This is a genomic window from Arthrobacter sp. NPDC057259 (assembly GCF_042668995.1).
Classification (GTDB): Bacteria; Actinomycetota; Actinomycetes; order Actinomycetales; family Micrococcaceae; genus Arthrobacter.
In genome coordinates this window covers 1-56,421 of the sequence record NZ_JBHUYA010000005.1, presented here as the reverse complement: position 1 = coordinate 56,421, position 56,421 = coordinate 1, and the positions used below count along the sequence as shown (strand labels likewise).

54 protein-coding genes (1 of these 54 only partly in view) are annotated in these 56,421 nt (G+C 69.7%); 41 read left to right on the top strand and 13 right to left on the bottom strand.

Annotated elements, in window-relative coordinates; translation table 11 throughout:
- Positions 1-165: the 5' end (the start) of an Lrp/AsnC family transcriptional regulator gene (locus ACFUCU_RS09565; protein WP_290258394.1), read on the bottom strand. It extends 309 nt beyond the left edge of the window; only the first 165 of its 474 coding nucleotides appear in the window; the start codon lies at positions 163-165; its stop codon lies beyond the left edge, outside the window.
- A 197-nt stretch (positions 166-362) separates the two neighbouring features.
- Here ACFUCU_RS09565 and pdhA point away from each other — a divergent pair, with 197 nt between their 5' ends.
- Genes pdhA through ACFUCU_RS09550 form a run of 3 tightly spaced genes read left to right on the top strand, consistent with a single transcriptional unit; the run spans position 363 to position 3,945 of the window.
- Positions 363-1,541 carry a pyruvate dehydrogenase (acetyl-transferring) E1 component subunit alpha gene (gene pdhA, locus ACFUCU_RS09560; protein ID WP_364137086.1) on the top strand — a complete coding sequence of 393 codons (1,179 nt, stop codon included), beginning with the start codon at positions 363-365 and terminating at the stop codon, positions 1,539-1,541.
- Positions 1,541-2,551: an alpha-ketoacid dehydrogenase subunit beta gene (locus tag ACFUCU_RS09555; RefSeq protein ID WP_377972248.1), complete on the top strand. Its 1,011-nt coding sequence runs from the start codon at positions 1,541-1,543 to the stop codon at positions 2,549-2,551. The genes pdhA and ACFUCU_RS09555 overlap by 1 nt, the downstream gene beginning before the upstream one ends.
- Positions 2,548-3,945, top strand: coding sequence for a dihydrolipoamide acetyltransferase family protein (locus tag ACFUCU_RS09550; RefSeq protein WP_377972246.1), 1,398 nt, complete (start codon positions 2,548-2,550; stop codon positions 3,943-3,945). Before ACFUCU_RS09555 ends, ACFUCU_RS09550 begins: the two co-directional genes overlap by 4 nt.
- Positions 3,946-4,053: 108 nt before the next feature.
- Here ACFUCU_RS09550 and ACFUCU_RS09545 read toward each other — a convergent pair whose 3' ends face one another.
- Positions 4,054-4,674 (bottom strand): TetR/AcrR family transcriptional regulator, encoded by a 621-nt coding sequence (locus ACFUCU_RS09545; protein WP_364137092.1) that lies wholly within the window; start codon positions 4,672-4,674, stop codon positions 4,054-4,056.
- A gap of 205 nt (positions 4,675-4,879) precedes the next feature.
- Between ACFUCU_RS09545 and ACFUCU_RS09540 the strand changes: the two genes are divergently transcribed.
- Genes ACFUCU_RS09540 through ACFUCU_RS09510 form a run of 7 tightly spaced genes read left to right on the top strand, consistent with a single transcriptional unit; the run spans position 4,880 to position 12,871 of the window.
- Positions 4,880-6,487 carry a carboxyl transferase domain-containing protein gene (locus ACFUCU_RS09540; RefSeq protein WP_377972245.1) on the top strand — a complete coding sequence of 536 codons (1,608 nt, stop codon included), beginning with the start codon at positions 4,880-4,882 and terminating at the stop codon, positions 6,485-6,487.
- An 8-nt stretch (positions 6,488-6,495) separates the two neighbouring features.
- Positions 6,496-8,661, top strand: coding sequence for a biotin carboxylase N-terminal domain-containing protein (locus ACFUCU_RS09535; protein ID WP_377972243.1), 2,166 nt, complete (start codon positions 6,496-6,498; stop codon positions 8,659-8,661).
- Between the two features lie 5 nt (positions 8,662-8,666).
- Positions 8,667-9,842 (top strand): acyl-CoA dehydrogenase family protein, encoded by a 1,176-nt coding sequence (locus tag ACFUCU_RS09530; RefSeq protein ID WP_377972241.1) that lies wholly within the window; start codon positions 8,667-8,669, stop codon positions 9,840-9,842.
- A 20-nt stretch (positions 9,843-9,862) separates the two neighbouring features.
- Entirely contained in the window at positions 9,863-10,645 is a 783-nt protein-coding gene (locus tag ACFUCU_RS09525; RefSeq protein ID WP_377972240.1) for a CoA transferase subunit A, read from the top strand.
- A 2-nt stretch (positions 10,646-10,647) separates the two neighbouring features.
- Positions 10,648-11,430 (top strand): CoA transferase subunit B, encoded by a 783-nt coding sequence (locus ACFUCU_RS09520; RefSeq protein WP_290258384.1) that lies wholly within the window; start codon positions 10,648-10,650, stop codon positions 11,428-11,430.
- Between the two features lie 17 nt (positions 11,431-11,447).
- Entirely contained in the window at positions 11,448-12,041 is a 594-nt protein-coding gene (locus ACFUCU_RS09515; RefSeq protein WP_377972506.1) for a MaoC family dehydratase, read from the top strand.
- Complete coding sequence (locus tag ACFUCU_RS09510) at positions 12,038-12,871, top strand: HpcH/HpaI aldolase/citrate lyase family protein (RefSeq protein WP_377972238.1); 834 nt, start codon at positions 12,038-12,040, stop codon at positions 12,869-12,871. The genes ACFUCU_RS09515 and ACFUCU_RS09510 overlap by 4 nt, the downstream gene beginning before the upstream one ends.
- Positions 12,872-13,061: 190 nt before the next feature.
- Here the strand turns inward: ACFUCU_RS09510 and ACFUCU_RS09505 are convergent, their stop codons facing one another.
- Both ACFUCU_RS09505 and ACFUCU_RS09500 read right to left on the bottom strand, forming a co-directional pair.
- Positions 13,062-13,856, bottom strand: a complete 795-nt coding sequence (locus tag ACFUCU_RS09505) for a response regulator (protein WP_377972236.1) — start codon at positions 13,854-13,856, stop codon at positions 13,062-13,064.
- Complete coding sequence (locus ACFUCU_RS09500) at positions 13,853-15,496, bottom strand: ATP-binding protein (protein ID WP_377972234.1); 1,644 nt, start codon at positions 15,494-15,496, stop codon at positions 13,853-13,855. Before ACFUCU_RS09500 ends, ACFUCU_RS09505 begins: the two co-directional genes overlap by 4 nt.
- A gap of 172 nt (positions 15,497-15,668) precedes the next feature.
- Here ACFUCU_RS09500 and ACFUCU_RS09495 point away from each other — a divergent pair, with 172 nt between their 5' ends.
- Genes ACFUCU_RS09495 through ACFUCU_RS09485 form a run of 3 tightly spaced genes read left to right on the top strand, consistent with a single transcriptional unit; the run spans position 15,669 to position 18,755 of the window.
- Entirely contained in the window at positions 15,669-16,688 is a 1,020-nt protein-coding gene (locus tag ACFUCU_RS09495) for a tripartite tricarboxylate transporter substrate binding protein (protein WP_290258379.1), read from the top strand.
- 2 nt (positions 16,689-16,690) lie between these two features.
- Entirely contained in the window at positions 16,691-17,230 is a 540-nt protein-coding gene (locus tag ACFUCU_RS09490; RefSeq protein ID WP_290258378.1) for a tripartite tricarboxylate transporter TctB family protein, read from the top strand.
- Positions 17,223-18,755 carry a tripartite tricarboxylate transporter permease gene (locus ACFUCU_RS09485; protein WP_290258377.1) on the top strand — a complete coding sequence of 511 codons (1,533 nt, stop codon included), beginning with the start codon at positions 17,223-17,225 and terminating at the stop codon, positions 18,753-18,755. Before ACFUCU_RS09490 ends, ACFUCU_RS09485 begins: the two co-directional genes overlap by 8 nt.
- A gap of 105 nt (positions 18,756-18,860) precedes the next feature.
- Here the strand turns inward: ACFUCU_RS09485 and ACFUCU_RS09480 are convergent, their stop codons facing one another.
- Positions 18,861-20,357 (bottom strand): lipase maturation factor family protein, encoded by a 1,497-nt coding sequence (locus tag ACFUCU_RS09480; RefSeq protein ID WP_377972232.1) that lies wholly within the window; start codon positions 20,355-20,357, stop codon positions 18,861-18,863.
- A 74-nt stretch (positions 20,358-20,431) separates the two neighbouring features.
- Between ACFUCU_RS09480 and dxr the strand changes: the two genes are divergently transcribed.
- The 10 genes from dxr to ACFUCU_RS09430 all read left to right on the top strand — a co-directional run bounded on the left by dxr (position 20,432) and on the right by ACFUCU_RS09430 (position 31,432).
- A complete protein-coding gene (gene dxr / locus ACFUCU_RS09475) occupies positions 20,432-21,646 on the top strand; it encodes a 1-deoxy-D-xylulose-5-phosphate reductoisomerase (protein WP_377972230.1) in 1,215 nt (404 codons plus the stop codon).
- Between the two features lie 11 nt (positions 21,647-21,657).
- Positions 21,658-22,989 carry a M50 family metallopeptidase gene (locus ACFUCU_RS09470; RefSeq protein ID WP_377972229.1) on the top strand — a complete coding sequence of 444 codons (1,332 nt, stop codon included), beginning with the start codon at positions 21,658-21,660 and terminating at the stop codon, positions 22,987-22,989.
- A gap of 87 nt (positions 22,990-23,076) precedes the next feature.
- Positions 23,077-23,823, top strand: coding sequence for a MarR family transcriptional regulator (locus tag ACFUCU_RS09465; RefSeq protein WP_377972227.1), 747 nt, complete (start codon positions 23,077-23,079; stop codon positions 23,821-23,823).
- Positions 23,820-24,377 carry a hypothetical protein gene (locus tag ACFUCU_RS09460; protein ID WP_377972226.1) on the top strand — a complete coding sequence of 186 codons (558 nt, stop codon included), beginning with the start codon at positions 23,820-23,822 and terminating at the stop codon, positions 24,375-24,377. Before ACFUCU_RS09465 ends, ACFUCU_RS09460 begins: the two co-directional genes overlap by 4 nt.
- A gap of 50 nt (positions 24,378-24,427) precedes the next feature.
- Positions 24,428-24,721, top strand: coding sequence for a YciI family protein (locus ACFUCU_RS09455; protein ID WP_290258370.1), 294 nt, complete (start codon positions 24,428-24,430; stop codon positions 24,719-24,721).
- 48 nt (positions 24,722-24,769) lie between these two features.
- On the top strand, positions 24,770-25,936 hold the full coding sequence (ispG, locus tag ACFUCU_RS09450; RefSeq protein ID WP_290258369.1) for a flavodoxin-dependent (E)-4-hydroxy-3-methylbut-2-enyl-diphosphate synthase: 1,167 nt from the start codon (positions 24,770-24,772) through the stop codon (positions 25,934-25,936).
- On the top strand, positions 25,899-26,786 hold the full coding sequence (locus tag ACFUCU_RS09445) for a GNAT family N-acetyltransferase (RefSeq protein WP_377972505.1): 888 nt from the start codon (positions 25,899-25,901) through the stop codon (positions 26,784-26,786). The genes ispG and ACFUCU_RS09445 overlap by 38 nt, the downstream gene beginning before the upstream one ends.
- Before the next feature lie 483 nt (positions 26,787-27,269).
- A complete protein-coding gene (locus ACFUCU_RS09440; RefSeq protein ID WP_377972224.1) occupies positions 27,270-29,078 on the top strand; it encodes a proline--tRNA ligase in 1,809 nt (602 codons plus the stop codon).
- A 12-nt stretch (positions 29,079-29,090) separates the two neighbouring features.
- Positions 29,091-29,885: a sulfite exporter TauE/SafE family protein gene (locus ACFUCU_RS09435; protein ID WP_377972222.1), complete on the top strand. Its 795-nt coding sequence runs from the start codon at positions 29,091-29,093 to the stop codon at positions 29,883-29,885.
- A 98-nt stretch (positions 29,886-29,983) separates the two neighbouring features.
- Positions 29,984-31,432, top strand: a complete 1,449-nt coding sequence (locus tag ACFUCU_RS09430) for a pyridoxal phosphate-dependent decarboxylase family protein (RefSeq protein ID WP_377972221.1) — start codon at positions 29,984-29,986, stop codon at positions 31,430-31,432.
- Between the two features lie 36 nt (positions 31,433-31,468).
- On the opposite strand, the gene ACFUCU_RS09425 is transcribed toward ACFUCU_RS09430, so the two are convergent.
- The 3 genes from ACFUCU_RS09425 to ACFUCU_RS09415 all read right to left on the bottom strand — a co-directional run bounded on the left by ACFUCU_RS09425 (position 31,469) and on the right by ACFUCU_RS09415 (position 34,551).
- Positions 31,469-32,506, bottom strand: coding sequence for an aminoglycoside phosphotransferase family protein (locus ACFUCU_RS09425; protein ID WP_377972219.1), 1,038 nt, complete (start codon positions 32,504-32,506; stop codon positions 31,469-31,471).
- 23 nt (positions 32,507-32,529) lie between these two features.
- Positions 32,530-33,261: a VIT family protein gene (locus ACFUCU_RS09420; RefSeq protein WP_377972217.1), complete on the bottom strand. Its 732-nt coding sequence runs from the start codon at positions 33,259-33,261 to the stop codon at positions 32,530-32,532.
- 114 nt (positions 33,262-33,375) lie between these two features.
- On the bottom strand, positions 33,376-34,551 hold the full coding sequence (locus ACFUCU_RS09415; RefSeq protein WP_377972216.1) for a DUF4439 domain-containing protein: 1,176 nt from the start codon (positions 34,549-34,551) through the stop codon (positions 33,376-33,378).
- Positions 34,552-34,708: 157 nt separating this feature from the next.
- Here ACFUCU_RS09415 and rimP point away from each other — a divergent pair, with 157 nt between their 5' ends.
- The 7 genes from rimP to ACFUCU_RS09380 all read left to right on the top strand — a co-directional run bounded on the left by rimP (position 34,709) and on the right by ACFUCU_RS09380 (position 41,592).
- Positions 34,709-35,323 carry a ribosome maturation factor RimP gene (gene rimP / locus ACFUCU_RS09410; RefSeq protein WP_377972214.1) on the top strand — a complete coding sequence of 205 codons (615 nt, stop codon included), beginning with the start codon at positions 34,709-34,711 and terminating at the stop codon, positions 35,321-35,323.
- Positions 35,323-36,303, top strand: a complete 981-nt coding sequence (gene nusA / locus ACFUCU_RS09405; protein WP_290258361.1) for a transcription termination factor NusA — start codon at positions 35,323-35,325, stop codon at positions 36,301-36,303. Before rimP ends, nusA begins: the two co-directional genes overlap by 1 nt.
- 215 nt (positions 36,304-36,518) lie before the next feature.
- Positions 36,519-36,860: a YlxR family protein gene (locus ACFUCU_RS09400; RefSeq protein ID WP_364137137.1), complete on the top strand. Its 342-nt coding sequence runs from the start codon at positions 36,519-36,521 to the stop codon at positions 36,858-36,860.
- A 152-nt stretch (positions 36,861-37,012) separates the two neighbouring features.
- Positions 37,013-39,856, top strand: a complete 2,844-nt coding sequence (infB, locus tag ACFUCU_RS09395; RefSeq protein ID WP_364137139.1) for a translation initiation factor IF-2 — start codon at positions 37,013-37,015, stop codon at positions 39,854-39,856.
- Positions 39,857-40,105: 249 nt separating this feature from the next.
- Positions 40,106-40,630, top strand: coding sequence for a 30S ribosome-binding factor RbfA (gene rbfA / locus ACFUCU_RS09390; RefSeq protein WP_377972212.1), 525 nt, complete (start codon positions 40,106-40,108; stop codon positions 40,628-40,630).
- 168 nt (positions 40,631-40,798) lie between these two features.
- Entirely contained in the window at positions 40,799-41,248 is a 450-nt protein-coding gene (trxA, locus tag ACFUCU_RS09385; RefSeq protein WP_377972210.1) for a thioredoxin, read from the top strand.
- Positions 41,245-41,592, top strand: a complete 348-nt coding sequence (locus ACFUCU_RS09380) for a CU044_2847 family protein (RefSeq protein WP_377972208.1) — start codon at positions 41,245-41,247, stop codon at positions 41,590-41,592. The genes trxA and ACFUCU_RS09380 overlap by 4 nt, the downstream gene beginning before the upstream one ends.
- A 45-nt stretch (positions 41,593-41,637) precedes the next feature.
- On the opposite strand, the gene ACFUCU_RS09375 is transcribed toward ACFUCU_RS09380, so the two are convergent.
- Both ACFUCU_RS09375 and ACFUCU_RS09370 read right to left on the bottom strand, forming a co-directional pair.
- Positions 41,638-41,835 (bottom strand): hypothetical protein, encoded by a 198-nt coding sequence (locus ACFUCU_RS09375; protein WP_377972207.1) that lies wholly within the window; start codon positions 41,833-41,835, stop codon positions 41,638-41,640.
- Between the two features lie 60 nt (positions 41,836-41,895).
- Entirely contained in the window at positions 41,896-43,104 is a 1,209-nt protein-coding gene (locus ACFUCU_RS09370; protein ID WP_377972205.1) for a pyridoxal phosphate-dependent aminotransferase, read from the bottom strand.
- A 157-nt stretch (positions 43,105-43,261) separates the two neighbouring features.
- Here ACFUCU_RS09370 and truB point away from each other — a divergent pair, with 157 nt between their 5' ends.
- The 4 genes from truB to ACFUCU_RS09350 all read left to right on the top strand — a co-directional run bounded on the left by truB (position 43,262) and on the right by ACFUCU_RS09350 (position 46,050).
- The gene (truB, locus tag ACFUCU_RS09365) at positions 43,262-44,182 is read left to right on the top strand and encodes a tRNA pseudouridine(55) synthase TruB (protein ID WP_377972204.1); all 921 of its coding nucleotides are present in this window, start codon (positions 43,262-43,264) and stop codon (positions 44,180-44,182) included.
- Between the two features lie 2 nt (positions 44,183-44,184).
- Positions 44,185-44,538, top strand: a complete 354-nt coding sequence (locus tag ACFUCU_RS09360) for a hypothetical protein (RefSeq protein WP_290258352.1) — start codon at positions 44,185-44,187, stop codon at positions 44,536-44,538.
- A 22-nt stretch (positions 44,539-44,560) separates the two neighbouring features.
- On the top strand, positions 44,561-45,121 hold the full coding sequence (locus tag ACFUCU_RS09355) for a hypothetical protein (protein ID WP_377972202.1): 561 nt from the start codon (positions 44,561-44,563) through the stop codon (positions 45,119-45,121).
- 500 nt (positions 45,122-45,621) lie between these two features.
- Positions 45,622-46,050 (top strand): MarR family winged helix-turn-helix transcriptional regulator, encoded by a 429-nt coding sequence (locus tag ACFUCU_RS09350; RefSeq protein WP_377972200.1) that lies wholly within the window; start codon positions 45,622-45,624, stop codon positions 46,048-46,050.
- A gap of 27 nt (positions 46,051-46,077) precedes the next feature.
- Here ACFUCU_RS09350 and ACFUCU_RS09345 read toward each other — a convergent pair whose 3' ends face one another.
- A complete protein-coding gene (locus ACFUCU_RS09345; RefSeq protein ID WP_377972198.1) occupies positions 46,078-46,641 on the bottom strand; it encodes an NUDIX domain-containing protein in 564 nt (187 codons plus the stop codon).
- A 253-nt stretch (positions 46,642-46,894) separates the two neighbouring features.
- On the opposite strand from ACFUCU_RS09345, the gene ACFUCU_RS09340 reads away from it, so the two are divergent.
- Positions 46,895-48,448 carry a DUF222 domain-containing protein gene (locus tag ACFUCU_RS09340; RefSeq protein WP_377972197.1) on the top strand — a complete coding sequence of 518 codons (1,554 nt, stop codon included), beginning with the start codon at positions 46,895-46,897 and terminating at the stop codon, positions 48,446-48,448.
- A gap of 33 nt (positions 48,449-48,481) precedes the next feature.
- On the opposite strand, the gene ACFUCU_RS09335 is transcribed toward ACFUCU_RS09340, so the two are convergent.
- Entirely contained in the window at positions 48,482-48,904 is a 423-nt protein-coding gene (locus ACFUCU_RS09335; RefSeq protein WP_377972196.1) for a GNAT family N-acetyltransferase, read from the bottom strand.
- Positions 48,905-48,930: 26 nt separating this feature from the next.
- On the opposite strand from ACFUCU_RS09335, the gene ACFUCU_RS09330 reads away from it, so the two are divergent.
- Positions 48,931-49,512, top strand: a complete 582-nt coding sequence (locus ACFUCU_RS09330; RefSeq protein ID WP_377972194.1) for an adenylate kinase — start codon at positions 48,931-48,933, stop codon at positions 49,510-49,512.
- Between the two features lie 58 nt (positions 49,513-49,570).
- Here the strand turns inward: ACFUCU_RS09330 and ACFUCU_RS09325 are convergent, their stop codons facing one another.
- Entirely contained in the window at positions 49,571-49,852 is a 282-nt protein-coding gene (locus ACFUCU_RS09325; RefSeq protein ID WP_377972192.1) for a hypothetical protein, read from the bottom strand.
- A gap of 354 nt (positions 49,853-50,206) precedes the next feature.
- Here ACFUCU_RS09325 and ACFUCU_RS09320 point away from each other — a divergent pair, with 354 nt between their 5' ends.
- From ACFUCU_RS09320 to ACFUCU_RS09300, 5 genes are all read left to right on the top strand, one after another.
- Positions 50,207-51,262 (top strand): bifunctional riboflavin kinase/FAD synthetase, encoded by a 1,056-nt coding sequence (locus tag ACFUCU_RS09320; protein WP_377972190.1) that lies wholly within the window; start codon positions 50,207-50,209, stop codon positions 51,260-51,262.
- Positions 51,263-51,290: 28 nt separating this feature from the next.
- A complete protein-coding gene (kynA, locus tag ACFUCU_RS09315; RefSeq protein ID WP_377972188.1) occupies positions 51,291-52,145 on the top strand; it encodes a tryptophan 2,3-dioxygenase in 855 nt (284 codons plus the stop codon).
- A complete protein-coding gene (gene kynU, locus ACFUCU_RS09310) occupies positions 52,142-53,398 on the top strand; it encodes a kynureninase (RefSeq protein WP_377972186.1) in 1,257 nt (418 codons plus the stop codon). Before kynA ends, kynU begins: the two co-directional genes overlap by 4 nt.
- A gap of 231 nt (positions 53,399-53,629) precedes the next feature.
- Positions 53,630-53,899, top strand: a complete 270-nt coding sequence (rpsO, locus tag ACFUCU_RS09305) for a 30S ribosomal protein S15 (protein ID WP_290258342.1) — start codon at positions 53,630-53,632, stop codon at positions 53,897-53,899.
- A gap of 246 nt (positions 53,900-54,145) precedes the next feature.
- Positions 54,146-56,377 (top strand): polyribonucleotide nucleotidyltransferase, encoded by a 2,232-nt coding sequence (locus ACFUCU_RS09300; RefSeq protein ID WP_377972184.1) that lies wholly within the window; start codon positions 54,146-54,148, stop codon positions 56,375-56,377.
- The last annotated feature ends 44 nt before the right edge of the window (positions 56,378-56,421 follow it).

Below are 56,421 nucleotides of genomic sequence, written 5' to 3'. Positions count from 1 at the left end.
GCGCTCGAAAGAGAGGAACACGTGCTTCTTCTCCAGCTGGGCCATCCGGGCCTGCACCGTGTTGCGGGAGAGTCCCAGCTTCTGTGCGAGGGCCACGACGGTGCCGCGCGGGTCCCGCGCCATGGCCGAAAGCAAGCGGGTGTCCGTGCCATCCAAGGGTTGCATAGTGCGCAAGGTTAGCACGGTCCAGAACGTCTGAACCGGGCAGGATGCTCAAAATATCAGTGGGTGGTTGTACCCAATGGCACTTGTGAGTAGGGTCACAACTATCCGGGGCAACGGCGCCCGGGTGGCCGCCGCGCGCTGGGATCACGAGTCCCGCGGGCAGGGGTCAGACGACGTCAGAAGGTTGCGGACAAACTGTGTTTACCGACGACGCGGGCCAGGGCGGCGCAGCCCCCGGCGGCCCCGGAAACAGTGCAGGATCGAACAGGCGCACGGGCGGGGATCTCGTCCAGCTCATCACCCCGGGGGGTGAACGCGTCAGCCATCCCGAGTTCGACCCCTGGGTCCAGGACATCGGCGATGACGTGCTGACCTCCCTCTACGAGGACATGGTGGCCATCCGGAGGATCGACGCCGAGGCCACCGCTCTGCAGCGCCAGGGCGAGCTCGCCCTCTGGCCGCCGCTGCTGGGCCAGGAAGCCTCCCAGATCGGCTCCGCCCGGGCCCTGCGCGAGGACGACTTCGTCTTCCCCAGCTACCGGGACAACGGCGTCGCCTACGTCCGCGGCGTGAAGCCCGCGGACATCGTCAAGGCCTGGCGCGGCAACGCCCTCGCCGGCTGGGACCCGTACACCGTGAACGTCGCCACCCAGCAGATCATCATCGGCGCGCAGAGCCTCCACGCCACCGGCTACGCCATGGGCATCCAGAACGACGGCGCCGACTCCGCGGCCGTGGCCTACTTCGGCGACGGCGCCACCAGCGAGGGCGACGTCAACGAGGCGATGGTCTTCGCGGCCAGCTTCCAGGCCCCCGTCATCTTCTTCTGCCAGAACAACCACTGGGCCATCTCCGAGCCCGTGATGCTGCAGTCCCACATCCAGATCGCGGACCGGGCCTCCGGCTTCGGCATCCCCAGCATGCGGGTGGACGGCAACGACGTCCTCGCCGTGCTGGCCGCCACCCGGATCGCCCTGGACCGGGCCCGGCGAGGCGGCGGCCCCACCTTCATCGAGGCCGTCACCTACCGCATGGGCCCGCACACGACGGCGGACGATCCCACCCGGTACCGGGACGCCAACGAGCTCGAGGACTGGGCCGCTAAGGACCCGATCCACCGCCTCAAGGTGCTCCTGGAGCGCAAGGGCCTGCTGACCGCAGACGTGGAAACCGCCGTCGCCGCCACGGCCGACGCCGTGGCCAAGGAACTGCGCTCCGGCACCATCAACATGCCCGAACCGCAGCCGCTGCAGATCTTCGAGCACGTCTACAGCACCCCGCACTCCTGGCTGGACCGCCAGCAGGACCACTACACCCGTTACCTGGCCTCCTTCGGCGATCCCGCAGGTGCCCCCTCCGAAGAAGGTGCTCGCTGATGACGCAGATGACCTTTGCCCGGGCGATTAACTCCGGCCTGCGCAAATCCCTCGACAACGATCCCAAGGTGATCCTCATGGGCGAGGACATCGGCACCCTTGGCGGCGTCTTCCGCGTCACCGACGGGCTGCAGAAGGACTTCGGCAAGCACCGCGTCGTGGACACCCCGCTCGCCGAATCCGGCATCCTCGGCACCGCCGTCGGCCTCGCCTACCGCGGCTACCGCCCGGTGGTGGAGATCCAGTTCGACGGCTTCATCTACCCGGCCTTCGACCAGATCGTCAGCCAGGTCGCCAAGATGCACTACCGGACCATGGGTGTCGTGAAGATGCCCATCACCATTCGCGTGCCCTTCGGCGGCGGCATCGGTTCACCCGAACACCACTCCGAGTCGCCCGAGGCGTACTTCACCCACACCTCCGGCCTGCGCGTGGTCAGCGTCTCCAACCCGCAGGACGCGTACACGATGATCCAGCAGGCCATCGCCTGCGACGATCCGGTCCTCTACTTCGAGCCCAAGCGCCGCTACCACGACAAGGGCGAGGTGGACGAGTCCCTGGACCTCTCCGCTGCCCCGTCGATGGAAAAGGCCCGGGTGGTCACCGAGGGCACCGACGTGACCCTGGTGGCCTACGGCCCGCTGGTCAAGACCGCACGTGACGCCGCGCTCGCCGCCGCCGACGAGGGCGTCTTCGTCGAGGTCATCGACCTGCGCTCCCTCGCCCCGGTGGACTTCGCCACGCTGGAGGCCTCGGTCCGCAAGACCGGCCGCCTGGTCATCACGCACGAGGCCAGCCAGTCCGGCGGCCTCGGCGCCGAGGTCGCCGCGAGCATCACCGAACGCTGCTTCTACCACCTCGAGGCCGCCCCCGTCCGGGTCACCGGCTTCGACGTCCCGTACCCCTACTCCAAGCTGGAAATGCACCACCTGCCCGGACTGGACCGGATCCTCGACGGCGTGGACCGGGCCTTGGGCCGCCCCAACTCTTTGAGCGGGCTGGAAGGATGAGCGCAACCATGATCAAGGAATTCCGCCTCCCGGACCTCGGCGAAGGCCTGACGGAATCTGAAATCGTCGCCTGGAAGGTCGGCGTGGGGGACACCGTCACCCTGAACCAGATCATCGCCGAGGTGGAGACCGCGAAGGCCGTCGTCGAGCTGCCCTCGCCGTTCGCCGGCGTCGTCACCGCGCTGCACGAACAGCCCGGCACCGTGGTGGAGGTCGGCAAGCCGATTGTCTCCTTCGAGATCGAGGGCGACGACGACGGCGGCGCCAGTGCGAATTCGGGCGAGGCGCCCGCCAAGCGGGAACCGACGCTGGTGGGCTACGGCGCCATGCCGGAGGGCTCCGGCCGGCCGGCCCGCCGGGCACGGACCTTTTCCGCCGCGGCTGCACCGGCTGCTTCGGCGGCCGCACCCGCTCCGGCTCCTGCTGCCGCTTCCACACCTGCCCCGGCACCGTCACCCGCCGCCGTCGCCGTCCCGCCGAGTGGCGCCCCTGCTGCCGAGCGGCCCCGCTCCACCCCGCCGGTCCGCAAGCTGGCCAAGGACCTCGGCGTCGACCTCGCCGCCGTCACCGGCACGGGGGAGCACGGCCTGATCACCCGGGAGGACGTGCGGAACTTCGTCGGCGGCGGGGACCTCCCGGTCGCCCCGCAGGAACTGGCCGGCGCGCGGCCGGCTACTGCCCCGGCGGCCGGCGAACGGGAAACCCGGACCCCGATCAAGGGCGTCCGGAAGTTCACCGCCGCGGCCATGGTCGCCAGCGCTTTCACCGCGCCGCACGTGACCGAGTTCCTGACCCTGGACGTCACGCCCACCATGGAACTGCTTGCCAGGCTCAAGGACAGCCGGGCCTTCTCCGGGTACAAGCTCACCCCGCTGACCCTGGTGTCCAAGGCCGTGTTGATCGCCCTGCGCAGCCACCCCACGCTCAACGCCCGGTGGGACGAGGCCAACCAGGAGATCGTCCAGTTCAACTACGTCAACCTCGGCATCGCGGCCGCCACGCCGCGCGGGCTGACCGTGCCGAACATCAAGGACGCGGACCGGATGTCGCTGACCCAGCTCTCCACCGCGCTCACCGAGCTGACCGAGACCGCCCGCGCCGGCAAGACCGCACCGGCGGATCTCTCCGGCGGCACCATCTCGATCACCAACATCGGCGTCTTCGGAATCGATGCCGGGACCCCCATCCTCAACCCGGGCGAGGCCGCCATCCTGGCCGTCGGCGCGGTGCGGAAGATGCCGTGGGAGTACCGGGACGAGGTGACGCTGCGCCAGGTCATGACCCTCAGCCTCTCCTTCGACCACCGGCTGGTCGACGGCGAACAGGGCTCCCGCTTCCTGCAGGACGTCGGTGCGCTGCTGTCCGACCCCGGCATGGCAATCGCCATGGCCTAGGTTTATCAGCCCACGGGGCCGGGCATCCCTCCTTTGCCGGAGGGGCGCCCGGCCCTTTGGCGTTCAAGGGCAGGGCCGTCCGGGGGAGACCCGCCCAGGGGAGTTCGCCTAGCGCGTGCCGTTGCCCGGGGCCGTCAGGGCGGCCAGGGCCATGCCCTCCAGCAGCGGCCGGGCACGCTTGAGCGCCATCCGGCGGCCTTGGGTGCGGACCGAGTGCGGGGTGGAGTTGATCAGGCCGAAGGTTGCGTGGGCGCGCATCCGCAGCTCGGCCGGGTCCGTGTCCGGGTGCAGTCCGGAGAGCACGTCCACCCACAGCTCCACGTAGTTCCGCTGCAGGGTCCGGACCTCGGCCTGGTCCTCGTCGGCGAGGTTGCTGAAGTCCTGGTCCTGGACCCGGATCACGTCCGGGTGGCTGAGGGCGAAGTCGACGTGGAACTCGACCAGGCCGGCCAAGGCGGTCTCCGCGGTCCCGGCGCCGGCCACCACGGCCCGGCCGCCGTCGAGCAGGTCCTGGCTGACGCTGAGCAGCATGGCCCCCAGCACCGCCTGCTTGCCGGCGAAGTGCCGGTAGACGGCGGGGCCGCTGACGCCGGCCGCGGCGCCGAGATCCTCCAAGGAGACCCGGTTGAAGCCCTCGGCGGCGAAGAGCGCGGCCGCGGCCTGCAGCAGCGCCTGCCGGCGGCTCTCCTTAGCCCGGCTGCGCTGGGTTGGCTGGCTGGATTCGGTCACCGGCTCACCCTTCTTCTCGGCTGGTCTGGGTATTCACTGTGCTGCACGGGCTCCGTACACCGGGCTGCAACCCGCCGCACCGGCGCTCCTGTGTTGGACATCACAGTTAGTAGAGACTAACCTAAAACTCAGTTATGCGTTACTAACCGAAATGGCCGGACCGGCCGCCCTCAGGGCCCGGTCCGGCCGGGGATGGAAGCAGTCAATGGAGACAATCGCCAGCCTGGTGGATCCGGGCAGCGCAGGCTTCGCCGCCAACCGGGAGGCCCAGCTGGGCCTGGCCCGGGAACTGAAGGAGCGACTGGCCGCCGCCGCGCTCGGCGGGCCGGAAAAGTCCCGCGAACGCCACGTCGCCCGCGGCAAGCTGCTGCCGCGCGAGCGCATCGACCGGCTCCTGGACGACGGCAGCCCCTTCCTGGAAATCGCACCGCTCGCCGCGGACGGCATGTACGACGGCGATTCGCCCGGCGCCGGCGTGATCGCCGGCATCGGCCTGGTCCACGGCCGACAGGTGCTGGTCATCTCCAACGACGCCACCGTCAAGGGCGGCACCTACTACCCGATGACGGTCAAGAAGCACCTCCGCGCCCAGGAGATCGCGCTGGAGAACCGCCTGCCCTGCATCTACCTGGTGGACTCCGGCGGGGCGTTCCTGCCCCGGCAGGACGAGGTCTTCCCGGACAAGGAGCACTTCGGCCGGATCTTCTTCAACCAGGCGCAGATGTCCGCGGCGAAAATTCCGCAGATCGCCTCCGTCATGGGCTCCTGCACCGCCGGCGGCGCCTACGTGCCCGCGATGAGCGATGAGACCGTGATTGTCCGCAACCAGGGCACCATCTTCCTCGGTGGCCCGCCGCTGGTGAAGGCGGCGATCGGCGAGATCGTCACGGCCGAGGAACTCGGCGGCGGCGACGTGCACTCGAAGATCTCCGGCGTCACCGACCACCTGGCCGAGAACGACGAGCACGCCCTGCAGATCGTCCGCGACATCGTCTCCACCCTGCCGCGGCCGGCCGCCCCCGCCTGGGAGATCGACACCGTCGTCGAACCCGAAGCGGACCCGGCCGTGCTCTACGGCGCCGTCCCCACCGACGTCAACGCCCAGTACGACGTCCGCGAGGTCATCGCCCGGCTGGTGGACGGCAGCCGCTTCCACGAGTTCAAGAAGAACTACGGCACCACCCTGGTCACCGGCTTCGCCAAGCTGCACGGCCACCCCGTGGGCATCGTGGCCAACAACGGCGTCCTGTTCAGCGAGTCCTCCCTCAAGGGTGCACACTTCGTCGAACTCTGCGACCAGCGCGGGATCCCGCTGATCTTCCTGCAGAACCTCTCCGGCTTTATGGTCGGCAAGGACTACGAACAGGGCGGCATCGCCAAGAACGGCGCCAAGATGGTCACCGCCGTCGCCACCGCCCGGGTGCCCAAGCTCACCGTGGTGATCGGCGGCTCCTTCGGCGCCGGCAACTACTCAATGTGCGGCCGGGCCTATTCGCCGCGCTTCCTCTGGATGTGGCCGGCCTCCCGGATCTCGGTCATGGGCGGCAACCAGGCCTCCAGCGTCCTCGCCACGGTCAAGCGCGACCAGTACGAGGCCCGCGGCGAGGAATGGTCCGCCGCGGACGAGGAGGCCTTCAAGGCCCCGATCAAGCAGCAGTACGAGGACCAGGGCAGCCCCTACTACTCGACCGCCCGCCTGTGGGACGACGGCATCATCGACCCCGCGGACACCCGCACCGTTCTGGGACTGGCGCTCGACGTCGTCTCCCGCACCCCGCTGCCGGAGACCTCCTTCGGCCTCTTCCGGATGTGAGCCCCGCCGTGACAGTAACCACCAGCACCCCCGCCGCCTCGACCTCCGCGCCGCTCTTCGGCGCCGTCCTGGTGGCCAACCGGGGCGAGATCGCCTGCCGCGTGATCCGCACCCTGCGCGCCCTCGGCATCCGCTCGGTCGCCGTCTACTCCGACGCCGACGCCGGCGCCCGCCACGTGCGGGAGGCCGACGCCGCCGTCCGGATCGGGCCTGCGGCCGCCACCGAGAGCTACCTCAAGATCGAGGCCATCATCGATGCCTGCCGCCGCAGCGGCGCCGAGGCCGTGCACCCCGGCTACGGCTTCCTCAGCGAGAACGCCGACTTCGCCCGCGCCCTGGAGCGGGCCGGCATCACCTTCATCGGACCCGGCGTCGAATCCCTGAACATCATGGGCGACAAGATCCGCTCCAAGAACCACGTCACCGGCTACGGCGTCCCCGTGGTCCCCGGCGTCGCCGAACCCGGCATGAGCGACGCCCAGCTGATCGAGGCCGCTGCCGGCGTCGGGTACCCGCTGCTGATCAAGCCCTCCGCCGGTGGCGGCGGGAAGGGCATGCACGTGGTCGAACGCCCCGAGGACCTGGCGGCCACGCTCGCGACGGCCCGCCGGGTCGCGGCCAGTGCCTTCGGCGACGACACCCTGTTCCTGGAGCGGCTGGTCACCACCCCGCGGCACATCGAGGTCCAGGTCCTCGCCGACAACCACGGCAACGTCATCCACCTCGGAGAGCGCGAGTGCTCCCTGCAGCGCCGGCACCAGAAGGTGATCGAGGAGGCCCCGTCCCCGCTGCTGGAAAGCCTTCCCGACGGCGCCGCCATCCGCGCACGGCTCGGCGAGGCCGCATGCCAGGCCGCCCGCAGCGTCAACTACTCCGGCGCCGGCACCGTGGAGTTCCTGGTCTCCGACGACGCCCCGGACGAATTCTTCTTCATGGAGATGAACACCCGCCTGCAGGTCGAGCACCCGGTCACCGAGATGGTCACCGGCATCGACCTGGTCGAATGGCAGGTCCGCATCGCCGCCGGGGAGGAACTCACCGTGGCCCAGGACGACGTCGTCCTCACCGGCCACTCCGTGGAGGCCCGGGTCTACGCCGAGGTGCCGGAGAAGAACTTCCTGCCCTCCGGGGGAGAGGTGCTGCTGCTGGACGAACGCGGGGGGATCTTCACCGCGCTCGAGGACGCGGACGCCGCCGTGCTGGACGCCCCGGTCCCGGCAGCGGCGGACCCGGACATCCGGATCGACTCATCGCTGCGGCCCGGCGCCGAGATCTCCAGCGACTACGACCCGATGATCGCCAAGGTGATCGCCCGCGGTCCGGACCGGGCCGCGGCCCTTGCGAAGCTGGACACGGCCCTCTCCCGCTACACGGTGCTGGGTCCGGAGACCAACGTCGAATACCTGCGGATGCTGATCAACGACGAGGACGTCCGCGCCGGCCGGCTCGACACCGGCCTGATCGAACGAAAAATGCCGGGCTTCACCTTCCGGCGGCCCGGCGACGCGGAGCTGATGGCGGCGGCCCTGCCGTTCTGGGTCCTCGCCGAGAGTCCCGCGGGCCTGGGCTCGCCCTGGGACAGCGTCCGCGGCTGGCGGCTCGGGGCACCGGCGGCGTGGACCATGAGCTTCGGCATCCCCGGCGGCGGGCTCGCCACCGTGGCGGTCACGTTCGTGGAGAACATCGACCTCGGCCGCGCCCGGGTCCGGGTCGACGGCGGCACCGAGCATGACGTGGCCGTGATCGGCCTCTCCGACGACACCATCGTCTTCGACATCGACGGCGTGGAGCACCGGTTCGCGCTCGCGCAGTCCGGGCACGACTTCCTTCGGGAAGACCCGCCCGAGTTCCTCTTCGTTGGCAACGAGGGCTGGTCCTGCCGGCTCGAGCCGCTGACCCGGGAAGCCCGGCTCGCCCGGGTGCTCGCCGCCGTCGAACGCGAAGAGGGCGCCGCGGACCCCGCGGTGCGCTCGCCGATGCCCGGCACTGTGGTGTCCGTCTCCGTGGCCCACGGCGACGCCGTCACCGCGGGTCAGGCGCTGGTGGCCGTGGAGGCCATGAAGATGGAGCACCAGCTCACCGCACCCCTGGACGGCACCGTCCACCTCAGCATCACCACCGGCGACCTGGTCAAGGCAGACCAGGTCCTCGCCACCATCCACCCACAGGAGTGATCCCCATGCCCGATTTTGAACTCAGCGAGGACTACCAGGACCTCTCCGACACCGTCCGCGACTTCGCCGACCAGGTGGTTGCCCCGGTCTCCGCCAAGCACGACGAGGAACACAGCTTCCCCTACGAGGTCGTCTCCCAGATGGCCGACATGGGCCTCTTCGGCCTGCCGTTCCCGGAGGAAGCCGGCGGTATGGGCGGGGACTACTTCGCCCTGGCCCTGGCCCTGGAGCAGCTGGGCCGCGTGGACCAGTCCGTCGCCATCACCCTGGAGGCTGGAGTCTCGCTCGGCGCCATGCCGATCCACCGCTTCGGCTCCGACGCGCAGAAGGAGGAGTGGCTGCCGCTGCTGGCCTCCGGCAAGGCGCTCGCCGGCTTCGGCCTGACCGAGCCCGAGGCGGGTTCGGATGCCGGCGGCACCAAGACCACCGCCCGGCTGGAAGGCGTCGGAGACGCAAAAAATTGGGTGATCAACGGCAACAAGGCGTTCATCACCAACTCCGGCACCGACATCACTAAACTTGTTACCGTCACCGCGGTCACCGGCCAGCAGGAGCGCCCGGACGGCAGCATCAAGAAGGAAATCTCCACCATCCTGGTGCCCACCAGCACGCCCGGGTTCACGGCGGAGAAGGCCTACAACAAGGTCGGCTGGAACGCCTCGGACACCCACCCGTTGACGCTCGACAACGTCCGGGTTCCGGAAGAGAACCTGCTCGGCACCCGCGGCCGCGGCTACGCCAACTTCCTCTCCATCCTCGACGAGGGCCGCATCGCCATCGCCGCGCTCGCCGTCGGCGCCGCCCAGGGCTGTGTGGACCAGTCGGTGAAGTACGCCAAGGAACGCAGCGCCTTCGGCCAGAACATCGGCAAGTACCAGGCCGTCGCGTTCAAGATCGCCCGCATGGAGGCCCGGGCCCACACCGCCCGCCTGGCCTACTACGACGCCGCCGCCCGGATGCTCGCCGGCAAGCCGTTCAAGACCCAGGCGGCCATCGCTAAGATGATCGCAGGCGAGGCAGCCATGGACAACGCGCGGGACGCCACCCAGGTGTTCGGCGGCTATGGCTTCATCAACGAGTTCACCGTGGCGCGCCACTACCGCGACTCCAAGATCCTGGAAGTCGGCGAGGGCACCACGGAGGTCCAGCTGATGCTGATCGCCCGCGAACTGGGCCTGTAGCCGCACGGAAGGACCTTTCGATGATCGACAAAGTTGTTGCCAGTGCCGCCGAGGCCGTGGCGGACATCCCCGACGGCGCCTCGCTCGCCGTCGGCGGCTTCGGCCTCTGCGGCATCCCGGTGGCGCTGATCGCGGCCCTGCACGAGCGCGGCGCCACGGACCTGGAGACCGTCAGCAACAACTGCGGCGTGGACGACTGGGGCCTGGGGATCCTGCTCAAGGACGGCCGGATCCGCCGGACCATCAGCTCCTACGTGGGGGAGAATAAGGAGTTTGCCCGGCAATACCTGGCCGGTGAGCTCGAGGTGGTCCTCACCCCGCAGGGCACCCTGGCCGAAAAGCTGCGCGCCGGCGGGGCCGGGATCCCCGCGTTCTACACGCCCGCCGGCGTCGGCACCCAGGTCGCCGAGGGCGGCCTGCCGCAGAAGTACGACGCCGACGGCAACGTCGCGGTGGCCTCCGCGGCCAAGGAGGTCCGCAGCTTCCACGGCGCCGACTACGTGCTGGAGGAGGCGTTGACGCCGGACTTCGGCCTGGTCCACGCCTGGAAGGGGGACCGGCACGGCAACCTGGTCTTCCACGCCGCCGCAATGAACTTCAACCCGCTCTGCGCCATGGCCGGAAAGATCACCATCGCCGAGGTGGAGGAACTCGTGGAACCGGGGGAGCTGGATCCCGGACAGATCCATGTCCCGGGCATCTTCGTCCAGCGCGTGGTCCTGGCCCCGGAGGCGGAGAAACGCATCGAGAAACGGACCGTGGCCGCCGCGCCCGCCACGCCCGCCGTAACGACAGGAGCCTGACCGTGGAGAGCACCCAGACCCCGGACGGCCCGGCCCGGCCCGAAACCGTCCGGCACGAATACCGCCCGCCCGCCGTCGAACACGGCGCCGTTACCGGTGGCGCCGACTCCGCCGCGCCGGCCAGGGGCTGGACCCGGAACGAGCTCGCCGCCCGCGTGGCGCGGGAGCTGCACAACGGCCAGTACGTCAACCTCGGCATCGGCATGCCCACGCTGATCCCGAACTACATTCCGGACGGCGTCGAGGTGGTGCTGCACTCGGAGAACGGGATCCTCGGCGTCGGGCCTTACCCGGCCGAGGACAGAGTCGACCCCGACCTGATCAACGCCGGCAAGGAGACCGTCACGGTCAACAAGGGCGCCGCCTTCTTCGACTCCGCCGCATCCTTCGGGATGATCCGCGGCGGCCACGTCGACGTCGCCGTCCTCGGCGCCATGGAGGTGGCGCAGAACGGGGACCTCGCCAACTGGATGATCCCGGGCAAGATGGTCAAGGGAATGGGCGGAGCGATGGACCTGGTCTTCGGTGCCAAGAAGGTGATCGTGATGATGGAACACGTTGACCGCAACGGCAACCCGAAGATCGTGGAGCGCTGCTCCCTGCCGCTGACGGGCAAGGGCTGCGTGGACCGGATCATCACCGACCTTGCCGTCATCGACGTCGTGACCGAGGGCGGGACCTCGCGGCTGGTGCTGCGGGAACTGGCTCCGGACGTGACCGCGGAAGAGGTGGCCGCGGCCACCGGCGCCGAACTTTTCGAGGAAGACCAGGAACTCTCCGTATGACCACCAGCCACTCCCACATGGACGCCGACGCCGGCGGCGCGGGCCGCCGCGTCATCGAACAGCGCGGCCTCTACTTCGACGAGCTCGAGGAAGGCGTCGCCTACGCGCACCGGCCCGGCCGGACCGTGACCGAGACGGACAACGTCCTGTTCACCACCATGACCATGAACACCCAGTCGCTGCACCTGGACGCCGCCTGGAGCGCCGGACAGCCCTTCGGCCAGCGGCTGATGAACTCCATGTTCACCCTGGCCACCATGGTGGGCCAGTCCGTGCCGCAGCTGACCCAGGGGACCATCATCGCCCAGCTGGGCCTGACGGATGTGTCCTTCCCGCACCCGCTCTTCCACGGGGACACGCTCTACACGGAGACGGTGGTGACCGGGAAGCGGCTCTCCTCGTCCCGGCCGGGCCAGGGCATCGTGACCATGGAGCACACCGGCCGGAACCAGGACGGCACCGTGGTGGCCCGCGCCACCCGCAGCTGCCTGATGTGGACCCGCGACGCGCACACTTCGCAGCAGGCGGGGTCGCAGCCGGCGTCGCAGCAAAATGGGTCGCGGGAAGCCGCGTCACCGGAGGCCGCCGAAAAGGGGAGAATCGAGGCATGACCTTCCTGATGGGCCCCGCCCTGCTCTTCTGCCCCGCCGACCGGCCCGAGCGCTACCAAAAGGCCGCCGACCGCGCGGACACGGTGATCGTGGACCTCGAGGACGCCGTCGCCCCCGCGGACAAGCAGCGCGCCCGCGGGGCCATCCTGGCCCAGCTCGGCTCGGCCGGTGACGTGCCCGAACTGGATCCCAGCCGGACCATCATCCGGATCAACCCGGCCGGGACCGAGGAGTTCGGGAAGGACCTGCACTGCCTCAAGCACACCCCCTACCGGCACGTGATGCTCGCCAAGGCCGAAAGCGCCGCCCAGCTCCGTGAGCTGGACGGCTTCAGCGTGATCGCCCTGTGCGAGACGGCGGCCGGGATCGTTAACGCCGCAGCCATCGCCGCCGAACCGAACGTGGTGGGCCTGATGTGGGGCGCCGAGGACCTGATCGCCTCCCTCGGCGGGACGTCCAGCCGGAACGACGACGGCGGCTACCGCGCCGTCGCCCTGCACGCCCGCTCCACGGTGCTGCTTGCCGCCCGCGCCGCCGGCAAGGAAGCGGTGGACTCGGTCTACGTCAACATTCCGGACCTGGACGGCCTGGCCGCCGAGAGCCGCGACGCCGTCGCCTCCGGCTTCGGCTCCAAGGCCTGCATCCACCCGAACCAGGTGGCCGTGGTCCGGGAGGCGTACGCCCCGTCCGAGGAAGAAGTGGCCACGGCGCGCGAGCTGCTCGACGCCGCCGCAGCCGCCGGAACGGGCGTCTTCCAGCACAAGGGCAGCATGATCGACGGGCCCATCCTCAAGCACGCTGAGGCCACGCTCCGCCGCGCCGGGCACTAGCCTTCAGGCCCGCTGGGGGCGGGACCTGCTGGCCTCGCCCTGAATTCTCATCGATTCGCCACAGATGGCCGAAATGCGAGGGTTCATAGCGGCCAACTCCGTCAAATGGGCGTAGGTTGCGGCCGAAACCCGCCCCGATCCACGCCGAAGAATGGGCATGCTCGTCGCAGCTGGTGGGGTATGGGCGTGCTCAGCGGCGCCAGAGGTAGCGGTTCTCCGGCCGGCCGGCGGCGCCGTACCGCGGGGTAAGCCGGGCGAAGCCGTTGACCACCAGGTACTCGAGGTACCGCCGGGCGCTGACCCGGGAGAGGCCCAACCTCAGCGCCAGCCCGGCCGCGGACACGTCCCCGGGACTGGCCCGCAGCGCCTCGATCACCGCGTCTAGGGTGGGCCGGGACAACCCCTTGGGCAGCCGCACCGCGTCCGCACCAGCGCCGGCACCGGTCCCCGCACCGTTCCCGCCGTCGTCGGCCCCTGACGCCTGACCTGACGCCTGACCCGCCGCTTGACCGGTCCCGGCCGCCGCAACAGCCCGGCGGGAAGGTGCCACCAGCCGGTCGATCCGGTCCTGGTCCAGCGGCCCGCCCGAGGACCCGGCCGCCAGCTCATCGCGCAGCGCCACGTACTCGTCCAACCGCTCGTTGAGGGCCTGCGAGGTGAACGGTTTCACCAGGTAGTGCAGCACCCCGCCGGCCATCGCCGCGCGGACCGTCTCCAACTCCCGGGACGCGGTGATCACCAGGACGTTCGTGGGCTGGTGCGGCCGGTTCCGGAGCTGCCGCAGCACCTCCAGCCCGGACATGTCGGGCAGGTGGATGTCCAGCAGGACCAGATCGGGCAGCAGCTCCGCGGCGAGGTCCAGTCCCTGCCGTCCCGAGTGGGCGGTGCCGACGACGTCGAAGCCGCCGCGGGCCAGCAGGAACCCGTGATGGATCCCCGCCACCGCCACGTCATCGTCGATGATGAGGGTGCGTATGCCGCTCATAGCCGTTCCAGTGCCGCCTTCCGTGGGGCGTCCGGCCCCTCCGGGGGAGCCGCCGCGGCGCTCCCCGCCGTGTGTGAAGTAGTAATCGTGCCGAAGGTGACCGTAAACCGCGCCCCGCCCAGGTCCGAAAGGGTCACCGCCGCCGTCCCGCCGCGCCGCCGGGCAACGCGCTGGACCAGGGCCAGCCCGAATCCGCGGGTGTTCACGCCGTCGGTATCCTTGCTCGTGACGCCGGGTTCGAACACCGCCTGCCGGTCCGCGTCCGGCACGCCCGGGCCGTCGTCCTCGACGGTGAGCACCCGGCCGCCGGCCGGGGTCTCGGCGAGGGCGACGGCCACGGTGCTGTCGTAGCCGGCGGCGTCCACGGCGTTGTCGATCAGGTTTCCCAGCACGGTGATGACGTCGTCGGTCCCGTCCGGGGAGCAGACCGAGTCCTCCGCGACCTCGATGTCGATCCCGCGCTCGGCGCACACCGTGGACTTGGCGATCAGCAGGGCCCGGACGCCGTCGTCGGTGATGCCGGCCGCCAGCGGTCGGTTCACGAAGCCGGCGTCGGCGGCGCTGCGGCCCAGGAACTCTACCGCCTTCGACTGTTGGCCCAGTTCCAGCAGCCCGGAGACGACGTGCAGCTTGTTCGCGAACTCGTGCGCCTGGGCCCGGAGCGCCTGCGTCACGTCCAGGGCGCCGTCCCGGTCCCGCAGCATGGCGTGCAGCTCGGTCCGGTCCCGCAGGATCAGCACTTTGCCCACCTCCCGGCCGTCCACCGTGGCGGCGTTGACCTTGCCCAGCAGGATCCGCTCGCCGGAGAGGACCAGTTCCTCGGTGCTGGACCCGGCCGCGAGGAGCCGGTGGATGCCCGGCTCCAGGGAGGCGGTGGCGGGGGAGCCGAGGATCTCCTCGCCCACGCCCAGCAGCCGCCGGGCCTCGTCGTTGACCAGCACCACGGTGCCGTCGGCGTCGACCGCCACGAGCCCCTCGCCCAGGCCGTGCAGCATGGCGTCCCGGGTCTCGAGCAGCGCAGCGATGTCCTCCGGTTCCAGCTTGTAGATCCGCCGCCAGACCAGCTTGGAGATGTACATCGCGCCGAGGGACCCCAGCAGTGCGGCGCCCACCAGCCAGCCGAAGAGCTGCGGCAGGTCCTCGTAGAGGTCGGCGGCGAGGGTGCTCTCCAGGACCCCCACGGAGGCCGACCCGATCACCGCCCCGTTCCGGTCGAAGATGGGCACCTTGACCCGCCAGGACTCGCCGAGGGTGCCGGTCTGGGTTCCCACGTAGATGTCCCCGGCGAGCGGGACGGACGGGTCCGTGGAGACGTGCTTGCCGATCTCCTCCGGGTTCGGGTGGGACTGCCGCACGCCGAACTTGTCCGTCACCACCACATAGGTGACGTTCGAGGCTTGCCGGATCACCTCGGCGATCGGCTGGATGGTTTCCGCGGGGGCGGGCGTGCCGAAGGCGTTGATGACCGACGGGAGCCGCGCCACGGACTCGGCCACGCCGATCAGCCGGCTCTTGTACGCATCGCGCAGCTGCGCCTCCTGCATGCGGATGGTCACGACGCCGACGGCGGTGAGCACGGCCAGGACGATGGCCAGCTGGAGGGCCACCAGCTGGAAGCGGAGCGGAACGCTGTGAAACACCTCACAAGTCTGCCACCCGGGACCGCCGCCCGGTGCCGGAAGCCGGCCACGATCCGTGACCAATATGACCACTACTACCTCTACGTCCTAATACTGTCCCGGCACGTTGGCCGCTCCTAGGGTCGGGGAAGTGATTCCAATGATGTGCATCACATGTGTCCAAGGAGAGATCATGACGTTCCACCACACCTTCACCCGCCGCGCCGCCCTCACCGCCGGAGCGGCCGGCCTGGCCCTCACACTCGCGGCCTGCGGCGGCAGCACCGGCACCGGCAGCGCCGCCGGCACCGGATCCGCCGCCGAACCGGTCAAGAAGCTCAGCATCATCGTCCCCGCCAACCCCGGCGGCGGCTGGGACCAGACCGGCCGGGCCATTCAGGCGGACCTGCAGTCCAACAAGCTCGTCAGCTCCGCCCAGGTCACCAACATCGGCGGCGGCGGCGGCACCAACGGCCTGGCCAAGCTGGCCACCGAAAAGGACGCCAACACCCTGATGGTGATGGGCTACGTCATGGTCGGGGCCGTCGAGACCAACGGCGCCAAGTCCCGCCTGGAGGACACCACCCCGATCGCCCGCCTCACCGAGGAGCCCCTGGTCCTGGTGGTCCCGGCGTCCTCGAAGTACCAGTCCGTCAAGGACCTGGTGGACGACATCAAGGCCAACGGCAAGGGTGTGGCCATCACCGGCGGCTCGGCCGGCGGCGCGGACCACATCCTGGCCGGGCAGATCCTCAAGTCCCAGGGCGTCGGCTCGGATAAGCTGAACTACATTGGCTACTCCGGCGGCGGCGAATCCATTGCCGCGCTGCTGGGCAACAAGGTCCAGGCCGGCATCTCCGGCATCGGCGAATACGCCGAACAGGTCAAGGCCGGCAAGGTCCGCGCGCTCGCCGTCTCCGGCAAGGGCGAGGTCCCGGCGCTGCCCGGCATTAAGCCACTCACCGAGCAGGGCATCGACGTCGTGCTGACCAACTGGCGCGGCGTGGTGGCCCCCGGCTCCATCGACGACGCCCAGAAGACCAAGCTGACCGAACTCGTCACCAAGCTGCACGAGACCGAGGCCTGGAAGTCCACCCTCAAGAAGAACAACTGGGACGACGCATTCCTGGCCGGCGACGGCTTCAAGACCTTCCTGGGCGAGGACATCACGAAGGTCAAGACCACGCTGACCGAGATCGGCCTGGTCAAGTAACAGTGTCCGCCCCAACAACAGAGTCCACCCACGTGGAGGCGCCCGCCAAGCGGCCTCTCGGGGAGATTCTCTTCGCCCTCCTGTTCGTCAGCATCGGCGCGGCGGGACTCCTGACGGCGGGATCCATCCCGATCCCGCCGTCGGAGACCGGCATCGGCCCCCGTGCCTTCCCCTACATCGTCTGCGGCACCCTCGTGGCCGTCGGCACCGGCATCGTCATCCAGGTCCTGCGCGGCAAGGTGGGCCAGGCCGAGGAGGGCGAGGACCTCGACGCAGACGCCTCCACAGACTGGGTGGCCCTGGCCAAGCTGGTCGGCTTCGTGGTGCTGCACATCGTCCTGATCGAACCCGCCGGCTGGCCCGTGGCCGCGGCGGTCCTGTTCAGCGGGGCGGCCTGGACCCTTGAGGCCAAGCCGCTCTGGAAGGCGATCGTCGTCGCTGTGATCATGGCACTGCTCCTGCAGTACGTCTTCGGCGGCCTGCTGGGCGTGTCCCTGCCCCCGGGTCCGCTCTTCGAGGGGGTGCCGTTCTTCCATGGATAGCATTACGTTCCTGCTCGACGGCTTCGCCAACGCCCTCCAGCCGGTCTACCTGCTCTACGCCCTGGGCGGCGTCTTCGTCGGCACCGCCGTCGGCGTCCTCCCGGGCATCGGCCCGGCCATGACCGTGGCGCTGCTGATGCCCATCACCTATGCCCTGGATCCGGCTGCGGCGCTGATCGTGTTCGCCGGCATCTACTACGGCGGCATGTACGGCGGGTCGACGACGTCGATCCTGCTCAACACCCCCGGTGAATCCGCCTCGATCGTCACCGCCCTCGAGGGCAACAAGATGGCCAAGGCCGGCAGGGGAGCGGCGGCGCTGGCGACGGCGGCGATCGGTTCGTTTATCGCCGGCACCATCGCCACTGTGCTGCTGTCCTTTTTGGCCCCCGTCGTGGCGGAATTCGCCGTCGGCCTCGGCCCGGTGGACTACGTGGCACTCATGGTGGTGGCCTTCCTCACCGTCGGCGCGCTGCTGGGCGCCTCGGTGCTCCGCGGGCTCGCGTCCCTGGCCCTGGGCCTGTTCATCGGCCTGATCGGCATCGACGACAGCACTGCCCAGCAGCGCTTCACCTTCGACAACCCCAATTTGGTGGACGGCATCGACATGGTGCTGGTGGCCGTGGGCCTTTTCGCCCTGGGCGAGGCGCTCTACGTCGCCTCCAAGCTCCGGCACGGTCCGGTGGAGGTCATCCCGGTCAGCAAGGGCAAGAACGCCTGGCTGTCCAAGGAGGACTGGAAGCGGTCCTGGAAGCCGTGGCTGCGCGGAACGTTCATCGGCTTCCCGATCGGCACGGTCCCCGCCGGCGGTGCGGACGTCTCCACGTTCCTGTCCTACGCGGCGGAACGGCGGCTGGCCAAGGGCGAGAACCGGCGCCAGTTCGGCAAGGGCGCGATTGAGGGCGTCGCCGGTCCCGAGGCGGCCAACAACGCCGCCGCCGCCGGTGTCCTGGTGCCGCTGCTGACCCTAGGTATCCCCACCACCGCCACCGCGGCGATGATGCTGACCGCGTTCCAGCGCTACCAGATCCAGCCCGGGCCGCTCCTGTTCGAAAACCAGGGCGCCCTGGTCTGGACCCTCATCGCCTCCCTGTACGTGGGCAACCTGATGCTGCTGGTGCTGAACCTGCCGCTGGTGGGCCTCTGGGTGAAGATCCTGCAGATCCCGAGGCCGTTCCTCTACGCCGGCATCCTGGTCTTCGCGGCCCTCGGGGCGTTCTCGGTGAACTTCTCGCCGATAGACGTCGGGGTGCTGCTGGTGGTGGGCATCCTGGGCTACTTCATGCGCCGCTACGGCTACCCCGTGGCGCCCATGGTGGTGGCGATGATCCTGGGGCCGATGTTCGAGGTGCAGTTGCGGCGCTCGCTGCAGCTCTCCCAGAACGACCCCACCGCGCTGTTCTCCACCCCGTTCGCCGTCGTGGTCTACGCGACCATGGCGCTGATCTTCCTGGGTTCCTGGTGGCTGCGCCGCCGGCAGGCCGCCCTGGAGGCGGTCACCGAGAAGGAATCCGTGTCCGTCTAAGGCGGGAGCATTAGCCAGGCCACCGCGCCTGTTTGCCACGAATGGCCGGAATGGTACCCACCATTCCGGCCATTCATGTCAGATCGCTGCGTTCCCGGCGGGCACTCAGTCCTCCGGCGGCAGGGACAGCGGCGGGATGGACTCCTCCAGCAGGATCCGGACCCAGCGCTGGCCGGTTGCGCGGAACTCCGCCCGGGTGGCGAAGCGGTAGTGGAAACTCCGGGCCCGCACCCAGCGCGGCCGGGCGCCGTCGAACGGGTCCTCCCGCAGCAGCCGCAGCGTGGGCCGGTCTGCCTCCAGCAGCTTCGCCAGGAACGCGTAGAACCATTGCTCGTGCACGCTGCGCAGCGGCAGGAACCACATCAGCCAGTCCAGCCGCAGGTGGTACGGCGCCCACTGCCGCGGCAGCCGGCGGACATCTCCGGGCTTGCCGCGGAACCCGTACTCCCGCCAGTCCGCCGTCTCGTCCGGCTCGGCGTCCAGGGTCCCCTCCACCACGATCTCGATCCGCTGCTTGGTCACCGAGCCGAACGCCCCGTAGGCATTGACCAGCTGCCAGCGGTTGAACGCGGCATTCATCAGCTGGTACGACGAGACCAGGTTCGCCGCCGGGCGGTAGCTGAGCACCAGCAGCAACACGGTGGCCAGGCTAACCAGCACCAGCCAGGGCAGCGGCGCCTGGGAGCCCTCCGTTGACACGACACCTCCCGCCGGCACTGCTCCCTCCGCCGCACCCGGGGGCCGCCAGCCGGACGGCAGGCCGGGGAACAGGGCGTGCAGCACCGGATCGCTCACCGCCGCGAAAGCCAGCAGGATCGCCATCCAGTTCAGCCACGCGAAGTTGCCGCTGGCCACCAGCCACAGCTGGGTGAACACCACGATCCCCGCGGCCACGGACGCCAGCGGCTGCGGGGCGAACAGGAAGAACGGCACGACCAGCTGGGCGCCATGGTTGCCCAGGACCTCCAGCCGGTGCCAGGCCTTCGGCATCAGGTGGGCCTGGCGGCTCAGGGGCCCGGGCATCGGCTGGGTTTCGTGGTGGTAGTACAGCGCGGTGAGGTCCCGCCACTCCCGGCCGCCGCGGATCTTGATCATCCCCGCCCCGAATTCCAGCCGGAACAGCAGCCACACCAGCAGGAGCAGGACGGTCCGCGGCGGGGGAGTCTGCTCCGAGCCGAGGAACCCTACGGTGAACCCAGCCTCCAGCAGCAGCATCTCCCAGCCGAACCCGTAGAACGTCTGGCCCACGTTCACGATCGACATATACAACAGCCAGAGCGCCAGGAACGCCAGCAACGGCAGCCACGGCGGCCCCTGCTGCGGCAGGCCCAGCACCAGGGAGGCGCCGATCACCATCCCGACGGCGCACACCGCGCGCAGCAAACGGTCCGAATAGTGCCAGGCGAACAGGGTGGGCCGGAGCGGGCGCCGGGCCCGGGCCAGGAGCGAGGGCGCCGGGAGCAGTCCGCGCTCGCCGAGGAGCGCCGGAAACTGGTTCAGCGAGGAGAGGAACGCGACCACAAAAACGGCCGCGACGCCGCGCTGCAGTACCTGCCGGGCGAATCCGTAGTCCGGCGCGTCAAACCAGGCCGTCCACTCCACGATTCCCACGGTACGCCGCCGCCGGACGGCGTCAAGGCGCGGCCGGGGCAGTGCCGGTGCGGGATACTGGAGGCATGAAGCCGCGCAGCATTGTCCTCCTCGGATCCACCGGGTCCATCGGTACCCAGGCCCTCGACGTCGTCGACGGGGCGCCCGACCGGTTCGAGATCGTGGCGCTCAGCGCGGGCGGCGGCAACCTAGAACTCCTGGCCCGGCAGGCGGTCCACACCCGGGCCCGCGCCGTCGGCATCGCCGCCGGCGACCCGGCAGGCCTGCAGCGCCTGATCGACGACGCCGCGCGCGCGGCCGGGGTGACCGGCTACCGGCCGGAGATCCTCGCCGGCCCGGACGCCGCCACCCGGATCGCGGAGATCCCCGCCGACGTCGTCCTCAACGGCATCACCGGCTCGATCGGCCTGGCCCCCACCCTCGCCGCCCTGAAGTCCGGCGCCACGCTCGCCCTGGCGAACAAGGAATCCCTGATCGTCGGCGGCGCCCTGGTCAAGGCCGCCGCCCGCGAGGGCCAAATCGTCCCGGTGGACTCCGAACACTCCGCCATCGCCCAGTGCCTGCGCTCCGGCACCGCCGCCGAGGTGGACCGCCTGGTCCTGACGGCCTCCGGCGGTCCGTTCCGCGGCCGGACCCGGGCCGAGCTGCTGGACGTAACCCCGCAGGACGCCCTGGCCCACCCCACCTGGGACATGGGCCTGATGGTCACCACCAACTCCGCCACCCTGGTCAACAAGGGCCTGGAAGTGATCGAGGCGCACCTGCTCTTCGACATCCCGCTGGAGAAGATCGACGTCGTGGTCCACCCGCAGTCCGTGGTGCACTCGATGGTGCAGTTCACCGACGGATCCACCATCGCCCAGGCCTCCCCGCCGGACATGCGCCTGCCGATCGCCCTGGGCCTCGGCTGGCCGGACCGGGTTCCCGGCGCCGCGTCCCCGTGCGACTGGACCCGGGCCACCAGCTGGACGTTCGAACCGCTGGACGCCGGCGCGTTCCCCGCCGTCGGCCTGGCCAAGGACGCCGCCCGCCGCGGCAGCACCTACCCGGCGGTCTTCAACGCCGCCAACGAGGAAGCCGTGATGGCCTTCCACGCCGGCCGGATCCGCTTCCCCGACATCGTGGACACCGTCGAGGCCGTCCTCAGCGAGCACACAGGATCCTCCGGGCTGACGGTCGAGGCCGTGCTGGATGCTGAAACGTGGGCACGCGCGCGGACCCTCGAGCGTTTGGCCGTAGGAACCCCCGCCACCCCCAGCCAGTCCGTGCCCAGGAAGTAGCCAGACCCAGCATGAGCCCCGTTCTCCTCTTCATCCTCGGCGTCGTCTTTGTCGTGATCGGCATCGCCGTGTCCATCGCCCTGCACGAGGTGGGCCACCTGGTGCCGGCCAAGCTGTTCAAGGTCCGCGTCACCAAATACATGATCGGCTTCGGTCCCACTCTCTGGTCGCGGCGCCGCGGCGAGACCGAATACGGCGTCAAGGCCATCCCGCTCGGCGGCTTCGTCTCGATGATCGGCATGTACCCGCCCAACCCGGAAGACGGCACCGTCCGGGCCTCCAGCACCGGCATGTTCCAGTCCCTGGCGGCCGACGCGCGGTCGCTGGCGCACGAGGAGATCGGCCCCGACGACCGGGACCGGGTGTTCTACCGGCTGCCGGTCTGGAAGAAGATCATCATCATGCTCGGCGGCCCGGCCATGAACCTGCTGATCGGCCTCGTGCTGACGGCCGTGCTGCTGATGGGCTTCGGCGTGGCGGGCTCCACCACCACCATCGCCGACGTCTCCAAGTGCCAGGTCAAGGCCGGGGAAACCGTGGACCCGAACTCGCAGGACTGCAAGCTCACCCCCGCGGCCGCCGCCGGACTGAAACCGGGCGACACAATCACCTCCTTCGACGGCAGGCAGGTCACCAACTGGGACGAGCTCACCGGCTGGATCCGGGCCTCGGCCGGCAAGACCGTCAGCGTCACGGTCCAGCGCGACGGCGCCCCCGTCACCACCACGGTGACCCCGGTGCTCTCCTCCCGCCCGGTGGTCGGCGCCGACGGACGGCAGGCCAAGGACGCGGACGGCAAGCTCCGCTACCAGGACGTCGGCTTCCTCGGCATCGGCCCGCAGTCGGCGCTGGTGCAGCAGCCGGCCTCGGCGGTGCTCCCGATGGCGGGGGAGAACATCAAGCAGATCGCCGGCGTCGTCCTGAACCTCCCGGCCCGCGTCGTGGGCGTGGCGCAGGCGGCCTTCAGTTCGGAGCCCCGGGACCCCAACGGCCCCATCAGCGTGGTGGGCGTCGGCCGGGTGGCCGGCGAGGTCGCCGCCATGGAACAGGTGCCGCTGCAGAGCAGGCTCGCCACCCTGGTGGGCCTGCTCGCCGGGCTGAACTTCGCCCTGGCCGTCTTCAACCTCGTCCCGCTGCTGCCGCTCGACGGCGGCCACGTGGCGGGCGCGCTGTACGAGGGTGCCCGGCGCCGGATCGCCAAGCTCTTCGGCCGGCCGGATCCGGGGGCGTTCGACATCGCCAAGATGCTGCCGGTGACCTACGTGGTGGCGGCGCTGCTGATGGGCATGTCCGCGCTGCTGATCTACGCCGACATCGTCAAACCGGTGAACCTTTTCGGCTGATTCCCGCTACTAAGCCATTTTGAACTGATTTTTGATAATCAGCTTTAGATGGTTGATCTTTCTGAATCAGCCGCCTAGGGTTGCGGTATGTACGTCCTGACGATTGACCAGCGCGGCAGCAGCACCGATGTGGACCGGGTCCCCGGCCTGCTGGCGGAGCTGGCCAGGCTGGTCCCCGGAGCCACCTTCGAACGCTCCGTCGGCGACGAGCTGCAGGGGGTGCTGCAGTCGCCGGCCGAGGCGGTGGACACCGCCCTGCATGTTCTCCGCGACGGCCACTGGTACGTCGGAATCGGCGTCGGGCCCGTGGACCAACCGCTGCCCGCCAGCCCCCGCGAGGGTTCAGGGCCGGCGTTCGTGGCGGCCCGGGCCGCGGTGGAGCGGGCCAAGGCCGCCGGGCACGTCCCCCTCGCCGTCGCCGCCGGCACCGCGGGGACTCCGCGCCGCGGTACGGCCTCCCGTCCGGCCGGCTCCGGGGATGGCTCCGGGGATGGCGCGGCCGTACCGCCGGGGGAGCGGGAGGCTGCCAATGCCGAGGCGGTCCTGCGGCTGATCGGCCGCCTGGTCCAGGACCGGACCGCGGCCCAGTGGAAGGTGGTGGACGCGCTCCGAAACGTCCGCGACGGGCGCGCCGGCACCCACGGCAGCCAGAAGGCCGCCGCCGCCGCGCTTGGAATCACGGAGCAGTCGGTGAGCCGTGCCCTGCTTCGCTCCGGCTGGCAGGAAGAATGGGCGGCACGGCCCGCGGCGGAAATGCTGCTGGCCCTGGCCGACGGCCAGACCGCGGGCGCGGACGGCCACGCCGCGCGCACCCCGAGCGAAGGAGACCGGTGAACGCCCTCTGGATCACACTGGCGCTGCTGATTGCGGGCTTTGCCGGCTGGCCGGTTACCGCCCTGGTCTTCCGCCTGGCCCGCACCATCGATGACAGGGCCGACGCCGGGCAGGCGGCCGACGCGGTTGACGGCACCACGGGCAGCGACGCCGACGCCGGTCCCGGCTGGAGCGACGATCCCACGGACGGGGCGGCAACCACGGCCGCCGGAACCCCGGCAGTCCCGGCCGCACCAAGCACCGAGACCCCAACCCCTGAGACTCCAGCCCCCGATAACCCAACCCCCGCGCCCGTCCCGGCGGCCGCCGTCGGCACCCGCATCCTGCGCGGCGGGGCGATCATCGGCGTGCTGGAACGCCTCGCCGTCGCCCTCGCCATCCTGGCCGGGCAGCCCGTGGCCATCGCCTACGTGGTCGCCATCAAGGGCCTGGGCCGGTTCGCCGAACTGAAGGAAACCCCGGTCGCCGCCGAGAGGTTCATCATCGGCACCCTCACCTCCATGCTCTGGGCCGCCGGCGTGGCCGCGCTGGCGAGGGTTCTGCTGCAGGCCTGAAACCGGGCCGATGGATGGGAACCCGACGGACTGGGGGATAGGGTAGCGGTATGACTGTTTTTGCTGTTGAGTACGTTTACGACGCCGAGTCCGCCGAATCCCGCGCCGCCGCCCGCCCCGCCCACCGGGAATGGACCGCCGGCCTGGCCGAGGACGGCACCCTGCTGGCCAGTGGCCCGTACTCCGACGGCGCCGGCGCGCTGCTGATCCTCAAGGCAGCCGACGAGCAGGCCCTGAGCGAGCTGCTCAAGCAGGACCCGTTCGCCGCCGCCAGCGCCATCTCCGGTATCCGCACCACGGCCTGGGCGCCGGTGACCGGCCTGCTGGCCGGCCACTCCGCCTAAGCGGCCCGCCCACCCTTCGCACTACGCTTCGATCCCAGAGGAGTCCCCGTGACCTCGGTCAGCCTCGGAATGCCGTCGGCACCGCCCCCCGTTCTTGCCCCGCGCCGCAAAACCCGCCAAATCAAGGTCGGCTCGGTCGGCGTAGGCTCCGACTTCCCGATCAGCGTGCAGTCCATGACGACCACGCCGACCACGGACATCAACGCCACCCTGCAGCAGATCGCCGAACTCACCGCCTCCGGCTGTGACATCGTCCGCGTGGCCTGCCCCTCCGCCGACGACGCGGAGGCGCTGCCCATCATCGCGAAGAAGTCGCAGATCCCGGTGATCGCGGACATCCACTTCCAGCCGAAGTACGTCTTCGCCGCGATCGAGGCCGGCTGCGCAGCGGTCCGGGTCAACCCCGGCAACATCCGCAAGTTCGATGACCAGGTCAAGGAAATCGCCCGAGCCGCCAAGGACCATGGCACCTCCATTCGGATCGGCGTCAACGCCGGCTCGCTGGAACCCGGCATCATGAAGAAGTACGGCAAGGCCACCCCGGAGGCACTCGTCGAGTCCGCCGTCTGGGAAGCCTCGCTGTTCGAGGAGCACGGCTTCCACGACTTCAAGATCTCGGTCAAGCACAACGACCCCGTCGTCATGGTGGCCGCCTACGAGATGCTCGCGGAAAAGGGCGACTGGCCCCTGCACCTCGGCGTGACCGAGGCCGGCCCCGCCTTCCAGGGCACTATCAAGTCCGCCACCGCCTTCGGCGCGCTGCTCTCCCGCGGTATCGGCGACACCATCCGCGTGTCCCTCTCCGCCCCGCCGGTGGAGGAGGTCAAGGTGGGCAACCAGATCCTGCAGTCGCTGAACCTGCGCCCCCGCAAGCTCGAGATCGTCTCCTGCCCGTCCTGCGGACGCGCCCAGGTGGATGTCTACACCCTCGCCGAGGAAGTCACCGCCGGCCTGGAGGGCATGGAGGTGCCGCTGCGCGTGGCCGTCATGGGCTGCGTGGTCAACGGACCCGGCGAGGCCCGCGAGGCTGACCTCGGCGTGGCGTCCGGCAACGGCAAGGGCCAGATCTTCGTCAAGGGCGAGGTCATCAAAACCGTCCCCGAGAACCAGATCGTCGAAACACTGATCGAAGAGGCCATGCGCCTCGCCGAAGAGATGGGGGAAGCCGATGGCGAAGATGCTGTCAAGGGTGGCCCCGTGGTTAGCGTTTCGTAAGGACGGAACCCAGGCCGGTGCCGCCGTCCGCCTCCTCGGCGCCGGCGACACCGGCACCCTCCGCGATCTTGCTCGGCGCGACCCCGTCGCGAACGTCTTCATCCTGTCCCACCTCGAATCCGCCGGCACCGCCGCGCCAACCGCCGGCGGCGCCAGCATCCTCGGCGTGTTCGACGGCGGGACCCTCGTCTCGGCCTGCTGGGCCGGGGCCAACCTGGTGCCGGTCGAACTGGACACCGACCTCGCACCCCTCATCGCGGCCGCGGCACACCGCGCCGGACGCCGCTACGCCTCCATCTTCGGCCCCGCCGAGGCCGTACTGGCGCTGCACGCGGCCATGGAGGACCTCGGGCACACCGCCCAGGAGATCAGGGCGGACCAGCCGCTCATGACCATCAGCGGCACGCCGCTGATCGAGCCCAACCCGGCGCTGGGCTTCGGGCAGATGGCCGACTTCGACCGCATCCTCCCCGCCTGCGCCGCGATGTTCGAGGAGGAGGTGGGCTACTCGCCCTACCTCGGCGGCCGCGAGTTCTACAGCCGGCGGGTCAAGGGGCTGATCCGGGCCGGGCACTCCATGGTCCACCTCGGCCCCGACGGCGAGGTCATCTTCAAGGCCGAACTCGGCGCCGTCACATCCGCCGTCACGCAGGTCCAGGGCGTGTGGATGAATCCCACCCACCGCGGGCTCGGCCTTAGCGCCGGGTACATGGCTGCCGTCGTGCTCCTGGCCCAGCGGCTCGCTCCGGTGACCAGCCTCTACGTCAACGACTTCAACGTCCGTGCCCGGGCCAGCTACGAACGGGTGGGCTTCGAACAGGCCAGCAGCTTCGCGACGGTGCTTTTCTAAAACCGTGCTCTTCTAAAACCGCGCTCTTCTGGGACGGTGCCTTTCCACCCCGCCCGAGACACGTCATGTCACCGACTTGTGACAAAAATATAAGGGCACACTCTTGTTTTGGCGACGGGGATCACATAGGTTCTAGCTAGCCGCGCCGAGAAGGCGCGAGCGGTCTCAGGGGGAAACCACCAACTGGCCCCGCAGCCGCCCGGAAGGGCAGGCTCGGGCCAGGGTTAACAGCCTTGATAAAAGCGGCACTGGGGTCGCGGGGCCGCGCCACGACGGATGACCAGCCGGAAACGGCCAGGGGCTTCCACGCCGGGGCGCGGCCCTTCCCATTCCCTGACGCCTGCCCCCTGCCGCCCGGACACATGCCACCCCGGGAACCCGCGTCGCCCGGGAATCCGCGCCGTGGCGAGGCGGTAGATTGGTAGCTGGACATTTCGTGCCTCCCCGGAGGCCCCGCATTTCTCAGAAACGGATACCCCTCCAGTGGTCCTTCGACTCTCCCAGCTGTTCCTGCGCACCCTGCGTGAAGACCCCGCCGACGCCGAGGTGGCCAGCCACCGGCTGCTGGTCCGGGCCGGTTACATCCGCCGCGCGGCCCCCGGCATCTACACCTGGCTGCCGCTGGGCCTGAGCGTGCTGCGCCGGGTGGAGCAGATCATCCGCGAGGAGATGACGGCGATCGGCGCCCAGGAGGTCCACTTCCCGGCGCTGCTGCCGAAGGAGCCCTACGAGGCGACCAACCGCTGGACCGAGTACGGCGAGGGAATCTTCCGGCTCAAGGACCGCAAGGGCAACGACTACCTGCTGGCCCCCACGCACGAGGAAATGTTCACCCTGCTGGTCAAGGACCTGTACTCCTCGTACAAGGACCTGCCGCTGAGTATCTACCAGATCCAGAACAAGTACCGCGACGAGGCACGCCCCCGGGCGGGCCTGCTCCGCGGCCGCGAGTTCATCATGAAGGACTCCTACTCCTTCGACGTCGACGACGCCGGCCTGGACGCCAGCTACGCCGCGCACCGCAGCGCCTACCTGAAGATCTTCGAGCGCCTCGGCCTCGAGGTCGTCCCGGTCACCGCGACGGCCGGCGCCATGGGCGGGTCCAAGAGCGAGGAATTCCTGCACCCCACCGAGATCGGTGAGGACACCTTCGTCCGGTCCGCCGGTGGCTACGCGGCCAACGTCGAGGCCGTCACCACCGTGGTCCCCGCGGAAATAGACTTCACCAACGCCCCCGCCGCCGAGGTGCGCGAAACCCCGGACACCCCCACCATCGACACCCTCGTGGCGGCCGCCAACGCCCTGGCGCCCCGCAGCGAGGCCGACGGCGCCTGGACCGCCGCGGACACGCTGAAGAACGTCGTGCTCGCCGTCACCCTGCCCACCGGTGAGCGCCAGCTCGTCGTCATCGGCGTCCCCGGCGACCGCGGCGTGGACCTCAAGCGTGTCGAGGCCACCATCGGATCCTTCCTGCCGATCGCCGGTGAGATCACCCTGGAGGCCGCCAACGAGGAAGACCTCAAGAAGCAGCCGCTGCTGGTCAAGGGCTACATCGGGCCGGGCCTGTCCCTGGACGCCCCGCTGCTGGGCTCCGAGGGCGCGTCGAAGCTGCTCTACCTGGTGGACCCCCGCGTCGTCAGCGGCTCCGCCTGGATCACCGGCGCCAACGAGGCCGGCAAGCACGTCTTCGGCCTTGTGGCCGGACGCGACTTCGGCTGGGACGGCGTCATCGAGGCCACCGAAGTCCGCGCCGGCGACCCCGCCCCGGACGGCTCCGGCCCGCTGGAAACCGCCCGCGGCATAGAAATGGGCCACATCTTCCAGCTCGGCCGCAAGTACGCCGAGGCCCTGGACCTGAAGGTCCTGGACCAGAACGGCAAGCAGGTTGTCGTCACGATGGGCTCCTACGGCGTCGGCGTCACCCGCGCGGTGGCGGCCCTGGCCGAGTCCAACCACGATGAGAAGGGCCTGGTCTGGCCCCGCGCCGTCGCCCCGGCCGACGTACACGTCGTCGCCGTCGGACGCGGCGAGGAGATCTTCGCCGCCGCCGAGAAACTCGCGCTCGAACTGGAGGCCGCCGGCCTCGAGGTCATCTACGACGACCGTCCCAAGGTCTCCCCGGGCGTGAAGTTCGGCGACGCCGAACTCGTCGGCGTGCCCACCATCCTGGCCGTCGGCCGCGGCCTGGTGGACGGCGTCGTCGAGATCAAGGACCGCCGCAGCGGCAACGCCGAGAACATCGCCGTGGACCGGGCCGTCGACCACGTGGTCAACGCCGTCCGCAACGCCTGACCCGCCCCGGGGATGCTTTCGGGTCTTGAATCAATCCAGCTCACCACCCTGATCCTGGTGGTGGTGGCCGGTTTCGCCGCCGGGTGGATCGACGCCGTCGTGGGCGGCGGGGGACTGATCCAGCTGCCGGTCATGCTCCTGGTGCCGGGCATCAGCCCGGTGCAGGCGCTGGCGACCAACAAGATGGGCTCCATCTTCGGCACCACCACCAGCGCGGTGACCTACTACCGCCGGGTGCGGCCGGACCTGCGCACCGCCATCCCGATGGCGGTGATCGCCCTGGCCGGCAGCTTCGGCGGGGCGATCCTGGCCGCCACCCTGCCGGCGAGCGTCTTCAAACCGATCATCGTGGCCGCGCTGGTGGCCGTGGCCCTGTTCACGGCGCTGCGGCCCAACGTGGGCGAGCTGACCAAGCTGCGCCACAACGGGCACCGCCACTACGTCATCGCCTGCCTGATCGGCGCTGTCATCGGGTTCTACGACGGCATGATCGGCCCCGGAACGGGGTCCTTCCTGATCATCGCGCTGGTGTCCGCCATGGGCTACGCCTTCCTCGAGGCCAGCGCCAAGGCGAAGATCGTCAACATGGCCACCAACGCCGGAGCCCTGCTGTTCTTCCTGCCGCACGGCTCCCTGCTCTGGGGCCTGGGCCTGGTCCTCGGCGGGGCCAACATGGCCGGCGGCTACCTCGGTGCCCGGACCGCCGTCAGCCGGGGCAGCAAGTTCATCCGGATCGTGTTCCTGGTGGTCGTGGGCGTGCTGATCATCAAGCTCGGCTCCGACGTCTGGCACGACACCCTCGGCTAAGACTCCTGAGCCCGCCTCCGTTGCCGGGCTCCGGGCGCCGGGCTCCCGGGGACCGCAGGGCCCTGCCGCGGTGGCGGGGCCGGGCGTAGCATGCAGCTATGTCAGCACCCGGTGAGCGCTACCGCGACGCCCTGGCCGCCGCGGCCGGGCACGCCCGGCGGTGGCTGGAGAGCCAGCAGTCCCGTCCCATCGGCCCCGCCCGGAGCGCCGCCGAACTCGCGGCCGACTTCGGCGGCCCGCTCCCGTCCGGCGGCACCCCCGCTGCCGAGGTGGTGGACTACCTCGCGGAAAAGGCCGAACCCGGGCTGATGGCCATGCCCTCCGGGCGGTTCTTCGGCTGGGTGATCGGCGGGTCGCTGCCCGCCGCCCTGGCCGCGGACTGGCTGGTCAGCGCCTGGGACCAGAACGCCGGGCTCCGTTTCGCCACCCCCGCCACCGCCGCCATCGAGGAGGCCGCGGGCCGGTGGCTGCTCGAGCTGCTGGGCCTGCCCCAGGAGTCGGGGGTGGGGTTCGCCACCGGGGCCACCATGGCCAACTTCACCGGCCTGGCCGCCGCGCGCTGGCGCCTGCTGCACGACGCCGGCTGGGACTCCGACGCCGACGGCCTTTCCGGCGCGCCGCGGATCCGCTGCTTCGCGGGTGCCGAGCGCCACGACACCATTGACCTGGGGCTCCGGTACCTCGGGCTCGGCCGGCCCACCGCCGTGCCGGCGGACGCGGAGGGCCGGGTCGACCCGGCTGCCCTGGACCGCGCCCTCGGGGCGGCGGTTGCCGAGGGTGGCCCGGGTACCGGATCCGTGCCGCTGCTGGTCTGCCTGCAGGCCGGCCACCTGCACTCGGGTGCCTTCGACCCGTTCCGGGAGGCCATCGCCGTCGCCAAGTCCCACGGCGCGTGGGTGCACGTGGACGGGGCCTTCGGTCTCTGGGCCGCCGCCGTGCCGGAACTGGCCGCCCTGACCGACGGGCTGGACGGGGCAGACTCCTGGGGGACCGACGCGCACAAGACCCTCAACGTGCCCTACGACTGCGGGATCGCGGTGGTCCGGGACGTCACCGCGCTCCGGGCGGCGATGGGCCTGCACACCAGCTACCTCATCCAGGCCGCCGACGGGGCCGCCGATCCGTTCGAGACCGTGCCGGAGCTGTCCCGGCGGGCCCGCGGCGTGCCGGTCTGGGCCGCGCTGAAGTCCCTCGGCCGCGACGGCGTCGCCGGGCAGGTCCGCGGGCTGGTGCACCGCGCCCGCCAACTGGCCGAGGCACTGGCCGCACTCGAGGGTGTCGAGGTGCTCAACGACGTCGTCTACACCCAGGTCTCGCTGGCCTTCGGTGACGACGCCACAACCCGGGCGGTAACGGACCGGATCATCGCCGACGGCCGGGTCTGGATGTCCGGTTCGCGCTGGCGGGGCAGGGACATCCTGCGGATCTCGGTGAGCAACTGGAGCACCGACGACGGCGACGTGGCCACCGCGGTCGCGGCGGTGCGGGACGCGCTTGCCGCGGTCCGGGCCGCCGGTGAGCAGGCGATTGAGCGGGCGGCCACTTAGCGCGGCAGCCTGGCGCGGCAGCCTCTTCGTTGTTGCCTAGCCGCGGGAGGGGCTGGAGGCGCCCGGGACCGGCAGGTCGGCGGGCATGGGCAGCCCGTCGAGGGTCCGCCCGGCGAGGGTGCTGGCGACCCAGAGCGAGCGCGTCCGGCCGCCGTCGTTCCGCTCCTCCGCGTACCAGAGCGCATTCTCGACTTCCCGTGCCAAGGCCCATTGCCGGGCAACGTCGCCGTCGAGGCCCGCGGCGGCGCCGAACTCCTGGCAGCGTTCCAGCAGCGCCGCGGCCGGATCGGCAGCGGACAATTCGGCCAGCCGGTTCCAGAGCAGCGGCGCCACCGCGAACTCCGCCTCGCCCACCAGCGGGTGCGGGTCGATGGCACGGTAATCGTCCGGATCCCCGGACCCGGCCGCTGTCCCGGGACGGGCCAGGATGTTCAGGAAGTGCAGGTCGGCGTGGACCAGGACGTCGACGCCGGAGCGCCGGCCCACCACGCCCCGGGTCTGGCAGACCTCCAGGGCGGCCTCCAGGAGCCAGCGGGGGAAGGGCCGGCCCAAGGCCTCCCAGCGCTCGGGAAACTCGTCGCTCCACCGCTCGGCCACGGCGGCGACCTGTTCGAAGCCGCGCCAGGCGGGGCGGCCGTCCGGGGCGATCGAGAGCCGGCGGACCAGGCCGCCCCAGACCGCGGCGGCCGCCGCAAGGGGCACCTCCTGCAGCGAACGGGTAGCCTTCAGGCGCTCCAGCACCAGCACGCCCGCCTCCGGGTCGGCGGCGATCAGCCGGACCGCGCCCCGGCCCTCCCAGAGCCCGAGGGCGACGTGTTCGGTCCGGGATTCCTCGTGCGGGTAGGCGGCCTTCAGTACACCCGGCGTGCCGTCGTTCAGCCGCACCGGGACGACCACGGCGCCGTGCCCGCTCCACGGTTCCGCGCCGGGCGCCAGGTCAAGGACCAGCGAAAACGCCTCAAGGGCGTCCGCGATCACGCCCGGTAGGGACGCCAGCCAGGCGCGGCCCTCGGCGGTCCGGGAGTATCTGCGGGTGAGGGCGGCGGGGATCGGGACGGGGCTGGGCGAAGTCACCGTCCCAGCGTAGTGTCGGCGATTCAGCCGGCGAAGCCGCTGGTGCCCAGCCAGTTGCCGATCAGGAAGGTGGCCAGCAGAGCCGCGGCGCCGCCGATCACGACCCGGATGGCGGCCTTGGCCTTGGAGCCGCCGCCGATCCAGGCGCCGACGGCTCCCGTCACGGCCAGCGCAACCAACACCGCGGCGAAGGTGAGCGGCACGCGGATGTTTTCCGGCGGCAGCAGGATCGCCAGCATCGGCAAGATGGCACCGGCCAGGAAGGCGATGGCGGACGCGAGGGCGGCGTGCCAGGGGCTGACGATGTCGGTTTCGTCGATGTTCAGTTCGGCCGCGAGGTGTGCGCCGAGCGCGTCGTGGGCGGTCAGTTCCCGGGCCACGGCGCCGGCGGTTTCCGGGCTGAGGCCCTTCGCCTGGTAGATGGCGGTGAGCTCGGCGAGCTCCTCCTCGGGCTGTTCGGCCAGTTCGCGGCGTTCCTTCTCGATCAGCGCCTCCTGGCTGTCCTTTTGGCTGCTGACAGACACGTATTCGCCCAGGGCCATGGAGATGGCACCGCCGACGACGCCGGCGGCACCGGCGATCAGGATGGGGCCGGAGTCGGTCGTCACGCCAGCGACGCCCACCACGATCGCGGCGACCGAGACGATCCCGTCGTTGGCGCCGAGGACGCCGGCGCGCAACCAGTTAAGCCGGTGCGCGAGGTCGTTGCGGTGCGGTTCATTTTCTTGAAGGACGGGTGCCTGGCTGGTTTCCATGCGAACAGCCAACCATCAGCGCCGCAACCGCCGCCAGTATCCGGAGGCTAAGCAAAGTAAGCCGCGCCTACCCTGATTCGTGGCACATCCAGGCTTATTTCCCGCCCGGCCAGCCTATTGTGCAGGCAGCGTGGGCAGTTCCGCGGGGTCCACCGACAGGCCCGGGGTCGGCTCCGGCGCGGCGCCCCAGGCGGCGGCGCGGCGGCCGGCCTCCAGCAGCCCGGACGCGGCCCACTGGCGGGTGCTGCCGTCGCTGAGGCCCACCAGGTCGGCATAGGCGGCCAGCGAGCCGGCCTCCAGCCCGCGTAGCCCGGCCGCCGGCGAGGCCAGGAACGCGGGGTCCAGCGCGTAGCCGGCCTGGCGCGGGGGAGCGGCCGCGCAGTGCTGCCGGACCAGCGCCTCGGCGGCCGCGGCGAGGTCCTCGTGGCGGGTCAGCCGGGTGGAGGCCGCGGCGGCCCCGGGGCCGTCCAGACGCGTCAGTGCCACCTGGTAGGCGTAAACGGTTTCCCGTTCGGTGCTGATCACCTCGGCGAGGGCGTTCGCCAGGTCCGCGCGCGCCGGTGACGCCGACGCGGAGGGGGTGGCTGAGGAGGAAACCGTCGCGGACGGGCAGGCCGAAGGGGCCGGTGTCGCGGACCCGGGGGCCGGGGCGGCGCTGGCGGGGGCCGACGCTGCGGCGCCCATCGATGCCGGGTCCGGCGTGCCGGTCGCGGCGGCCACCGCGGAGGCCTGCAGCAGCTGGCCGGTGCCGATCGAGGCGAGCAGGCGGGCCGTCCCCGGGTCCGCGGAGGCGGCGTCGGCCAGGCGTTGCCGCCCGCTGGCGTCCAGTGCGGTGACGAGCGACGCGGCCGTCACGGGCGCGGCTGACGGGGACGCAGACGCGGGGGATTGGCCCGGGGACGCCGACGCGGTGGACGGGGACGGGGACGCGGTGGACGGGGACGGGGACGCCGCGCCGGAGGGCGCCAGATACGGGGACGCCGAAGCGGTGGCCGACCCGGGCCGCCAGAGCGCCCTGGCCTGGGTTGTCAGGAAACTCACAGTGCCGTCCGCGGCGGTCCCCGCGCCGGTGAGCCGTTCCGCGTCGGAACGGAGCTCCAGGGTGTCGGTAAGGGCGGCGGCCAGGGCCTTCTCCGACGTGGTCGGCGGAGCCGGTTCCGCGGGCTTGCCGGGGCGTACCACCAGCCCCAAAGTCAGCACCACCACGGCGAGGACGACGATCAACGCCAGCCGGGGAAGGTTGCGGGGCAGCCGGGCCCGCCGTCGTTCTCCGCTGGTCTCCTCATTCACAACAGACCATTTTGGCACGGCCCGCACGCGAGCCACCGCGGTGGGGGTCCGGAGAGGCCCGGCGGCGGTGCGGCGGCCGGAACTGGAGTGCGCCACCGGCCGCGATTGTCGCTACGCTAGTACTCACAACATCATCTAGCAGGAGGCGGGCGGCATCATGACCAACGCAGAAGCCACGACTTCGACAGGCCGGACCGGATCGGGGAAGGCTGACGCCGCCCCCGCACACAACCTGGAGGCCGAGCGGCTCTACGCGCTCCTCGCCCCCGCGGTCCAGGCCAACCGGCTGTACCTGGAAGATGTCTCCATTCACATTGCCGGCGCCAACCGGGTGGTCCACGTCGTCGTCGACCTGCCCCAGGAGGAAACCGGCGGCGTCAGCCTCGACGTGATCGCGGAGATCTCCAAGACCCTTTCGGACATCCTGGACGAGGACCCCAGCACGGATTCCCGGCCGTACGAGCTCGAGGTGTCCTCGCCCGGCGTCGGCCGCCCGCTCACCGAAGAGCGGCACTGGCACCGCGCCCGCGGCCGGATGGTCACCGTCAACGTCGTCCAGGGTGACAACGTCACCGGCCGGATCCAGTCCGTGGACAGCTCCGGCGTTACGCTGGTGCCCGAACTGGCCGTCAAGAAGGGGATGAAGCCCAAGCAGGGCGACCCCGTGAAGCTTCCTTTCGACAGGATCCGCAGTGGAAAAGTCGAGATAGAGTTCAGCCACCTCGAAGAGGCGCCGCTGGAGAACGACAATGGACCTTCCGAGGAGGCCTAATGGATATTGACATGAGCGCGCTGAGACTCCTGGAGCGTGAGCGTGAAATCCCGCTGGATCTCCTGATCCCCACCATCGAACAGGCCCTCCTGGTGGCCTACCACAAGACGCCTGGCGCCTTCGAGAAGGCCCGCGCCGAGCTGGACCGCAAGAGCGGCCACGTGACCATCTGGGCCACCGAGATCGACGACGACGGCGAACCCGTCGGGGAGTTCGAGGACACCCCGGCCGGCTTCGGCCGGATCGCCGCGAGCACCGCCCGCCAGATCATCCTGCAGCGCCTGCGCGACGCCGAGGACGACAACGTCCTGGGCCAGTTCAAGGGCCGCGAGGGCGAACTCGTCGCCGGCACCATCCAGCAGGGCAACAACCCGCACATGATCCAGGTGAACCTCGGCACGGTGGAGGCGCTGCTGCCGCCGCCCGAACAGGTCCCCGGCGAGAAGTACATCCACGGCAACCGGCTCCGCGCCTTCGTCATCGACGTGCACCGCGGCACCAAGGGCCCGTCCATCACGCTGTCCCGGTCCCACCCCGGCCTGGTCCGCAAGCTCTTCGAACTCGAGGTCCCGGAAATCGCGGACCACTCGGTCGAAATCGTCGCGCTGGCCCGTGAAGCCGGACACCGCACCAAGATCGCGGTCAAGGCCAACATCCCGGGCGTCAACGCCAAGGGTGCCTGCATCGGCGAGATGGGCTCTCGCGTCCGCGCCGTCATGACCGAGCTGAACGAGGAAAAGATCGACATCGTCGACTACAGCGACGATCCGGCCACCTTCATCGCCAGTGCGCTCTCGCCCTCGCGGGTGAATTCGGTCACCATCACGGACGAGGCCACCCGGTCCGCCCGCGTGGTGGTCCCGGACTACCAGCTCTCCCTCGCCATCGGCAAGGAGGGCCAGAACGCCCGCCTGGCCGCCAAGCTCACCGGCTGGCGGATCGACATCGTCTCGGACGCGGCGGAGAACAAGGACAAGTAGTCCCTCCCTCATCTCCACGTTCGGCCCCGGCGCAGCCCCTGCCCGGGGCCGAACGCCGTTTCCCCGGACCTGCCCGTTTCGGGACCGGGGCGCCGGAGGGCTAGAATGGACAGTGACCGCGCCTTCGGGCCGGCATCCTTGTGCCCTCGGCGTGTGCGGCTTTCCCAGCGGACGTGCCCGGGCCAGCAGGTGGTTACGGCAGGAAGATACTCGCAGTGGCAGAAACTCAGCAGCTCGGGAATCAGCCGCAACGTACCTGCATCGGGTGCCGCAAGAAGGGAACGCGGTCGGAACTGCTCCGGCTGGTCGCCGGCGCCGGCGGGTCAACCGCCGTCGTGGTCGACGAACGACGCCGGATGGCAGGCAGGGGAGCATGGTTGCACCCCAGCGAAAAGTGCCTTGCACTGGCGGTCAAACGCCGTGCGTTCGGACGCGCCCTCAACGGCGTCGCCGGAACGGACGACGTCGAACGCCGGATCCTGGCAGGCACGCACGCTGCAGACACCCCGGTGGCCGCAGCAACAACCGTCCAACCTGAAAGCGGGTCAGAAAACTGATGGAAACCCGATGAGTTCCCAGCGATGAGTACGCAACGATGACAACTTTGTTGCGCTCTGCAATGGGCCTTTCAGCTGCACCCGCGGCGGAGGCCCGCAGTAAGAAGTAGACGGTTCGTGCCTGGCTCGGTGCGGACCGAGACAGGAGAAATGTGGCCAAGGTCCGCGTACATGAGCTCGCCAAAGAGCTCGGTATTACTTCCAAAGATGCAGTGACAAAACTGCAGGAACTGGGCGAATTTGTTCGCTCCGCCTCTTCCACCATTGAGGCACCGGTGGTGCGGAAACTCCGCAACGCCTTCCCCGACGCTCCCGCCGCTTCCAAGACCGAAGCGCCCGCGTCCGCCCCCAAGGCCAGCCCCGCCGCCAACCGCCCGGCCCCCGCGCCGGCTCCGGCCGCGCCCAAGGCCGAAGCTCCCGCAGCCCCCGCCGCTCCGGCGCCGTCGGCTCCCGCCCCGGCAGCCCCCGCTGCCGCTCCGGCCGCCGAGGCACCCGCCGCGCCGTCCACCGCTGCCAAGCCCGGCGCACGCCCGGCCCCCAAGGCTGAAGCGCCCGCCGCTCCGGCCCGCCAGGGTGGCTCCGCGCCGCGACCCGGCGGTCCCCGCCCGGGTAACAACCCGTTCGCCACCTCGCAGGGCATGCCCCGCGGCCGTGGCGGCGACTCCGAACGTACCTCCCGTCCGGGTAACAACCCGTTCGCGCCGTCCCAGGGGATGCCGCGTCCGGGTGGCAGCCAGGGCGACCGCCCCGGCGGCCCCCGCCCCGCAGCCGGTGCCGGTGGACCCCGTCCGGGTGCTCCGCGTCCCGCCGGTGCTGCCGGTCCCCGTCCGGGCGCACCGCGTCCGGCTGGTGCCCCCGGCGCCCGTCCGGGTGCCGGCGGAAACCGTCCGACCCCGGGCATGATGCCCAACCGCACCGAGCGTCCCGCACCCGCCGGTGCAGGCCGTCCCGGCGGCGGTCGCGGCCCGGGCCGTCCGGGTGCTCCCGGCACCGGCGGTCCCGGTGGCGGCGGCGCCCCGGCCGGCGGCGGCTTCGGCAAGGGTGGCCGCGGACGCGGTGGCACCCAGGGTGCCTTCGGTAAGGGCGGCGCAGGCCGCGGCAAGCAGCGCAAGTCGAAGCGCGCCAAGCGCCAGGAACTTGAGCAGATGAGCGCTCCGTCGCTGGGTGGCGTGAGCGTACCCCGCGGCGACGGCAACACCGTGGTGCGCCTGCGCCGCGGCTCGTCCATCACGGACTTCGCCGACAAGATCGAGGCAAACCCCGCCGCACTGGTGACGGTCCTCTTCCACCTGGGCGAAATGGCCACGGCCACGCAGTCCCTGGACGAAGAGACCTTCGCGCTGCTCGGCGAGGAGCTGGGCTACAAGCTGCAGGTCGTCTCGCCGGAAGACGAGGAGCGCGAGCTGCTCTCCGGCTTCGACATCGACTTCGACGCGGAGCTTGAGGCCGAGGGCGATGAGGAACTCGAGGCACGTCCTCCGGTTGTCACCGTCATGGGCCACGTCGACCACGGTAAGACCCGGCTGCTCGATGCCATCCGCAAGTCCGACGTCATGGCGGGCGAGCACGGCGGCATCACCCAGCACATCGGTGCCTACCAGGTCACCCACAACCACGAGGGCACCGATCGGAAGATCACCTTCATCGATACCCCGGGCCACGAGGCGTTCACCGCCATGCGTGCCCGTGGTGCGAAGGTCACCGACATCGCCATCCTGGTGGTCGCTGCGGACGACGGCGTCATGCCGCAAACCGTTGAAGCCCTCAACCACGCCCAGGCGGCCAACGTGCCGATCGTCGTGGCCGTGAACAAGATTGACAAGGAAGGCGCCAACCCGGACAAGGTCCGCGGCCAGCTGACCGAGTACGGCCTGGTTCCGGAGGAATACGGTGGCGACACCATGTTCGTGGAGGTCTCTGCCCGCCAGAACCTCAACATTGACGAGCTGCTCGAGGCCGTCCTGCTCACCGCGGACGCCGCCCTGGACATGCGCGCCAACCCGAACAAGGACGCCCGCGGTATCGCGATCGAAGCGAACCTGGACAAGGGCCGCGGTGCGGTTGCCACCGTCCTGGTCCAGTCCGGCACCCTGCACGTCGGCGACACCATCGTGGCAGGCACGGCCCACGGCCGCGTCCGTGCGATGTTCGACGACGACGGCAGCGCCCTGACCGAGGCCGGCCCGTCCCGCCCCGTCCAGGTGCTGGGTCTGTCCAACGTCCCGCGCGCCGGTGACACCTTCTTCGTGACCGCTGACGAGCGCACCGCCCGCCAGATCGCCGAGAAGCGTGAAGCCGCCGACCGCAACGCCGCCCTGGCCAAGCGCCGCAAGCGCATCAGCCTGGAAGACTTCGACCAGGCCGTCGCCGATGGCAAGATCGACACCCTCAACCTCATCCTCAAGGGTGACGTGTCCGGTGCCGTGGAAGCCCTCGAAGACGCGCTGCTCAAGATCGACGTCGGCGAGGGTGTCCAGCTCCGCGTCATCCACCGCGGTGTCGGTGCGATCACGCAGAACGACGTCAACCTGGCAACGGTCGACTCCGCCGTCATCATCGGCTTCAACGTCAAGCCCGCCGAGCGGGTTGCCGAACTGGCAGACCGCGAAGGCGTGGACATGCGCTTCTACTCCGTCATCTACGCAGCCATCGATGACATCGAGGCAGCCCTCAAGGGCATGCTCAAGCCGGAGTACGAAGAGGTCCAGCTGGGCACGGCCGAGGTCCGCGAGGTCTTCCGCTCGTCCAAGTTCGGCAACATTGCAGGCTCGATCGTCCGCTCCGGCATCATCCGGCGCAACGCCAAGGCCCGTATCAGCCGCGACGGCAAGATCATCGGCGACAACCTCACCGTTGAGACGCTCAAGCGCTTCAAGGACGACGCCACCGAGGTCCGCACGGACTTCGAGTGTGGTATCGGTCTTGGCTCGTACAACGACATCACCGAAGGCGACATCATCGAGACCTTCGAGATGCGTGAGAAGCCGCGCGTCTAGTCGGAGCTAGCGTTACAGAGGTGCGGGGCCGTTGGATTTTTTCCGGCGGCCCCGCCCCTTCGCCGGGTGGTTTCCGATCTCCGATCGCAAACCACCCGGCTCCGACAGGCCCGATGCCACTCCCAGGCCGCCGGAAAAAATCCAACGGGAGTCCGTCGTAGGCTTGACTTAGGCGCGTGGCACCAAACTCACCAATGTGCGGCTTGTGTTTCGGCGCCGTCGTACATCCAAATTTTTTTAGGAGTGGAAATGGCTGATCCCGCACGGGCTGCCAAGTTGGCGCAGCGGATCAAGGTTGTGGTTGCGGAGGCTTTGGGCCGACGGGTGAAGGATCCCCGGCTCGAAGGCGTGACCGTGACCGATGCGCGGGTGACCAATGACCTGCAGCACGCCACGGTGTACTACACCGTGTTCGGCGACGAGACGGCGCAGGCCGATGCCGCCAAGGGTCTGGAGAAGGCCAAGGGTGTGCTCCGGCAGGAAGTCGGCCGCAACATCACCGTCCGGCTGACTCCGACCCTGGAGTTCGTCGCCGACCAGATCCCTGTGGTGGCCTCCAACCTCGAGGAACTGCTGCGCGAGGCGAAGAAGCGCGACGCCGAGGTGGCGGCCCTCGCGGCCGGCGCCAAGCATGCCGGCGACGCCGACCCGTACAAGAGCGACATCCCCGACGACGTCGAGCTCGACGAGGAGGACTTTGACGAGGACGACTTCGACGAGGAGAACCACGATCTCCGCGCTGACAGCGCCATCGACGAGGACAGCAACAAGTAGTACCGGCACGCCCCGGACCTCCGGCCGGACCCGTTCGCGGGTCCGGCCGCAGGCGTATCCGGGGCAGGCCGCCCGCCGCCCGCGGGGCCTTTGGACCCTAGGCGCTTCGGCGCCCGGAGGGTCCCATGGAACCATGACTCCGGGGCACCCGAACGACGGCGGCAGGCCATGACCACGGCGCTGGTGACGTGCCCGAACTGCGGCGCCACCAACCGCATCCCCGCCGCCGTGGCCGGCCACCCCCGCTGCGGCAAATGCCGGCTAGACCTGCCCTGGATCGTGGCCGCCGGAGACGCGGACTTCGCCGCGATCGCTGAGCAGTCATCGGTGCCGGCGCTGGTGGATTTCTGGGCCGCCTGGTGCGGACCCTGCCGCATGGTCAGCCCGGTGCTGGACCGGCTGGCGCGCGAGCGGGCCGGACAGGTCAAACTCGTCAAGGTCGACGTGGACACCTCCCCGGCCCTGTCCCGCCGCTTCGACGTGCAGGCCATCCCCACCATGCTGGTCATCATCGACGGCACGGTGGTGGCGCGCCAGGCCGGGGCGCCCCCGGCGGCCGCGCTGCGGTCCTGGCTGGACGAGGCGCTGGCCGCCCGGAACGAGGGGAGCCGGCGGTGACCGAGATCCTGCGCTACGAGGTGGGATCCGGGACCGTGCTGGTGGAGGTCGACGAGGGCAGCTTTGGGGTCGAGCGTCCGGCCCGGAACGAAATCGGGGTGCTGGAGGCCGGCCGCCGGCTCGAGGATGCCCTGGCCGCGGTCCGCCCGGCCGCCCGCGCCGCCGCCGAGGTGATGCGCGAACTCGCCCCGGAACACCTGCAACTGCAGTTCGGGGTGAAACTGGCCGGCGACGCCGGGGCGATCATCGCCCGCAACTGCGCCGAGGGGCACTTCGTGGTCACCCTGTCCTTTAGCGCGCCTGCCGCACCCGCGGTTCCGGACGAGAACGAGATCGTGCTCTGACCGCGGTGCTTTGACCGGTCCTGTCGCTACCGCTGGCGCGTCGCGTCAGCGCCGCCGTCGGGCGCCCAAGCGGCCCAGCAGCGGCGACCCCATGCCGAGCAGGAAACCGAAGTCGTACCAGTTGCCGGCCCGGGCAGTGTTGTAGAACGGGAATTCCTTCCACGCCCCGAAGACGTGGGCCATCAGGATGATCCAGGCCGTCAGCCCGTTCCAGATGCCCCACAACAGGTCCTGCCACCACATGGCCGCCTCCGTTTTCCTTGTCGTTGTCCGCCGCCGGCGGCTGGGACGTGTCGGGTCAGGCTACTGCCTGGCCACATCCCGCGGTAGGGACTCCGGGGCCGTGTCGTCCCCGGACCGGTCCCTGCCGGGCAGCCGCTCCAGCCCCTCGACCAGTTCCGCGGTGCCGCCGCACAAGGCGATCCGGATCCAGCCCTCGCCGATTGAACCGAAGGCGGTCCCCGGGGCGAAGGCCACTCCCGACTCGGCCAGGAAACGCCGCACCCAGGCCCGGACGTTGCCGCCGCTGACGTGGGACATGTCCGCCCACAGGTAGAAGGCACCCTGGGCGGTCAGGAAGGGGATGGCCTTCGCGTCCAGGACCTGGGAGGCGGCGTCCCGGTTGGTCCGGTAGTGGGCATGGGCGTGGGACACGTAGTCCTGCGGGCCGGTGAGCGCGGCCAAGGCGGCGTACTGCGAGGGGGAGGCCACGCAGGAGACGATCGCCTCCATGACGTTGTTCATCTGCTGCTCCAGGCCGGGAGGGCAGATCAGCGCACCGATCCGCAGGCCCGTCAGCCCGTAGGTCTTGGACAGCGTCAGCGACGTGAACACGCGCGCCTTGCCGGGGACGTCGCTGTCGAACCGGGCCGGGCTGACGTGCGGGACGTCGTAGGTGAAGGCCTCGTAGCATTCATCCGAGATGATCCACAGGTCGTGCTTACGCGCCAGTTCCACCAACCGCCGCGTGAGGTCCTCGCTGAGCACGGCACCCAGCGGGTTCGAGGGGGAGTTGAGCACCAGCACCCGAGTCCGCGGGGTGATCAGCTCCTCAATGTCCTCGATCCGCGGCTGGAAGGCGTGGTCCGGGTACAGCGGGTAACGGACCGGGACAGCGTGCAGCAGGCTGGAGGTCATGGCGAACGTGGGGTAGCCGGGGTTGGGCACCAGGATCTCGTCGCCGGGGGAGAGCAACAGACTCATCGCGAAGTGCAGGCCCTGCTGGGCGCCGTCGACGACGTACACGCGATCCGCACCGACGTCGACGCCGTTGTGCTCCCGGAAGCGGGCGGCGAATGCCTCCCGCAGCGCGGGAATCCCGGCGTTGGGCGTGTAGTTGGTTTCGTCCCGGTCCAGGCACGCCATGCCGGCCTCGAGGACGTGACGGGGGAGCGCGAAGCCCGGCTCGCCGATGCTCAGCACGATCGCGCCGGGGGTGTGCCAGGCGGCCTCGGTGATCTCGCGGATCTGGTTGACGGGAACATCGCGGACATGGGCGGCTAGCTCTGGCATGGTTGCCATCCTAGCCGCCGGGTTGGCGACCGGGCCGGTGCCTGCCGGCTGTGGCTTCCCGGTGGCTTCCCGGTGCTGTGCTGGTGCTGCGCTGGTGCTGCGCACGGCCGACTCCCGGGCGGCGGGAGGCCGGTGTGCCGCGGATATACTGGGAGGCGTGCTTTCTGGACTGGTGATAGTAGACAAGCCGCAGGGTTGGACCAGCCACGATGTGGTTGGGCGGATGCGGCGGATCGCCGGTACCCGAAAGGTGGGCCATGCCGGCACCCTGGACCCGATGGCCACCGGCGTCCTGGTCCTGGGCGTCAACAAGGCTACCCGCCTCCTGACCTACATCGTTGGGACGTCCAAGACCTACACCGCCACCATCCGCCTGGGCGAGTCGACCATCACGGACGACGCCGAGGGCGAGGTCGTCAGCCGCACCAGCGCCGCCGGGGTCACCGAAGACGCCGTCCGTACCGGCGTCGCCGCCCTCACCGGGGAAATCCAACAGGTCCCCAGCAGCGTGAGCGCCATCAAGGTCAACGGCGAGCGGGCCTACGCGCGCGTCCGCTCCGGCGAGGAGGTCAAACTCGCTGCCCGACCGGTCACCATCCACCGCTTCGAGATCCACGCGTTCCGGCGCAGCGCCGACGGCGCGGTGCTGGACCTGGATGTCACCGTCGAGTGCTCCTCCGGTACCTACATCCGCGCCCTCGCCCGCGACCTGGGCTCCGCCCTCGGCGTCGGCGGCCACCTCACGGCCCTGCGCCGCACCCAGGTGGGACCCTACGGCCTCGACCAGGCCCACAGCCTGGAGGAGCTCGCCGAGGAGCTGGACCTGTTGGAAATGTCGCAGGCCGCGCGGGCGCTGATGCCCAACCGCGAACTCAGCGACGAGGAAACCGTCGAGCTTTCCTTCGGCCGACGGATCGCCGCCGGCGCGCCGGGCGGATCACCGGAGGCTGCGACGGCGGAGAATCCGGCGGCGGCCTTTGCCCCGGACGGCTCCCTCGTGGCGTTGCTTTCCGACGCCGGCAACTACGCCAAGCCCGTGCTGGTCTTCGCCCCGGACACCGGAAAGCCGGGTGCCTGAGGGTGGACGCGTATTTTTACATCATCCTGGTGGTGGGTCTGGTCTCCACCGTGCTCTGCGCCGGTGCCGGCATCCTGAAGAAGGCCCCGAACGACACCACCATTCTCTCCGTGGCCGCCGTAGAGCTGGCCCTGCTGGTCTATTTGGTGGGCTCGATCATCCGCGTGGCATCGGGCGAGCACATCGCGGGGGAGCCGTGGGAGTTCTGGGGCTACCTGTTTACGGCGCTGCTGCTGCCGGTGGGGGCCGTGTACTGGGCCATCGCCGAACGCACCCGGTGGAGCAACTTTGTGCTGGCGGCCGTGGGCGTGACCGCCCTGGTGATGGCCGCCCGGATGAATCAGATCTGGTACTGACGTGAAAGAGGCAAGGAAGAACATGGCGGCTTCAGAGCGGGGAACCGGCACGACGGACGACGGCGGGGCAACGGACCCGTCCGGGGCCATTGGGGGCCGAGAAGCCGGCGCTGGCCGGCTCGGTGGGTTTGGCCGATCGGCGGGGGCAGGTCGGTCTAACCGGACCGCGAGGGATACCCGCAACACCGGTCCGGGGCGGCTGCTGATTGCGGTGTACGCGATCTTCGCCCTCTCCGCGACCGCGCGGGCCGGCTACCAGATCCTCACCAAGTTCTCCGAGGCGCCGCTGGCGTACCTGCTGTCCGCCTTCGCCGCGGTGGTTTACATCGTGGCGACCATTTCCCTCGCGAAGCCCGGGCCCACCTGGTTCAAGGTGTCCGTCACGGCCGTGGTGGTGGAACTGGTCGGCGTGCTGGTCGTCGGGGCCCTGAGCCTCTTCGACGCCGTGAACTTCCCGCACGAGACCGTCTGGTCCCTGTTCGGGCGCGGCTACGGGTTCATCCCGCTGCTGCTGCCGATTCTGGGCCTGATCTGGCTCTACCGCCGCCGCCCCTCGGCCCCGGTGGTTGCTTCCGCTGACTGAGGCGGGTCGCGGCATCCGGACGACGGCGGCGGCTTCGCTGCTGAAACCGCGCGCTCCGGAGTGATGCCGTTCGCGCCTGCCGACCGACCCCGGCTCCGCCGCTGGTACCGCCCGTCCCCGCCCGATGCGTACACGCGCTGGTGAGTGTGGCTGCCCTCTGAATCCCGCGGCGGCGAGCCGTCGCCGGGCAGCCGCGGCCGCCGTCGTCGTACGCCATTTCCAGCGACCGCGCCCCGATCCTTTTCCGCCGGCGTGCATGCTTGGCACCACGCCGCAGGCCCGCGATAATAAGTAAACTTGCGATTCATAGTAAGCATGCTTATTGTGGAACTCGGATGCGGGCAATGACGGTTTCGCTTCCTGCTGGTCAACCGAAGCGAGGGAGGCATCATGGGTACTATGAACGCCATTCCCGGAGCGACATGGGAATTTGAGGGCGCAGCCACGGGCGCAGCGCCGGTGGGCGAGGTCAGTTTGCGGCCGCTCCCGGGGTGCCTGGCATGAGCGCCGCCCCCGATTCCAGAAAATGGCGGACCGACCAGCTGCTGTCCATGGCCGCCAGGGTCGTTGAACGCCGCAAGGACAACGCCCTGGCCGCGCTGGGACTCACCCACGCCGGCGTCATTGCCCTTCAAGGCCTCGCGGCCGGACCGCTCAACCAGGAACAACTGGCGCGGCGTATTGCCGTGCAGAGCCAGACGCTGGGACGCGTCCTGGGCCGGTTGGAAGACTCCGGTCTGGTCACCCGCACCCGCGACGAACGCGACCGCCGGCAGTTCTCCGTGGCGCTGACGGAAGCCGGCACCGCCGCGCTGGACGCTGCGCACAAGATCGAGCGCGAGGCACTGCCGGAGGATCTGGAGAACTGGACCCACCTGCAGCACGACCTCGGCCGCATCCTCTCCGCCTTCGAGACTCCCGGGCGCTAAGCCTGCTCTGCTCGTCGTTCGCCGGTCTTAGGACGCTTGCTCCAGCCGCCGGCGCAGTTCCGGCCAGGCGGCGGCAAAGCCGGGGTGCAGCTCATGCTCATCGACGTTGGCCGGCTGAATCCACTGCAGATCCAGGCTTTCCGGATCGCTGATCGCCGGGTCAAAAGGCTCGATCACTCGCGCGGCGACTGTCGTGTAGGTCCAGTAGCCTACGTCGAACACGGATGTGAACAGCACCTCCACCGACTCCGGGGGCACCGCGGCCTCCTCTTTCGCTTCGCGGAGTGCACCGTTGACCGCGTCCTCGCCCTGGTGCAAGGCACCTCCGGGCAGGCCCCAGGTGCCGCCCTGGTCACTCCAGGTGGCACGGTGCTGCAGGAGGATGCCTTTGCCGGCGTCGTGGACCAATAGCCCGGCCGAACCGAACCGGCCCCAGAACCGCCCCTTGTCGCCCTCCACCCAGGCGTCGCCCGGATCGCGGGGGCCGTGCGGCCGGCGAGGCCCGAAGTAGGGGTTCTCCTGCTTTTCCTGCGTGTCCGGCGTGGGGATTGGCTGCGGGGCGTCGGGCAGGGGAGCGGCTGAGCTGTCCATATCGCTAGTCTGCCACGCGGGCAGTACGGCGTGACTCCGGGGAGGCGCACTCGAGGTCATAGGGAGTCACGCCACTGGGTTTCTTCTGCGGGTCTTTGAGGCGCGGTTAATTGTCAGAGGTCGGCGAGAGTATTGGGTCATGGACGCAACGGCTGCGCTTTCGTATCTACCGGCTCAACGGCCGACCGGTGACGGGCGCATGCGGCCCGCCTGGGCGAGATTAATTGTCAGTGGTCGGCGGCAGGATTAACCCATGAACGCAACGGCTGCGGTTTCGTTTCTACCGGTCCCCGGACCGGTCGCTGGCGGGCGCGGCGGTATTGCGTTGGGGGATATCGCCGCTTCGCTCCGGGAGGTCTGCACGGCGGCGGTCGACGACGCCGGGGTGCTGGGTTTCACTGAGGCGGCGGCTTTCGCCGGGGACGTGGAGGAAATCGCCCGAGCCGTGGAATTCCTGCAGGTTGTCGCCGCAGGAGCGGTCGACCGAACGCGAACCCAGGCCGCCGCAGCCGATGCTTCTGATCGCTCCACGCCCGGGCCGGAAGGTGACGGGTATCGGCGGACCACGGACTTCCTGCGGGACCGCCTACGGATCAGTACCGCCGAGGCGCACCGCTGGGTCTGCCTGGCGCAGGAAGTCCTGACCCGTGTTGGGCTGACCGGCCAGCCGATCCCGGCCGTTCACGGGGAACTGGCCGCGGCGTTCGCGGAAGGGGAGGTCCCGTCCCGGTCCGCGACCATCATCACTCAGGCCCTCGACCGGGTCCGGCTCCTGTCCGACCCTGCCACCGTGGCCCGGATGGAAGAAGCCCTGACCACGGTCGCGTCGGTTCATGACCCGGACTTCCTGACCCGGGTCGCCCGCCGCTGGATCGACGGCCTCGACCAGGACGGTGCCGAGCCCTCCGAGGAGCTTCTCCGCCGGTTACAGGGCGCGTTCATCCGCCGTCCCCGGCACGGACTCCAGCACCTGGAAATCTTCGCCACCACCGACCAGTTCGAACACCTCCTCACCGTCATGAACGCCGCCACCAACCCCCGCACCGCCGCGACCGTTCCCGGCGCAGTGGATGCCAGCGGGACCACCCCGGCCGCTGCCGACAAAGCCGACGCTGAAGGCTGCATAGTTTCGCCGGAGGAGGCCTTCGCTGCGGAATCGGGAGTGTCCGAGGAACGGCTGGATCTCCGGACCCGGCCCCAGCGCCTGCTCGACGGTCTGATCGGCGCCTGCAAGGCCGCCCTCGCCACCGGCGGGCTCCCCGCCGCGGGCGGATTCCGCCCTCAGGTCATGGTCACTATCGACTACCGCGACCTCCTCACCCGCCTCACTACCGCCGACGGTCGTGGCCCGCAGGACGGGTCAGCATCCGGGACCCTGGGTCTGGCCGGGACCGGGACGCTGGCCTTCACCGGACCCGTCACCGCCGCCACCATCCGCAAAATCGCCTGCGACGCGGACATCATTCCCGTCCTCCTCGGCAGCGAGGGCCGGGTCCTGGACATCGGGAGGACCAGCAGGATCTTCCCGCCCCACATCCGCAAAGCCATCACCGCCCGCGACAAAGGCTGCACCTTCCCCGGCTGCACCATCCCCGCCCCCTGGTGCGAAGCCCACCACATCGAATACTGGTCCCGCGGCGGACCAACGAGTACAGACAACGGTGTCCTGTTGTGCTCGCACCACCATCACCTGATCCACAAAGAACAATGGACCATCCAAACCCGGGCCGGGACTCCCTGGTACATCCCGCCACCCCACCTCGACCCCCACCAAAAACCCCGACAAAACCACTACTTCAGACTGTGATTTCGGGAGGCAAGGGAGTGGTTGCAGGTGCCGCTATCGGAACAGTGTGAACACGCGCAGAGCATGGGGCTTCGAGTCGCCGCCCTCGATGAATCCCTGCGACTCGTAGAACGCCCGTTGTCCCGGCTCGTCGTCGGTCAAAAGGACCGTTTGCCGCACGTGAGCGAACCGGTCCATGACCGCGGCCAGTAATTGTCGGCCGACACCCGAACGATGGAAGGAGGGTTGCACCAGGATGTCCTGGACGTAGCAAATAGTCTCGTCGTCGGACATAGCCCTTGCCAGACCCACCAAGGCGCCTTCCGCCCAGGCCGTGACGACAAAGGAGGACTTTCGAACGGCCCGTTCCAACATCTCGGGTTCGTTGGTGTAGGCGGTCCAGCCCACGGAGTCGTAGAGGGCAAGCAGCTCCGACCGGGAGACATCGCGGCTCGCTGAGAGGCTGAACTCGGGCATCCGCCCAGTGTGGCATGCTGGGGCAAATGAACTCACCCACCCCGGCCCCGGGCCCCTCGCGTGTGCTCTTCTACGGTGTCACCGGGAGCGGAAAGTCGTCGGCCGCCCGGGCCTACGCCGCACGCACCGGGCTTCCGGAGTTCTCCGCGGATGACGATATCGGCTGGCTGCCCGGGTGGCAGCAGCCCGGCGACGGGGAGCAACGCCAGACAGCCGCACGGATCGCCGCCTTGGACGAGTGGGTGCTGGACAGCGCCTACGGCGTGTGGCGGGATTTGATCGTTCCCCGGGCCGAACTCATCGTCGGGCTGGACTATCCCCGGTGGCTATCCCTGCTCCGCCTCGTTCGCCGGTCCATCCGACGGGTCGTCGCCAAGGAGGAGGTCTGCAACGGAAACCGGGAGACGCTTCGCCGGCTGTTCGCCAAGGACTCAATCATTGCCTGGCACTTCCGGTCCTTTACCCGCAAGCGGCAGGTCATGCGCTCCCTCAGCAGCGCCGGCGGCTCCGCCGAGATCATGATCTTCAGGCGGCCGCGGGAACTGGAGGCCTGGTTGAACGGGTTGCCATCAGTACCACCGGTGCAGTCGCGGCCCCGGGCAGGCTAGCGGAGCGTATTGCTCCCGCGGTTCCCGGACGACGGCGGGTTGCGGCACAGGTCGGAACCTACCGGATCGGCTCGCCCGCCGCATCGACCCGGAAGTTGGCGATGACCTGACGGGTGGAAGTGTCAATGATGACCACCGAGTCCTTCGGCCATGACGGGTCCGGGGTGACGATGTAATCGACATCGCTGATCTTCGTGGGGCGGCCGGCGTCGTTGATGCTTCGGTTGAAGGCGTCCACCACCTGGTTGGTGCGGGTATTGTTGGCGACCGTCTCCGCAGGTAGGCCGTGGGCGTCACCGCTGGCCGGCGTCGAGTTCCACCAGCCCTCGTAACCGCCCACCGGACCGTGAGCCCGCCCTGCGTCCGTCCGACCTGCGTCCGTCGGACCGGCCTGCGCCGGCCCAGGCTGCACGGCGCCCGTGGGCTGCGCTGCGCACCCGCACAGCGTCCCGCCGAGTATCGCCACTAGCGCCAGGGCGCCCGTAATTCCATATTTCATCTGTCCCCCAAATCGATGCCATGTCACTACGTCGGCGTTAGGGGGACGCTACCACGGCGCCGATGGCGGGGCCGGGTTCGGGGACCCGGCCGGCGTCGGGGGAGCCGGAGGAATGCGGGTAACCTAGGAGAGTTCCGGAGCCGGCCCTATCCCTCCGGGAAAAGTGTTTTGGCAGGCAGCAAAAAGGCGAGGTAGATGGTCCACATCTGGAACGATCCGTCCGAGGTCCCCACGGACTTCGGCCCGACCGTCGTCACGATCGGCAACTTCGACGGCGTGCACCGAGGTCACCAGCAGGTGCTCTCCCAGCTCATCCGCACCGCCCGCCTGAACCACGCCCGCGCCGTCGTCATCACCTTCGACCCGCACCCCGCTCAGGTACACCGGCCGGAGTCCGCACCCGAGCTGATCATGGGGCTCGAAGACAAGCTCGTCGCGCTCGGCGAGGTGGGCCTGGATGCCGTCCTGGTGATGAAGTACTCGCTGGAACTGGCCAGCCTCACGCCCGAAGAATTCGTCTCCTCCATCATCGTCGACACGCTCAAGGCCAGCCACGTCGTCATCGGCCACGACACCCGCTTCGGCCGCGGTAACTCCGGAGACCTGGACACCATGAAGGACCTGGGGGAGAAGCTCGGCTTCGAAGTCCAGGTCATCAACGAGTTCGGCGCCGAGGGCTTCCCGCTGCACGGCGCCGGAGGAGATAGTGCCGGAACGCACGGTGCCGAAACGCATGACGCCGGAACAGATGGCGCCGCGGCCGAGCACGGCGCCGGCGACCGCCGCTGCTCCTCCACCTGGGTCCGCGAAGCGCTGCGCGAGGGCGACGTCGCCACGGCCGCCGCCGTCCTCGGCCGCCCGCACCGGATGCGCGGCACGGTGGTGCACGGCGCAGCCCGCGGCCGCGACCTGGGTTTCCCCACCGCGAACCTCGCCGCCGACGCCACCGGCTACATCCCCGCCGACGGGATCTACGCCGGCTGGCTGGTGGATGAGGCCGGTACCCGCTGGCCCGCGGCGATCTCCGTCGGCTCCAACCCCACCTTCGACGGCGTCAGCCGGCAGGTGGAGGCGCATGTCATCGACCGGCCCCAGGAGGCCGTGGAGGACTTCGATCTGTACGACCAGACAGTCGTCGTCGAATTCGTGGCCCGGCTGCGCGGCATGGTCGCGTACCGTGGGCCGGAGGCTCTGATCGAGCAGATGCGGCTGGACGTCGTCCAGACCCACCAGATCCTGTTCGCCGGCTGACATCCTGCCGGCGGGGAAGGCACCAGACGTGACACTTGAGAAGAACACCCGGGAGCTGGACAAGGAGATCGTCCGCGACTTCAGCACCCGGATGAGCTATGCCTCCTACCTCCAGCTGCCCACGCTGCTCAGCGCGCAGCAGCCGGTCAGCCAGCCGGAACACCACGACGAGCTGCTGTTCATCATCCAGCACCAGACCACGGAGCTGTGGCTGAAACTCGTGCTGCACGAACTGCGCAGCGCCGCCGCCTGGCTCCGGACCGACGACCTCGGTTCCGCCCTCAAAGCCATCGCCCGGGTCAAGCACATCCAGAAAACCCTCACCGAGCAGTGGTCCGTCCTGGCCACCCTGACGCCCACCGAGTACTCCCAGTTCCGCGGCTTCCTCGGTAACTCCTCCGGGTTCCAGTCCAGCCAGTACCGGGCCGTGGAATTCCTGCTGGGAAACAAGAACCGCAAAATGCTGCCGGTTTTCGAGTCGGACCCGGAGGCACATGCGATGCTCCAGGAGCTGCTCGAGGCCCCCAGCATCTACGACGACTTCCTCGCCTACCTCAAGCGCCAGGGCTTTGACGTGCCCGAGTCGGTGCTGAACCGGGACGTCAGCCAGGCCCATGAGTTCTCTGCCGAGCTGGTGCCGGTGTTCAAGTACATCTACGAAAACGCGGCGGACAACTGGGGCGCCTACGAGGCCTGCGAGGAACTCGTGGACCTGGAGGACAACTTCCAGCTCTGGCGCTTCCGCCACCTGCGCACCGTGCAGCGGACCATCGGCATGAAATCCGGCACCGGCGGCTCCAGCGGCGCCGCATTCCTGCAGAAGGCCCTGGAGCTGACCTTCTTCCCCGAACTTTTCGCCGTACGAACGGAGATCGGCCAGTGAGCGAGAACCAGCAGGTGCACAGCGGCGCCGACCCGTTGTGGCAGCGTGCCCTCGACCTCGACGCCGCCGATCCGTTAGCCGCCTACCGGGACCAGTTCGTCGGCGCGGAATCCGAGCTGTCCTACCTGGACGGCAACTCCCTGGGCCGGCCGCTCAAGCGAACCGTCACGGACATCTCCGCGTTCATCGAACAGGGCTGGGGCGGCCGGCTGATCCGTGGCTGGGACGAGGAATGGCTGGACCTTCCACAGGCCATCGGCGACCAGCTGGGCCGGGCCGCGCTCGGCGCCGCGCCGGGACAAACCATCATTGCCGACTCCACCACCGTGGTGCTCTACAAGCTCATCCGTGCCGCCCTCGCCGCCGTCACGGATCCCGCCCGCACCGAGATCGTGCTGGACACCGAGAACTTCCCCACGGACCGGTACCTGGTGGAGGGGATCGCCCGCGAGGAAAACCTGACGATCCGCTGGATCCAGGCGGACCAGGCCTCCGGCGTTACCGAGGAACAGGTGCGCGCCGCCACCGGCCCCGCCACCGCCGTCGTCGTCCTGAGCCAGATCGCCTACCGCTCCGGCCACCTGGCGGACCTGCCCGGGATCACGGCCGCCATCCACGACGCCGGCGCGTTGGTGGTCTGGGACCTCTGCCACTCCGCGGGCTCGGTGGAGATCGCCCTGGACGCCGCGGACGTGGACTTCGCCGCCGGCTGCACCTACAAGTACCTCAACGGGGGACCGGGATCGCCCGCGTTCGCGTACGTCAACGCCCGGCACCTGCCCGGCCTGCAGCAGCCCATCTGGGGCTGGATGGGCCGCAAGGACGCCTTCGAAATGGGTCCCGGCTATGAGGCGGCCCCGGGCATCCGCGGTTTTCTCAGCGGCACCCCGGCGATCTTCGGCATGCTCGCCATGCGCGGAACCCTGGACCTGATCGAGGAGGCCGGGATGCCGGCGATCCGGCGCAAGTCCGAGCTGCTGACCGCCTATGCCCTGGAGCTCTTCGACGCCTGGCTGGAACCCTCCGGCGTGAAGCTCTCCACCCCCAGGGACCCGGCGCGGCGCGGCAGCCACATCACCGTGGACCACCCGGCGTTCCGGGAAATGACCGCAACGCTGTGGAAGCAGGACGTCATCCCGGACTTCCGAGCCCCGCACGGCATCCGGCTGGGCCTCTCCCCGCTGAGCACCTCGTTCGCAGAGCTCTACCGCGGCGTGCTGGCCATCCGCGGGCTGCTCGCCGACGCCGCTTGATCGCCGCAGGTCGACGCCGTCTGATCGCCGCAGGTCGACGCCGGCGCGACGCCGGCGCAGGGCCGGTTTAGACAACGTCCGCGGCGTGCCCGTAAACTAAACGGTGGGTCCGGCTGCAGTCCGTGGTTGCTGGGCCCTGCCACGCTCTCCCGCTCCGGCGGAAAAGCGCGTCCGGCATCCCCGGCAGTGAATTACTGATTCGGGCCTCACGGCACATCTCAAGGAGTTATTGTGGCACTTGAAGCCGCTGTAAAGCAGTCCATCATGAAGGATTTCGCAACGTCTGAGGGCGACACCGGTTCGCCGGAGGTCCAGGTTGCAGTCCTGACCCAGCGGATCAAGGATCTGACTGAGCACATGAAGGTGCACAAGCACGACTACCACACCCAGCGCGGTCTGCTGGCCATGGTTGGTCGCCGCAAGCGCATGCTCACCTACCTCAAGAACACTGATATCAACCGCTACCGTGCGCTCATCGAGCGCCTCGGCCTGCGCCGCTAGTCAGCTTTAGGGGCGGCCCCTTTCCCACGGAAAGGGGCCGCCTTCTTCAAAAAACTCAACAGGAGGATCAACCGCATCACGCATTCGCGGTCCTCGGTAGTGACCTCCGGGAAGGGCTTCAAGGAACCGAAGCCCGGGCCCGTGGGTCTCGATCGATGACCGGGTGCAGTGCAGTCCAGGTAGACAGATGCCGGACTGGGTTGATGCGGCTGGACTCCGTGACACAAGAAACGGAGGTGACTCTCTATGGAGGGTCCCGAAATCCAGTTCTCGGAAGCCGTCATTGACAATGGCCGCTTCGGCAAGCGGGTCATCCGCTTCGAAACCGGCCGCCTTGCCAAGCAGGCCGCCGGTGCCGCGATGGTCTACATCGACGAAGAAACCGCCCTGCTGTCGGCCACCACGGCCGGCAAGCACCCGCGTGAAGGCTTTGACTTCTTCCCGCTGACCGTCGACGTCGAAGAGCGCATGTACGCCGCCGGCCGCATCCCGGGCTCGTTCTTCCGCCGCGAAGGCCGCCCGTCCACCGAAGCGATCCTGGCCTGCCGCCTGATGGACCGCCCGCTGCGCCCGGCCTTCATCAAGGGCCTGCGCAACGAGGTCCAGATCGTCGTTACCGTGCTCTCCATCAACCCTGACGAGCTCTACGACGTCGTCGCGATCAACGCGTCCTCGATGTCCACCCAGCTCTCCGGCCTGCCGTTCTCCGGCCCGATCGGCGGCGTCCGCGTTGCCCTCGTCGCCGACGAGCAGGGCTCCCAGTGGGTTGCCTTCCCGAAGCACTCCCAGCTGGAGAACTCGGTCTTCAACATGGTCGTCGCCGGCCGCGTTGCCGGTGACGACGTCGCCATCATGATGGTCGAGGCCGAAGCAACCGACAACTCCTGGAACCTGATCAAGGAACAGGGCGCCACCGCCCCGACCGAAGAGGTCGTGGCCGAGGGCCTCGAGGCTGCCAAGCCGTTCATCAAGGCTCTCTGCGACGCCCAGGCCGACCTCGCCGCCCGGGCCGCCAAGCCCACGGTCGAGTTCCCGGTCTTCCTGGACTACGAGGACGACACCTACGCCGCCGTCGAGTCCGCCGCCGCCGAGAAGCTTGCCGCGGTCTTCCAGATCGCCGACAAGCAGGAACGCGATGCCGCCTCCGACGCGCTCAAGGACGAGGTCCTCTCCTCCCTGGCCGGCCAGTTCGAGGGCCGCGAGAAGGAACTCTCCGCAGCCTTCCGCTCCGTCACCAAGCAGGTCGTGCGCCAGCGCATCCTGAAGGACCAGGTCCGCATCGACGGCCGTGGCCTGACGGACATCCGCCAGCTCACCGCCGAGGTCGAGGTCCTGCCCCGCGTCCACGGTTCGGCCATCTTCGAGCGCGGCGAGACCCAGATCATGGGTGTCACCACCCTGAACATGCTGAAGATGGAACAGCAGATCGACTCGCTGTCGCCGGTGACGCGCAAGCGCTACATGCACAACTACAACTTCCCGCCGTATTCCACCGGTGAGACCGGCCGCGTCGGTTCGCCTAAGCGCCGCGAAATCGGCCACGGTGCCCTGGCAGAGCGCGCCATCGTGCCCGTGCTTCCGTCCCGCGAGGAGTTCCCCTACGCCATCCGCCAGGTCTCCGAGGCTCTCGGATCCAACGGTTCGACGTCGATGGGCTCCGTCTGCGCCTCCACCCTGTCGCTGCTGAACGCCGGTGTGCCCCTGAAGGCCGCCGTCGCCGGTATCGCCATGGGCCTGGTCTCCGACCAGGTTGACGGCCAGACCCGCTACGCCGCCCTGACCGACATCCTTGGCGCCGAAGATGCCTTCGGCGACATGGACTTCAAGGTCGCCGGTACCTCCGAGTTCGTCACGGCCATCCAGCTGGACACCAAGCTCGACGGCATCCCGGCCTCCGTGCTGGCAGCGGCCCTCAAGCAGGCCCGCGAAGCCCGCCTCCACATCCTGGACGTCCTGAACTCCGCGATCGACACCCCGGACGAGCTCTCCGAGTTCGCTCCGCGCGTCATCGCGGTCAAGATTCCGGTAGACAAGATCGGCGAGGTCATCGGCCCGAAGGGCAAGATGATCAACCAGATCCAGGAGGACACCGGCGCGGATATCTCGATCGAGGACGACGGCACCGTCTACATCGGCGCCACCAACGGCCCGTCCGCGGACGCCGCCCGTTCCGCGATCAACGCCATCGCCAACCCGCAGGTCCCGGAAATCGGTGAGCGCTACCTGGGTACGGTCGTCAAGACCACCACCTTCGGCGCCTTCGTCTCCCTGACCCCGGGCAAGGACGGTCTGCTGCACATCTCCGAGCTGCGCAAGATCGCCGGTGGCAAGCGCGTGGACAACGTCGAGGACGTCGTCTCCGTCGGCCAGAAGATCCAGGTGGAAATCACCAAGATCGATGACCGCGGCAAGCTCTCCCTCTCGCCCGTCGTGGCCGAGGAAGAGGGCGCCGACGCCGCCGCGGAGTCCGCGGAGTAGTCCCTCCCGATCAACGGCAGCGGGGCCGGTGGATTCGTCCCCCT

What these genes read in the sequence shown, in the direction of transcription:
- ACFUCU_RS09510 (WP_377972238.1), top strand. Translation starts at nt 12,038, where the DNA reads ATGACCTTCCTGATGGGCCCCGCCCTGCTCTTCTGCCCCGCCGACCGG.
- ACFUCU_RS09445 (WP_377972505.1), top strand. Translation starts at nt 25,899, where the DNA reads ATGCTGTCAAGGGTGGCCCCGTGGTTAGCGTTTCGTAAGGACGGAACC.
- ACFUCU_RS09340 (WP_377972197.1), top strand. Translation starts at nt 46,895, where the DNA reads ATGAACGCAACGGCTGCGGTTTCGTTTCTACCGGTCCCCGGACCGGTC.
- ACFUCU_RS09555 (WP_377972248.1), top strand. Translation starts at nt 1,541, where the DNA reads ATGACGCAGATGACCTTTGCCCGGGCGATTAACTCCGGCCTGCGCAAA.
- ACFUCU_RS09525 (WP_377972240.1), top strand. Translation starts at nt 9,863, where the DNA reads ATGATCGACAAAGTTGTTGCCAGTGCCGCCGAGGCCGTGGCGGACATC.
- dxr (WP_377972230.1), top strand. Translation starts at nt 20,432, where the DNA reads ATGAAGCCGCGCAGCATTGTCCTCCTCGGATCCACCGGGTCCATCGGT.
- ACFUCU_RS09470 (WP_377972229.1), top strand. Translation starts at nt 21,658, where the DNA reads ATGAGCCCCGTTCTCCTCTTCATCCTCGGCGTCGTCTTTGTCGTGATC.
- ACFUCU_RS09430 (WP_377972221.1), top strand. Translation starts at nt 29,984, where the DNA reads ATGTCAGCACCCGGTGAGCGCTACCGCGACGCCCTGGCCGCCGCGGCC.
- ACFUCU_RS09370 (WP_377972205.1), bottom strand. Translation starts at nt 43,104, where the DNA reads ATGCCAGAGCTAGCCGCCCATGTCCGCGATGTTCCCGTCAACCAGATC.
- ACFUCU_RS09495 (WP_290258379.1), top strand. Translation starts at nt 15,669, where the DNA reads ATGACGTTCCACCACACCTTCACCCGCCGCGCCGCCCTCACCGCCGGA.
- ACFUCU_RS09550 (WP_377972246.1), top strand. Translation starts at nt 2,548, where the DNA reads ATGAGCGCAACCATGATCAAGGAATTCCGCCTCCCGGACCTCGGCGAA.
- ACFUCU_RS09485 (WP_290258377.1), top strand. Translation starts at nt 17,223, where the DNA reads ATGGATAGCATTACGTTCCTGCTCGACGGCTTCGCCAACGCCCTCCAG.
- ACFUCU_RS09350 (WP_377972200.1), top strand. Translation starts at nt 45,622, where the DNA reads ATGAGCGCCGCCCCCGATTCCAGAAAATGGCGGACCGACCAGCTGCTG.
- nusA (WP_290258361.1), top strand. Translation starts at nt 35,323, where the DNA reads ATGGATATTGACATGAGCGCGCTGAGACTCCTGGAGCGTGAGCGTGAA.
- ACFUCU_RS09505 (WP_377972236.1), bottom strand. Translation starts at nt 13,856, where the DNA reads ATGAGCGGCATACGCACCCTCATCATCGACGATGACGTGGCGGTGGCG.
- ACFUCU_RS09355 (WP_377972202.1), top strand. Translation starts at nt 44,561, where the DNA reads ATGGCGGCTTCAGAGCGGGGAACCGGCACGACGGACGACGGCGGGGCA.
- ACFUCU_RS09375 (WP_377972207.1), bottom strand. Translation starts at nt 41,835, where the DNA reads ATGTGGTGGCAGGACCTGTTGTGGGGCATCTGGAACGGGCTGACGGCC.
- ACFUCU_RS09330 (WP_377972194.1), top strand. Translation starts at nt 48,931, where the DNA reads ATGAACTCACCCACCCCGGCCCCGGGCCCCTCGCGTGTGCTCTTCTAC.
- ACFUCU_RS09455 (WP_290258370.1), top strand. Translation starts at nt 24,428, where the DNA reads ATGACTGTTTTTGCTGTTGAGTACGTTTACGACGCCGAGTCCGCCGAA.
- rbfA (WP_377972212.1), top strand. Translation starts at nt 40,106, where the DNA reads ATGGCTGATCCCGCACGGGCTGCCAAGTTGGCGCAGCGGATCAAGGTT.
- ACFUCU_RS09300 (WP_377972184.1), top strand. Translation starts at nt 54,146, where the DNA reads ATGGAGGGTCCCGAAATCCAGTTCTCGGAAGCCGTCATTGACAATGGC.
- rimP (WP_377972214.1), top strand. Translation starts at nt 34,709, where the DNA reads ATGACCAACGCAGAAGCCACGACTTCGACAGGCCGGACCGGATCGGGG.
- ACFUCU_RS09420 (WP_377972217.1), bottom strand. Translation starts at nt 33,261, where the DNA reads ATGGAAACCAGCCAGGCACCCGTCCTTCAAGAAAATGAACCGCACCGC.
- ACFUCU_RS09320 (WP_377972190.1), top strand. Translation starts at nt 50,207, where the DNA reads ATGGTCCACATCTGGAACGATCCGTCCGAGGTCCCCACGGACTTCGGC.
- ACFUCU_RS09515 (WP_377972506.1), top strand. Translation starts at nt 11,448, where the DNA reads ATGGACGCCGACGCCGGCGGCGCGGGCCGCCGCGTCATCGAACAGCGC.
- ACFUCU_RS09530 (WP_377972241.1), top strand. Translation starts at nt 8,667, where the DNA reads ATGCCCGATTTTGAACTCAGCGAGGACTACCAGGACCTCTCCGACACC.
- ACFUCU_RS09335 (WP_377972196.1), bottom strand. Translation starts at nt 48,904, where the DNA reads ATGCCCGAGTTCAGCCTCTCAGCGAGCCGCGATGTCTCCCGGTCGGAG.
- ACFUCU_RS09540 (WP_377972245.1), top strand. Translation starts at nt 4,880, where the DNA reads ATGGAGACAATCGCCAGCCTGGTGGATCCGGGCAGCGCAGGCTTCGCC.
- ACFUCU_RS09465 (WP_377972227.1), top strand. Translation starts at nt 23,077, where the DNA reads ATGTACGTCCTGACGATTGACCAGCGCGGCAGCAGCACCGATGTGGAC.
- ACFUCU_RS09345 (WP_377972198.1), bottom strand. Translation starts at nt 46,641, where the DNA reads ATGGACAGCTCAGCCGCTCCCCTGCCCGACGCCCCGCAGCCAATCCCC.
- ACFUCU_RS09435 (WP_377972222.1), top strand. Translation starts at nt 29,091, where the DNA reads ATGCTTTCGGGTCTTGAATCAATCCAGCTCACCACCCTGATCCTGGTG.
- trxA (WP_377972210.1), top strand. Translation starts at nt 40,799, where the DNA reads ATGACCACGGCGCTGGTGACGTGCCCGAACTGCGGCGCCACCAACCGC.